We start from the raw sequence: 57,671 nt of genomic DNA, 5'->3' as shown, positions 1-57,671 counted from the left end.
CCCTCCCGAGATGTCGAAATCGGGGCGGCGTCGCCCGTCCTACCAGTAGGGATACCCAGGTTGCACGGAAAATGAACTGGCACACAAGTACCAGAGACTGCTAGCAAACCGACACGTCGAACGACAGCGCCCCCTCCGACATGACATAGGCCCGCGAACCGGAATGGTTCGCGGGCCCGTTCGTGCCTCGGGCGGCTGTGTCGCCCCGGGGCGCTCAGCCGAAGATGAGGCCCTTGCCCTGCGCCACGGCGCGGGTGAAGCGGTCCTGCACCTCGGCCCAGTTGACCACGTTCCAGAACGCCTTGACGTAGTCCGCCTTGACGTTCTTGTACTGCAGGTAGAAGGCGTGCTCCCACATGTCCAGGCCGAGCAGCGGGATGATGCCCAGCGGCACATTGCCCTGCTGGTCGGTGAGCTGGAAGGTGAGCAGCTTGCCCGCGAGGGTGTCGTAGCCCAGCCAGGCCCAGCCCGAACCCTGCAGGCCGTTGGCGGCCGCGGAGAACTGCGCGACGAACTTGTCGAACGACCCGAACTGGTCGTCAATGGCGGCGCCCAGATCGCCGACCGGCTTGTCGCCGCCGTCCTTGGACAGGCTCTTCCACCAGATGGAGTGGTTCACGTGGCCGCCGAGGTGGAAGGCCAGGTTCTTCTCGTTCAGGAAGATGGCGGAGTGGTCGCCAGCTTCGCGAGCCGCCTCCAACTTCTCCAGCGCGGCGTTCGCACCGGCCACGTAGGCGGCGTGATGCTTCGAGTGGTGCAGTTCGTTGATCTGCCCGGAGATGAACGGCTCCAGGGCGCTGTAGTCGTAATCCAGATCTGGCAGCGTGTACTCAGCCACGATGTCCCTTCCTCAGTGTCGGGGCTGTGTGCCCTCGGTGTGTAGAGCGCACCCAACCATCATTCGTACACCCGCTCGGTTGCAACCGGGGGCGCTCCCCCCTGATTCCTGGCTCACCCGGTTGTCCCAGCAAGTGGACAGTGTCGGTGATCGGCGTCCGGGGTCCGCGACGACCCCGCCGCCCGCCCACGGCTCCCGTAGCATCGACTCATGTCGTGGTACGACGAGCTCGTAGGACGCGTACGACTACCCCAGCCGGTCATGGTGACCCCGGAACAAGCGCTGCCGGGGCGACCCGAACCGCTGGTCGTCCCCGAGAAGCACTACGTCAACGGCCATCCGATCAAGGCTCCTTTCCCCGAGGGTACGCAGGTCGCGGTGGTGGGGATGGGCTGTTTCTGGGGTGCGGAAAAGGGTTACTGGCAGCTCGACGGCGTGTACAGCACCGCCGTCGGCTACGCCGGGGGGTATACCCGGAATCCGACATACGAAGAGACCTGTAGCGGCCGAACCGGTCACACCGAGGCCGTTCTGGTGGCCTTCGATCCGAAGGTCGTCGACTATCCGGCGATTCTGCGGCGGTTCTGGGAGAACCACGATCCGACGCAGGGCATGCGGCAGGGCAACGACCGAGGGTCGCAGTACCGCTCGGCCATCCTCACGATGGGCGACGAGCAGCGCGAGATCGCGCACGAGACGGCGGCCGCGTATCAGGACCGGCTGACGGCAGCGGGTTTCGGGACGATCACCACCGAAATCACCCCGCTGCCAGATCTTTCCGCGTTCTACTACGCCGAGGGTTATCACCAGCAGTACCTGGCGAAGAACCCCGGCGGCTACTGCCCCGATCACGGGACCGGCGTCCGCTGCGACCGCCAGCCCGGGAACTGAGCGTCTCGGTTACAGCGGCGGCACGATATCCGGGCGCATGGTGCGCGGATCGCACTTGTCGTGCGCCTGCCACCAGCGCACCCCGCCCGCGATGAAGTCCGCGATCGGGATCTCGCAGCCGTGGCAGTCCTGAATACTGACCTGCTCGAACCAGATTCGGATATCGAGTTCGCGCGGGTCGATGCCCTCCTCCTGGGAGAACTCCAGGACGTGCGTGGGCGGGCGGTCGCTGACCTGGGTGTCGAAGCTGAGCATTTCCCGCCACAGCGTCCAGCTGCTGTCGTCGAGATCGAAGAATTCCCAGCCGTGCAGTGCGGCTCCGCCGAAGCTGCGCACGGCCTCGCCCAGGCCGTCGAGGGTCAGCGGCAGGATCTCGGGTTCGAGCGCGTCCCACACCTGACGGCGGAACGACGCGGCGACCCGGCTGACGCCGGAGAGGGTGAGAAAAACATCGCAGTCGGCGGGCGGCGGGCCGTCGACCGGCAAGGTGAGTACATCCAGTTCGAGCTTTAGCTGCGCGTTTGCGGGTTCGACCACCATGCCGAGGCAGGTCGCCTCGGACAGGGCGGTGTTGAGTCCGGTGGTATCCAGTCCGTCGAGTAGCCCCCTGCTCGTATTCATAGGTCCAGGCTACCGAGAAGCCCTGTTCGAACCCGGGATTTTCGTTTTTCAGTAGTGTTGTCGTTTTTTTCGGGTTCGAACGGAACCGATTGCCGCGCGGATGCGTCCAAAGAGATATCCGGCCGAACGCTCCGGCATGTGGAGGGGACTTACCGGAGCGGTCGGCCGGACATTTGGGACAGGTCTCGACCTGTGGATCAGGTTGTGGATTATGTGGATAACCACCACGTGACCGGAATGGAACTCCCCCGGCCCCGGATGCCCGTGGCAGGATCGACAGCGTGACAAGTCCGGACATCCCCTCGGTACCGATCGAAGCCGTCCCCGCGGAATTCGACACCACCGCACCGTTGGGCGCGACCGGCACCGTCCCCGCCATCCTGCTGGACGTCCGCGAGCCCGACGAATGGCAGCTCGGCCACGCGCCCGGCGCGGTCCACATTCCCATGGCCGATGTCCCGGCCCGCATCGACGAACTCGACTACGACTCCCAGATCTACGTCATCTGCCGTCAGGGCGGCCGCTCGATCCAGGTGGCGAAATATCTCGAGCACGTCGGCTTCGAAGTGCTGCACGTCGCGGGTGGCATGGTGGCCTGGCAGCAGGTCGGTCGGCCGTTGACCGCCGACGGCGACCAGCAGGCGAAGATCTACTGAATGAACGGGGGACAGCGGTGACGACTCCGCGATCGAACTCACGATCGCCGGTGGTGCAGCCCTGCGCGCGCTGCGGTGCGCGCTGGGCCGTGGTGGGCAGCCCGCTGCACTGGTGCCCGCGCTGCCGCGGCGTACTGCTCTCACCCGCGACCCTCGACGCGCCCCCGGCCCGCCGCAACTACCGCTGGGTGGCGCGGCCGCCGGGGCGCAAACCGCGCGCGACGCAGGCTCCGAAACGCCAGGGGTCCTGGGAGACGCCGCGGTATCAGCGCATGCCGCGCTGGGGGTTGCACGATCTGCCGCCGCGCCCCGCCGTCGCGCCGCGCGGACGGTTGGAGCGGCTCTCGATTCTCGTGCCGCGGTTGTTGATTCTCACCGCGGCGGTGTTCATCGCCGCCGGTCTCGCCGAATTCGGGCGCTACGGGGTGCTGCTGCGCAATCGGACGCGGTTGATCCAGCCGTGGCTGTTGACGGTCTCCGATATCGCGGTCTACGTCACCGGATTGGCCGCCATGGTGTTGGCGCTGGTCACCGCCGTCGCACTGGTCGGTCGGCTGGTCGAGATCCGGCGCGACGCGTATGCCGCGGCCGGACAACGGGATCCGCGCCCGCGCGTACTGCTCGCGCTGGGATGCCTTGTGCCCGGCGTGAATCTGCTGTGGCCGGGTGTGTTCCTCACCGAGGTGGCCCGGCGACGGGCGGATCCGCGGCTGTTGAAGGCCGTCCGAATCTGGTGGGGCGGCTGGATTCTCAACGCGTTCATGGTGGTCGGCGCGTTGCTGTGGCGACTTCCGGGCACCTTGCAGGCCGAGGCCGACGGCGTGCTGTGGACCGGGGTGACCGATCTGGTCGCCGCCGCCGTGGCCGTGCTGACGCTGTGGGTGGTGCGCGGGTGCGCGGGTCTGGACCTGCGCGGACGTCCACACGAGGTGCATCGCTGGACCGTCGCGACCGCTCCGGCCGAACCCGTGATCGAGCCCGTGCGCCCCGGCGGCTCCGCCGAGCGCGCGCCGGAGCGCGGCGTCGGGAATGATGAGGTCGGTGTATCCGAACCGGCAGGTGTGCTCGAAAACCCGGCCGGGACGCCGGAATCCGAGCAGGAGGAGGTAATGGCGAAGTGAGCCCGGCCAGTCGTGCGCCGTTCGTGGTCGCGCATCGGGGCGCGTCGGCGGCGCGACCCGAACACACCCTCGCCGCGTACGAACTCGCATTGCAGGAGGGCGCGGACGGCGTCGAATGCGATGTGCGCCTGACCAAGGACGGCCATCTGGTCTGCGTGCACGACCGCACCGTGGACCGCACCTCCTCCGGCACCGGCGCGGTCAGCGAAATGACCCTCGCCGAACTCGAGGCCCTGAACTACGGCACCGACGGCGAACCCGCCACCCTGCTCACCCTCGCCCAATTGGTGGAACTGGTGCTGGACTGGAAGAGCCGCCCCACCAAGCTCTTCATCGAGACCAAACATCCGGTCCGCTACGGCGCTCTCGTCGAAACGACGCTGCTGAACGAACTGCAGCGCTACGGCATCGCCGCCCCCGCCTCGGCCGACCACTCCCGGGCGGTGGTCATGTCCTTCGCCGCGACGGCCGTCTGGCGCATTCGCCGTGCCGCGCCGCTGCTGCCCACCGTCCTGCTCGGCGAATCCTCCCTGTACCTCTCCGGCGGCGCCGCCACCACCGTCGGCGCGACCGCCGTCGGCCCCTCGGTCCGCACCCTGCGCGAACACCCCGACCTGGTCGACAAGGCCGCCGCCGCGGGCCGCGCCACCTACTGCTGGACCGTCGACGACGCCGACGACATCCGCCTCTGCGCCGACCTCGGCGTCAGCTGGGTCGCCACCAACCACCCGGGCCGCACGAAAGCCCTTCTCGCAGCGGCATAACCCGGCCAGCCGAAACCCGCCGGAGCGAAGCGGAGCCGAATCCGACACCGTGTAGCTTCTCCAGCTATGGGTAAGAGCAAGCGGAACAGTCCGAAGCCGGACAGCAATCGGGCGCAGAAGCTGGCCGAGCGGCGGGCCGCGCAGGAGCAGGCGGCGCAGGCCGTGACGCGGCCGTTCGAGGGGCTCGCGGCGGAGTGCGATCTGGTCGCGCTACGGGAGTTCGTGCCGTCGGCGACCGCTACGTTGAAGCTGTCGGCGAATGTCGCCGCCGAGCGGCCGGTGGTGCTCTCCACCGTGCTGCCGGGTGCGGTGGCCGCGCTGGTGCGGGCGGGTGACGAGCCGACCGGATTCGTGGGTACGCAGGTGCAGTTCCAGTCGGAGAATCCGGCGGCCGATCTGGCCAGCTCGATTCTGTGGACGCAGTCGGCCGAGCCGGGCGAGTCGCTGGCGCACGCCACCGTCGAGGGTGTGCCGAGCCTGGCCGAGGTGCTCGATCCCGGTGCCGCACTGGATCTCACCGTGCACCAGGACTTCAACTGGTGGGTGCCCGAGGGTGTCACCCCGGACGCGCAGGTCGCCGCCACCATCGAGCAGGCGAATCAGGCCATCATGCCGTCGGCGCGCCTGGAGCTGGGCGCGGATTCCGTCGGCGCGGCCTGGTGGGTGGACGCGGGCGAGAAGGCGCATGTGCGCTGGGTCCGGCCCGAGGACGAGGATGCGCTCATGCTGGCGTTGGCGCGCCTGCACGCGGCCGGTGACCTGCACCTGGGCGAGGGTTCCCGCTTCGCGGGCTCGTTCCGCACGCACGGCCTGCTGGTTCCGGTCTTCGATCTCGATCGCGAGCGGCACGCCAGCGAATGGGTGCCGGGCGCAACCGAATTCGGTGCGAAGCTGGCCGCCGCGCTGGCCAACGACGAGCCGTTGACCAGCGCCGAGCGGCGTTCCCGCGACGGGCTGCGGTCGCGTCAGGTCACGCTGCGCTGAGCCGAAAAATTTGCCGGAGAATTTTTTGAAAAACCATCATTTCTAACGCTGACTCGGTTAGGTTCTGATCACCCCAGAAGGTCGGGGGCGGTGAGACTCCCTCACCGAGTTCAGCAAGAGATGAGGAAATCCATGGACGGCATTCTGGCCCTGATCAAGCAGCTCTTCGCCAGCATCAGCGCGGACAAGTGAGCTGTATCCGTCGGTAGACGGCGACAGGCCCGGTCCAGCGCAAGGGACCGGGCCTGTTCGTCTGTTTCCGGGAATTCCCGGTATTACAGGTGGCCGCCCGCCGTGGACGGCGCGCCGGACGCATCCGACGGACCGCTCATCTCGCGAGAGACGAAATTCTCCAGGTCGAACAGATTCGCACCGGCCCGTTCGGCGACATTGACGAGGGTCGTCATATGGGCGACCTCCTCGACCTGCTCCTTCAGGAACCACTGCATGAACTGTTCACCCAGGTAGTCGCCCTCTTCCCGGGCGGTGCTGGCGAGCTGGACAATCTGGTCGGTGACCGTCTTCTCCTGGGCCAGCGCCATCTGCAGCGCTTCCTTCGCATTCGCGAATTGCGACTTGGCGGCACTGACATCGGAGAATTCGACATCGATATCGCGGTCGAGGAAGTACTGCACGATCATCATGGCGTGATTGCGTTCTTCCACGGCCTGCTTGTAGAAATGCTTGGCCAGCACGGGCAGATCAGCATTGTCGAACCACACCGCCATCGCGATGTACTGGTGTTCGGCATTGAATTCGTTCCGGATCTGGTCGTGCAGCAGGGCGTGGAACTTGCTGCGCTGAGTCTTGGCTTGGCTGGACATAGACATGACATTAACCCTGGTCAAAGCGCGTGTCATCCAAGTGCAGCCTTATTGAGCACAACCTTATTGAGGCTAGTATTGCCTAATTCAGGTTGCCCTTATTTCTAATCCACGGTGGTCAAGAGTTCGCTCGGGATCGGCTTGTCCGCGGCCAGTGCCTCGAAGAACTGGCTGGCCTTGGTCTTGTCCCACATCAGCACATTGCCGCTGTCGGTGTCCTCGAATCCGCCGATCGGCACCGTCGTGGCAATCGGATCGCCCTTCAGCGCCCAGCCCAGACGTGCCAAATCCCACACATGCGCGCCCTGATCGACCTTCAGCGCCTTCGTAAGTCCTTGCAGCAGTGGCCAACCGCGCAACGGGTTCAGCAGCGTGGCCGGGCTCGTCGCCTTCTTCAGCAGGGCCGCCATGAATTTGCGCTGATTGTTCATGCGGTCCAGATCGGCCAGCGCGGTGGCACGGCTGCGCACGAAACCCAGCGATTCCGCGCCATTGAGCCGCTGACAGCCCGCGGCCAGGTCGATACCCGCCAGCGGATCGTCGATCGGCTGGTCCAGGCACATATCGATGCCGCCGACCGCGTCGACGATATCGGCGAAACCGCTGAAGCCGATCTGCGCGTAGTGGTCTATACGCAGGCCGGTCGCGGTCTCCACGGTCTGGGTGAGCAGCTGCGGGCCGCCGAGCGAGAAGGAGGCGTTGAGCTTGTCCTTGCCGTAGCCCGGAATGCTCACGTAGGAGTCGCGCGGCAGGCTCACCAGCGTCGGCGCGCCCGACTTCGGAATGTGAATGAGGATGATCGTGTCGGTGCGCTCCGACCCGACCTCACCGCCGGTGGCGAGTTCCTGTTCCTGCTCCGGAGTGAGCCCGGCACGGCTGTCGGACCCCACGAGAAGCCAATTCGTCCCGGGCGTGTCGGCGACCCGGTCCGCGCCGAAGGCATCGATGCGCACCAGATTGGTCTCGACATAGAACAGCGCCGCGAGGGGCAGCGCCACCAGCACGATGAGAATGAGCGACAGCCAGCGCTTCCAATGGCGTTTGCGCTTGGGGCGCGGGCCTTTCGGCGGCTTGTCGCCGCCGCGACCGCGCTTGGTCGGCGGCAGCGAGGGCGGCGGCGGGGTGCCTTCGCGGTAGGGGACCGGCCGCTGCCTGGGCGCGTGCGTCGGCGCGGGGTCGAGATCCTCGGCCGTGTACTTGCGGGTGGCGCGCGGCGGGACCGGTGCGGCGGGCTGACCCTGACCGCGCCGCGGGGGTGCGGCCTGTGGGTTGCGGGCGTTCGGATTTCGCGGGGGGACGCGCTGGCCGGGTGGCGGCTGTCGGCGCTCCGGTTGCGGCCCGCGCGCCTGGCGCGGTGGCGGTTGCGGGGCGCCCCAGCGGGCTTCGCCGGGGTGCGGTTGCGGGGGTCGCGGTCGCGCCGGGGGCTCGCGACGTGGCGGTGGCTCCCGGCGCATCCGTGCGTTGTGCCGGGGGTCGTCGCCGTTCATCATCCAAGACTGTACTTATTCACCGCGGCGCTCGGTTCATCTCGATGTGATCACGGTAACCAGGAGACGTGTCCGCGCAGGAACGTGTAGCCGATATACGCGACCGTATCGATGAGCGCGTGCGCCAGCAGCAATGGCCACAATCGCCCGGTCCGCTGCCAATAACGCCCGAAGATCACACCCATGACGAGGTTCCCGACGCCGCCGCCGAGGCCTTGGTACAGGTGATAACTGCCACGCAGCACCGCCGAGGCCAGCAGTGATCGATTCTCCGACCACCCCAGCGCCCGCAATCGCGATATCAGATAGGCGACGACGAGAATTTCCTCCGCCGCCGAATTGGCCCACGCCGACAGCACCAATACCGGCAGCCGCCACCAGTGTTCGAGTGAACTCGGCACGATGGTGACGCTGACCCCCAGCGCGTGCGCCACCAAATACAGTGCCAATCCGGGTATACCGATCACCGCCGCGAGCACCAGCCCCGGCAGCACGTCCCCGCGCCATCGCATTCGCGCGAGCCCGATGGCCCGTGGCCCGATCCCGCTGCGCCACAACAGGTACAGCCCCAACGCCGCCCACCCGAGCAGGCGCGCCACACTCAACAGCTGAAACAGCAGATCGATGATCGACTGCGCGGCCCGCGGCGCGTTCAACGCCACCGTCTGCCCGCCCACCCCGCCGGGCGAGAGCGCACTCTCGAGGAGCGACAGCCCCGCACTGGCCCCGCTCAGCCCGAACGTCACGACCAGAACAACGAGAATCTCGAGCCGAATGGCCCGCTTCTCCTGATCGGACGACGCGGGCGCGGGCCACACGGGCGCGGAATCAGCCGAAACCATGCCCGTAAATCTATGCGCGCGAGCGCGTGGACTAGCGGCGGCGCAGGCCGGTGCGGTAGCCGCAGCCCGCGAGGGCGCGCACGGCGCGGCTCAGCGAGTCGATGTCGTCGGCGGGGAATTCGAAGGGCAGGCGGATGTCGTGGTCGCGATCGGCGGCCTCGACGCGCAGGGTCACGCCGTAGCGGTCGATGGCGAGGGGGTGGATGAGCGCGCCGCGGCGCAGATGGGCGGGGACGTGGCGGGCGATCTGGTCGATGACATCGCCGTGGTCGGCCTGAAGATGTTGCAGCCAGGGCCCTTCCATCTCGCAGAAGGGGTCGGGGCGGGCCGCGCGCAGGCCGTCGCGGCAGACCGATTCCGCGCCGGTCGAGTCGGCGACCACCGCGGAGTCGACGACCAGGCGCAACAGCGTGGTGGTGTGGCCGACGTCGAGGAGGTTGGGGTGCGGATGATCCTCGGCGACGTGGGCGGCGAGGGCGCGCTGGGCGTGCGCGGGGACGGCGCGGACCCAGCCGCGCAGCCAGACCAGGGCGCGCACGGGTTCGCGCAACGGCAAGGGCGCGTGGTCGGTGAGCTCCAGAACCGCGGGGGAGCCGGTGCTGCCGGAATTGGTGGTGAGCATGGCGGCGGTGGAGGCCATGGGCACCGCGACCACGGCGTCGCCGCACTGCCGCAAAAGGTGCACCGAGGTGGGGATGGGATCGAGGCCGGGCAGCGCCAACATGGCCTGCTCGGCGTGGGCGCAGGCGCTGTGCACGCGTTCGGCGGTATTGGGAGCGACAGCGGCCGGTGCCGGTTTTGTCATACACACCTCCGGGGGAATTAGGTAAACCTAAGCTAAGTGACGGAGATCGCTTGCGCAAGCGGGCGCCCGTCCCGGAATCGGCGGCCGCCCCGAAGATCGCTACCGTGAAGCGGTGCCGCATGATTCGCCCGCGCCCGAGCCGATTCCCCTGAGCCTGTCGGTGCCGCCGCGCCCGGCGCGTGGTCTCACCGAGGATCTGGTGCGCTCGGCGGCAGGGCATCCGGAGGTCGAGGTGCTCGAGCTGTCCGCCTCCGACGCGGAGATCGCCGAGTTCCTGGTGCGCATCGCCCACTCCGACAGCGGCTTCGTGGCCCGGACCGACTCCGGCGCGCGGGCCCTCGGCATCGTGGCCGCGACGGTCGCCGCGCTCATGGGCGAGGACATCCAGGCCGCGCTGGCGAATCCGGATATCGCCTTCCTGGCGGGCCTCAAACCCCCGGCCGTCGAAGCCTTGCGCGAGGTCCTGCTCGCCATCGAAACCGATGAGCCCGCCGCCGTTTCCGCGTCGCTCGCCGCGCTGGCCACCGGTACGGACCGGTAGTATTTCGCCCGCTATCCACGATCCGGGGCGTAGTGGCCGTGTGCGGCGATGACAACGAGCTGGTCAAGGGCTGCTTCGGGTTCGCCTGATCGCAAACCTGAAGGTGAGCTGCCGCACACAAGTAACCTCGTTGTCGTGCCGCGTATCGCCTACTTCGGGCCGTCGGGAACTTTCACCGAGATGGCCCTCGCCCAGCTGGAGTCCGCCGGAGCCTTCGACGGTCCGGTGGAGCGCGTGCCCGCCTCCAGCCAGGGGGCCGCGGTGGAGCTGGTGCGCACCGGGGAGGCCGAGGGCGCGGTGGTGCCGATCGAGAGTTCGGTCGAGGGCTCGATAGCGCCGACGCTCGACGCCCTGGCCATGGGGCCGCGCTTGCAGATCATCGCCGAGACCGAACTCGAGGTGGCCTTCACGATCGTGGGGCGGTCGGGGATCGACCTGTCGGACGTGCGGACCATCGCGGCCTACCCGGTCGCGGCGGCGCAGGTGCGAATGTGGTTGGCGGACCGACTGCCTCGGGCGCAGCTGTACACCTCGGCCTCCAATGCCGCCGCGGCCGAGGATGTGGCCGGTGGTCACGCCGACGCCGCCGTCTCCACCGCGCTGGCGGGGGAGCGGCTCGGGCTGGCGGTGCTCGCCGACGGGGTGGCCGATCACGAGCAGGCGGTGACGCGGTTCGTGCTGGTCACCCGGCCGCGAGTCGCGCCGCCGCGCACCGGGGCCGACCGCACCTCCATCGTGCTGGAGCTGGCCAACGAGCCGGGTTCGCTCATGCGCGCCTTCGCCGAATTCGCCACGCGCGGAATCGATCTCACCCGTATCGAATCGCGGCCGACGCGCACGGGGATGGGCACCTACCGTTTCTATCTGGACTGCGTCGGCCATATCGACGACACCGCCGTCGCCGAGGCGCTCAAGGCGCTGCATCGCACCGCCGCCCGGATTCGCTTCCTCGGATCCTGGCCCGCGACCTCGGCGACCGGCGCGCCACCACCCTCGGACGAACCGGCCGCGGCGTGGTTGGCCGATCTCAGAAAGGGGGTGGCGGACCTGTGACGGGCAAACTGATTCTGGTCCGGCACGGCGAGACCGAGGGCAATGTCGCGAAAATTCTCGACACCCGGCTACCGGGCCTGCCGCTCACCGAACGCGGTGTGGCACAGGCGAAGACCTTCGGCTCCACACTCGCGCGCCCGCCGCAGCGGCTGTTCTCCTCCGAGGCCCTGCGGGCCCGCCAGACCGGCGGCTACATCGAGGAGGCCACGGGCGTGCCCCTGGAGGTGCTGCCCGATCTGCAGGAGGTGCAGCTCGGCGACCTGGAGGGCGCGAATTCCTCCGCGGCACACGTGATGTTCCAGGACGTCTACCACCGCTGGCACGCGGGGGAGTTGGAGGAGCGGGTGCCCGGCGGCGAAACCGGCCGCGAGGTGCTCGAGCGCTACGTTCCCACCTTGGAGCGGCTGCGCGAGGACTATCTGTCCGATCCCGAGGCCGGGGACATCGTGCTGGTCAGCCATGGTGCGGCCATGCGCCTGGTGTCACGCGAACTCACCAAGGTGCCAAGGCTTTTCGCGACCAACAATCACCTCGACAACACCGAGACCATCGAACTGCTCCCGGTCGAGGGTGGTTGGGAGTGCACGCGCTGGGGACGCTTCACCCCACCGTTCGGCGACGATATCTCGCCCACCGGCGACGATCCGATGGGCTAGCCGTCAGGGTTTGGCCGGAAACTCCTGGCGCAGTGGCAGTTCGGCGATCAGATCCTGGAGCGCGGTGCGCAGCCGGGCCGGGGTGCCACTGCTGAAGGATGTCCATTTCACGCCGTCGTCGGCTCGGCTGGCGGTGGCGAGGAAGCGGCCGTGGCGAGTGTTGTAGACGGCGATGTGCTTGTCGGCCACCTCGCGGGTGCCGTCGTCGTAACGCACCGCCACGATCTCGGCGTGCGAGTGGACCTGCACCAGCGCCGACGCCAGAGTCTGCGCGTCGCGCGGCGGATCGCACACGCGGGCAAGGCGATTCGCCGTCGCGGTGGCATCGCCGGTGTCGTCGAAGATGGGTGTCAGATCCTCGGTGGGCGCGTTCATACCGTGCAGTTCGAGCGGCTCGAACGGACCGAGCGCCGCCATGACGGTGCCGGGCAGGTCGTGTCCCGCTTCGTCCACCACATAGGAGTGCGGCCCGCGCAGCGCCACCACGTCGAAGTCGTCGCCCTTGGCCAGGCAGCAGCGGTGCACCTGATCGTCGACGTACCAGCGCAGCGCGAGTACCCAGTGCGGCCGGTTCAGCACCCGAAGCCGTTCGGCCAGTTCGGGATCCACCTCGTCACCGGCGAGCAGGTCGCGTTCGGTGAGGGCGGTGGCGGCCGCCGCCATGGCTCGATCGTGCTGCTCGGCATTGTCGTAGCGGCCGAGGGCGTTGAGCACCACGGGCAGTTCGTCGATGCCCAATGTCTCCAGCAGGAACTGCATTTCGTCGAGCGCGAGCGTGACCGCCCCGAGTCGGGACGGCCCGCGGCCCGCGCCGAGCACTGTCACCTGGCGGGCTCCGGATCGGCCCCGATGACGGCGGGCGCGATGGCCCGGCCGTCGGCGAAGTGCTCGACCGACCGGCCGTAGTCCTTGCCGTCGTGGGTTCGTTCGTCCTCGTCCTGCGCTTGGCTGCCGAGCAGCGGGCTGCCGGGATTCGCCGATCGCACCGGCGCGGCGGCATCCATTCGGCCCGCACCGGCTCCGGCTTCGGCTACGACCGCGGGGGCGGAAGGTGTTGCGCCACCACCGAATCCGGCCCCGGCGCCCCAGCCCTCGGGGACTCGGAGCGTGCCCGCGCCGTTGCCGATGCCGACGGTCGATCCGCCGCCGAAGGACACGGCATGGGTGGCCACGGCCGCGCCCGCGACCCCGGCCGCCGCCGTCGCACCGGCTCCCGCCGACGACGGCATCGCACTCACGCCCGGCCCGGCCTGGATCGCATTGCTCACGGCCGAAATCGCGGTTCCGGCAACATTTCCCACGGTGCTCACACCGGTTGTCGCCACCGAACCGGCGACCTGGGCGGCCTGCGAGACGGCGCTCATGACGGCGGGATTGTTGGCCAGCGCGGCGGCGGCCGCCATCGCGGTCTGCACCGGATTGCCGCTGTCGCCGAAGGCCTGTGCCGCGGCGGCCGGATCGGCCGACCCGGCTCCCATGGCGATGGGCGGCGGCATCAGGAATTCACCGGGCGTGGTGACCAGGGCCGTCGTCGCGGCCTCATAGGTCTCCATGACCAGCGCGGCGCGAATATCGAGGGCCAGTTTGGCGGCCTCGGCGGCCTCGGCCGTGCCGTTGAGCGCACCGCCGGTGGAGTAGGCGGCCACCCGCGCGGCCTCGACGGCCGCGATCTCCGGCAGGCTCGGCATGGCGATGGAGGCCACGGTGTAGGCGGTGGCATTGGCGGCGGTCTTACCGGCCATGACCGCGGCCATCACGCCCTGCTGCTCGGCCCAGACGGTGAACCCGCCCAGACGGCCCAGCACATTGAGGCCGTTGATGCCCTGTAGGCCGACGCCGACCTCGGCCATGACGCGGGCGACGGTGGTGGTGGCATCCACCCAGGCGGCGGTCAGCGTGCTCCACGAGGTGGAGGCGGCGGCGATCGGAATGGCGTGCGCGCCCGCGTTCAGGGTGATGGAATTGATCTCGGCCATGCGCGGCAGCCAGAACACACCGGTGATTCCCAGGGTCATGCGTTGGTATCTCCCTCTTACACCGGAATCGAGGCGATGCCGACGGCGCGAATGGCGTCCTGCGCCAGGTACTGGGCGAGTTGGCTGCGTAGCGTCGCGGCGGCGTGGTGCAGCTCCAGAATCCCCTGGGCTACCGCGCGGTCATGGCTCAGCGCGGCGTGGTTGAAGTGGCCCGCCGCCAACAGCGACACCTCTTCGGTACCCGAGGGCAGCACGTGCGTGGTCGGTCCGGCGGCGGCGGAGACGGCGGCCAGGCGCTCGGCCAGCAGATCGAGCTCGGCGGCCGCCGCGAGGACGACCTCCGGCTGCACGAGTACGTGTCCCACCATGCTCGAGCGCTCCTTCCAGCGGTACCGAGAGACCGCGGATGGCCCCTACGAGAGATTGGACGCGCCGCGGACTGAAACGGTTCCAGCAAATCTGGAGCACACCTACGGCGTCAGCCCCATCCCAGCTGATGAAGGCGGTCGTCGTCAATCCCGAAATAGTGCGCTATCTCGTGAATCACTGTGATTGCCACCTCCTCGACCACCTCTTCTTCGGTGTGACACAGGCCGAGGATGGGCTCGCGGTAGATGGTGATGGTGTCCGGCAAAGCGCCGCCGTAGTGGCTGAAGTCCCGCTCGGTGAGGGCGATGCCGTGGTACAGGCCGAGCAGATGCGGATCGTCTTCGCTGCGCGGTTCGATGAGAACCACCACATTGTCGATGGCCCGCGCCAATTCGGGCGGAATCAGGTCGAGGGCATCGCCGACCAGTTCCTCGAAACGGTCGTCGGACATGGAGACCGGCATGGCTATCCGATCACCGCGGCTGCGGAATGACCGGCGGGGCGGCGCCCGGCAGCGGCGGCGGGGTGTAGCGGCCGTTGTTGGGCGGCGGCACGGGGGCCTGGCCGTCGATGAGGATATCGCCGCGCGCCGATCCGGTGACGGCCGCGAAGCCCTCTTGGTCCGCGCCCTTGCCGACCATGCAGTTGAGGCTGTGGCTACCGGCCAGCCAGCTGCGCGTGTCGAGGTAGTCCCAGAACAGGGTGAGGGTCTTGTTGCGCAGCGCGTCGGCCGAGCCGAGGTAGTTGGTGGAGTCGGTGGCGCACTGCTCCTCCATGAACTTGTCCTGCTCGTCCTTGCCGGGCGGGTTGCCGCCGAAGCGCGCGGAAAGGTCCACGGTGGACACGATTTCGAAGGCGTGCGGCTGCGAGCAGTCCACCTGGTCGGTGGGCAGATTGCGATTGATGCCGATGCACGAGCCCACGTCGTAGATCTTGGACTGATTGCTCTCGCGCACGGTGCCGGTGGTCGGATGGGTGGCGGTGCCCGCGCTGGCGGCGACCTGGAGGCCGCAGCGCAGGGTCCGCTCGCCCGCCTTCCAGCCCGCTTCGCCTGGATTGATCAGGCCCACCACGAACTTGCCGCGCGGGTCGAGCTTGCCGCCGAGGTAGCGCTGGGCGGCGCTGACGCAGTGCTCGTCGCGCAGTTCGGAGAAGCGCAGCGAATCGGGAAAGCGCGAACCGGAGCCGAATTCGCGGCCCGGGTACTTGCTCAGGTCGATATCGGCGGTCACCTCGAACAGGTGCTTGCTCGAGCAGTCGACCTTCTGGAGATCGCTGGCATTGCTCTTGCTCCAGGTGAGGCAGTCGCCCTGTTTGGCGGTGCCGAAGGCGGCGCCCGCCACCGCGCCGGTGGGCTGCGGCCCAGCGGGGTTGTGCGCCTCCACCTTTCCGGCGTCGAAGCCGGAGATGGCCAGTGTCACCAGGGCGGCCACCACCGCCCCGACCGCCACCGCGAGCAGTCCCCAGCGCAGGGTGGGCGCGGAGAGCGGACCCTTGTCGAAGGTGGCGCGCAGCGGCGTCAGCACTCGGTCGAAGGCCTTCGGGGCCCGACGAACGGGCGGCGCGGACCGCTGCGGTTCTGGAGGCACATGTTCGGACATCGCCGTCCATCATTGCAGCGGCCCGCCGATCCTCGCCACGTCCGGCCCAGACAGCCTCGGAATTCTCAGGTGAGGCGGCCGCTACCCCCCGATCAGGTCCGCTGCCTTCTCGCCGATCAGCACCGCGGGTGCGTGGGTGTGGCCGCGGGTGATGACCGGCATGACCGAAGCGTCGGCTACGCGGAGGTTGTGCAGGCCGCGGACGCGGAGTTCGGGGTCCACGACGCCGGTCTCGTCGGTGCTCATGCGGCAGGTGCCGACCGGGTGGTACAGCGTGTGAGAGTGGTTCTCCAGGCAGGTGCGCAGGACTTCGTCCAGCGGGGTGTCGGCCGGGAGCGCCGGTTGCATGAGCTCGCCGAGGTGGCCCTTGAGCGCGGGCTGATGCGCGATGTCCACGCAGGCGCGTAGGCCGGTCAACAGGGCGGCGCGGTCGAGGCCCTCGGGATCGGTGCAGTAGCGCGGGTCGATGAGGGGCGCGGTGAACGGGTCCGCGGAGGCCAACGAGATGGAGCCGGTGCTGGCCGGGCGCAACAGGATCGAGCCGAAGGTGATGGCGTGTCCGTCGGGATCGACCAGGCCCTCGCCGATGTACGGGGCGGGCGCGAAGACGAGTTCGAGATCGGGGAGGTCGAGATCGTCTCGGCTGCGGATGAATCCGTAGGCCTCGCCGACATTGGAGGTGAGCATGCCGCGGCGGCGCAGCAGGTAGTTCACCAGTTCGGGAATGCGTTCGGCATCGAAGAGGGTGCCGGTGCGGGTGCGGTAGACAATGGGCGCGACCAGGTGATCGCGCAGATTGCGGCCCACCTCCGGGCTGTGGTGCAGCACCGGAATCCCCAAGGCGGACAGCTGTTCCGCGTCCCCGATCCCCGAAAGCATCAGCAGCTGCGGCGTATTGATCGCACCGCCGCTCAGGATGACCTCGCGCCGCGCGTGCAGTCGCCGCAGTTGCCCGCCGCGTCGGTACTCCACGCCGATGGCGCGCTTGTCCTCGAACAGCACGCGGGTGACCTGCGCGTCGGTGAGCACATCCAGCGCCCGGTGTCGCTGGAGCGCGGGACGCAGGTACGCATCGGTCGTGCCCCAGCGGGCCCCGCGCTTCTGGGTCACCATGGTCTCCGAGAAGCCTTGCGGCTGGTCGATATTCGCGTCCTCGACCGGATATCCGGCCTCGGTCGCCGCCTGGAGGAAGTCGCGGGTCAGCGGGCGCGGGCTGCGCTGTCTCGAGATATGCAGGGGTCCCGCGCCCGGCTCGGCGGCCCCCTCCATCCGTTCGATGCGCCGGAAATACGGCAGCACCTGCTGGAACGACCAGCCGGGCCCGCCGTGCGTCGCCCATTCGTCGTAGTCGGCCGCGAATCCGCGCACCCACATCATGGCGTTCATATTCGACGAACCGCCGAGCATCTTCCCGCGCGGCCAGTAGACGCGCCGCCCGCTCAGACTCGGCTGCGGCTCGGTGAAGTAGTTCCAGTCGTTCGCGCCCTGGAACAACTTGCCGAACCCGGCCGGAATCCGAATGAACTTGTCCTTGTCCGCCGACCCCGCCTCCAGCACGCTGACGCTGGTACCGGGCCGTTCACTCAACCGCGCGGCCAGCGCCGCCCCGGCTGATCCCGCGCCGACGATAATGAAATCGACTGTGTCCGCACTGGTTTCGGGCATGGTGACTCCTCGGGAAGATTGCGCCGACGGCATGACGCATGTCCACTATGGGTGGATCACCGATCCCCTGGCCCAATTTCGTCGGAATAGTCCGTAAACCCGAACTCCCCCACGCAACGTGCTCCGTTCGCCGCGGACCGGCCCGCGGCGAAGCAGAGGGCGATAAAACCCACTGGACCCCGCCTACTAGGCTGTTTGCCTATGATCGACCTTCGATTCCTGCGGGAGAATCCCGACGTCGTCCGCGCCTCGCAGCGGGCACGCGGGGAGGACCCGGCCCTGGTGGACGCCCTGCTCGAGGCGGATGCCGCGCGGCGCGCGGCCGTCGCGGCGGCGGATGGGCTGCGCGCCGAGCACAAGGCGCTGGGCAAGAAGGTCGGCAAGGCGTCCCCGGAGGAACGCCCGCAGCTGCTCGCCCACGGTGCGGAGCTCTCGGCCAAGGTGAAGGAGGCCGAGGCGGCCGAGCATGCCGCCGACGCCGACCTCGAGGCCGCCCAGCGCGCCCTGTCGAATGTGGTGCAGGAGGGCGCTCCGGCGGGCGGCGAGGACGATTACGTCGTACTCGACACCATCGGCACGCCGCGCGAGTTCGACTTCGAGGTGAAGGACCACCTGGAACTCGGCGAGTCGCTGGGCCTGATCGATATGGAGCGCGGCGCGAAGGTCTCGGGTGCGCGCTTCTACTTCCTCACCGGCCACGGCGCGCTGTTGCAGCTCGGCCTGCTCCAGCTGGCGGCGCAGCGGGCCACGAAAAACGGTTTCACCATGATGATCCCGCCGGTGCTGGTGCGCCCGGAGGTCATGCAGGGCACCGGTTTCCTGGGTCAGCACGCCGCCGAGGTCTACCACCTGGAAGAGGACGACCTGTATCTGGTCGGTACCTCGGAGGTCCCGCTCGCGGGCTACCACCAGGGCGAGATCCTCGATCTGAGCGAGGGCCCCAAGCGCTACGCCGGATGGTCGTCGTGCTTCCGCCGCGAGGCGGGCAGCTACGGCAAGGACACCCGCGGCATCATTCGCGTGCACCAGTTCGACAAGGTGGAGATGTTCGTCTACACCACCCCCGAACAGGCCGACGAGGAGCACAAGCGACTGTTGGCGTGGGAGCAGGAGATGCTCGCCGCCATCGAGGTGCCCTATCGCGTGATCGATGTGGCCGCCGGTGATCTCGGCAGCTCGGCGGCGCGCAAATTCGACTGCGAGGCCTGGGTGCCGAGCCAGCGGACCTACCGCGAGCTCACCTCGACCTCCAATTGCACGACCTTCCAGGCGCGGCGGCTCAATGTGCGCTACCGCGACGAGAACAACAAGCCGCAGATCGCCGCGACCCTGAACGGCACGCTGGCCACCACCCGCTGGATCGTCGCCATTCTGGAGAACCACCAGCAGGCCGACGGCTCGGTGCGGGTGCCCGCCGCTTTGGTCCCGTTCGTCGGGGCCGAGGTGTTGGAGCCGAAGCGCTGAGCGCGAAAGTTCGCACGGTAACCGGTAGTTCGCAGCTGTGCCCGACGATTCGCGCGGTTGTGTCTACCATTGGCAAGTTCTGTGTCTAGGCTAGGCGACGTGCGAGGAATCGGGTCTCGCGGCGATACCCGAACGCGGGTGCGGACCGCATCGGCGCTGGCGACAGCAATGGTCATGGCTCGGACCACCGGGGCGTTCTACGTCATGGGCGGGGTCCTGGGTCTGATGATCACTGCCATCGCTCCCGGTGATGAGGGCAATCGTCCGCTGGTGGGTACTGCGGCGTTCGTCGCGCTGCTGCTCGGAATAAGTCTGCTCATCTGGGGCCCGCGGATGCCGCATTCCGCGCATCACGTCTATGTCGGCGTCGCGACCATTCTGGTAACCGTTGCGGTGCACTGGTTCCCGAATACCGTCGGCGCGATCACCCTGGCGGCGTTCTATGTCTTCGTCGCCTGCGACGCGGCCATATTCTTCTCGTGGCGCTGGCTGGCCGCGCATCTGAGTTTCGCGGTGCTGTGCTGTCTGTGGGTGGTGCCCTCGCGCGGGCTGGAGTGGTGGTCGGGCCTCATTCCCTCCGGCATCACGGTGGGCGTGGGCATTGTGGTCGGCATTCTCACCAGAATGGCCGCCGACGCCGATATCGATGTGCTGACGGGCCTGCTGAATCGCCGCGGTTTCGATCGCGCGCTGAATGTGGCCATCGCGCAGGCGGGCCGGACCGGTCAGGGCCTGGCATTGGTGCTCGTGGATCTCGACCGCTTCCAGAAGATCAACGACCACCTAGGCCACCGGGCCGGTGATGCCGTCCTGCAACGGGTCGGCGACACCTGGCAGAAGTTGTTGGCACCCGATCAGCGGCTGGCCCGCTACGGCGGTGACGCGTTCGCGCTGCTGCTGCCCAATACCACCGAACAGGCGGCGATTCTGCTGACGGAGCAACTGCGGGCCGCGGTCACCACCGGATGCTCGGCGGGTGTGACCTCCTGGCAGCCGGGCGAATCCGGTTCGCTGCTGGTCTCGCGCGCCGATGTGGGTCTGTACCGCGCCAAGCAGGCGGGCCGCAATCGCACGGTGCTGGAATCGTCGCGGCAACTGCCCCTGGCGGTCGAATTGCGTGAGGCCATCGACCGCGGCGCGCTGGACGTGCAGTACCAGCCGATCGTCACCCTCGGCGAGGGCGGCGCGAAAGCCGTTGGCGTGGAGGCGCTGCTGCGCTGGTCCTCGCATGCGCAGCCGGAGGTCACCACGGAGGGGCTCATTCGCGTCGCCGAGGAGTACGACCTCATCTCCGATCTGGACGAATTGGTCTTGCGCCGGGCCTGTGCGGATGCCGCGCGGTTGCAGGAGACCTTCGCACAACTCGATCTGACGTTGAATGTGAATGTCAGCGGCCTGGAATTGGCCGAATCCGAGTACGCCGAGCGGGTTTCGGGCATTCTCGCCGATACCGGATGGCCCGCCGACCAATTGGTGCTCGAGGTGACCGAGAGCGAATTGGCCGCCGAATCCGAGACCGCCATCGCGAATCTGCACACGCTGCGGGAGCGCGGGGTGCGGATCGCCATCGACGATTTCGGCACCGGCTATTCGTCCCTGAGCCGTCTGGCCACCCTGCCCAGCGACATTCTGAAGGTGGATCAATCCTTCGTGGCCGCCATTCGCTCCGATTCCCCCGCTCCGCCGCTGCTGGGAGTCATTGCGGCGCTGAGCAAGTCGCTGGATCTGCAGGTGATCGCCGAGGGCGTGGAGACCGAGTATCAGGCGGCGGTGCTGACCGAACTCGGTTTCGCGCTGGCGCAGGGCTACCACTACAGCGATTCGCAGCCGGTATCCGAGCTCATCAACGATCTGAACGAGCGCAGCGGTCTGGTGGGCGCGAGTACCGAGCCCACGACCAACGGCTGGATTCCGGTCGATAATCCGCTTGACTGAGCCACCCGCGCGGGTGACGCTGTGATCATGCGTTTGCTCCTCTACGCCTATTGATTCCTACGCCTGGCGCGCACCCGAGTCCTGGGAACCGGACTCGCGGTGCGCGCGGTGCTGTTCCGCGGTTCCGCGGATCTCATCCCGCTCTACGCGCTCTACGCCCTGCTCTTCGCCGATCACGGGCTGAACACCGCGCAGATCTCCGGGCTGCTGGCCATCTGGTCGACGACCTCGTTCGTGCTCGAGGTGCCCTCGGGCGCGTGGGCCGATACGGTGTCGCGCCGACTGCTGCTGATTCTCAGCGGCGTGCTGCTGGTGGCGGGCTTCGGGCTGTGGACGGTCGCTCCGTCGTATCTCGGCTTCGCCCTGGGCTTCGTGTGCTGGGGCACCTCGGGCGCGCTGCTGTCGGGCACCTTCGAGGCGCTGCTCTACGACGAGCTGGCCGCGCGCGGCGAGACCGCCGAGTACCCGCGGATCATGGGCTACACCCGGGCCGCCTCCGAGACCGCTGCGCTGCTGGGCATTGTCGCGGCGGCGCCGCTGTTCGCCTGGGGCGGTTACGCCTTGGTCGGATGGGTCAGCGTCGTCATCGCCGGGCTGCACGCCCTGCTGGCGTTCACGCTGCCGAGTGCGCCGAAGACGGTGTCGGCGGAGCAGGCACAGGAGCTCGCCGAGGAGGAAGCTCCCGAATCCATCGCACCGCAGGACGCTGACCTGTCGGTGCCGGGAAGTACAGCGTCGGTCGGTGCCGCCGTGGCGGTCGGGACGGAAGCCATTCCGGCGCAGGGTTCGGCCATCGCCCGCTACTTCTTCATGCTCCGCACCGGTCTCCGAGAGGCCGTGCGCGTCAAGACGGTTCGGCACGGCCTGTTCCTCGCCTCGATCCTCTACGGTATGACCGCCTTCGACGAGTACTTCGCCCTGGTGGCCGGTGCGGCGGGCGTCGCGCCCTGGGTGACGGCGCTACTGGTCGGCCTGACGGTTGTCGGTGCCCTGGTGGGTTCCACCCTGGCCGGTCGCACCGAGGCCATGCGTGCCCGCACCATGGCGATCGCGCTGACCGTCGGTGGTGTCCTGTTCATCGGGGGCGCGCTGCTCGCCGGTCTCGCGGTCCATCGTCCCGCAGCGGTGTATCCGCTCACCGCGCTGGGCTTCTCGGCCATCGGCATCGCCTACGGCATCGTCTACAACGCGGGCGTGATCGCCGCGGCGCGCCTCCAGGACGCCATCGAGGGCCCGGCGCGGGCGACGGTGACCTCGGTATCGGGGGTGCTCGAGGAGCTGTTCTCGCTGGCGGTGTTCGGTTTCGTCGCACTGGTCTCGCTGTGGCTGCCGATCGCGCCCATCGTGGCGCTGCTCGGTGTCCCGATGCTCGTCGCGGCGGCACTGGTCCCGGCGTGGCTGCCGCCGCGCGGCTCGGCCGACTGATCGGTCCGTGCAGAATCGGAACAATGCGACGGCGGATCGGATTGGTGCTGGGCGGGTGTATCGGCGCGGCGGTGGCGGGGCAGGCGCGGATCAACGGGGCACTGGGTGAGCGCCTGGGCGACGGTGTGGCGGCGGCGGTGATCAGCTTCGGCACCGGGCTGGTGGTGCTGGCGGTGGTGTTCGCGCTCAGCGGGCGTTTGCGCGCCGGGCTCGGCGAGGTCCGGCGCGCGCTGGCGGTCGGAAAGTTGCGCTGGTGGCAGTTGCTCGGCGGCCTGTGTGGCGCGTTCTTCGTTGCCTGCCAAGGGCTTACGGTCGCAACGATCGGGGTCACGGCCTTCACGGTGGCCGTGGTGGCCGGGCAGTTGGTCAGCAGTCTGGTGGTCGACCGCATGGGTGTGGGCCCCAACGGTCGGACCCCGGTGACCGTCATGCGTGGCGCGGGTGCGGGTTTGGCGCTGGTCGCCGTGCTGCTGGCATCCGTCGGGCGCAACAGTGCGGGCGGCGGCCTCTCGGTCCCCGCGGCCTTCGACGGCGCGCCGAAACTCCTGCTCATCGCCCTGCCGCTCTTGGCGGGCTTCGGTCTGGCCTGGCAGCAGGCGGTGAACGGCCGCGTCGGCGCGGTCGGCGGCCCACCCTCGGCGACCCTGGCGAATTTCGCGACCGGAACCGTCGGCCTGGTGCTCGTCGAATCGCTGGTGATATCCCGAAGTGGTTGGCCCACAGGCTTTCCCACCGAGCCGTGGCTCTACATCGGCGGCGTCATCGGCGTGGCGTTCATCGCGCTGGCGGTCGTGGTGGTCCGCTGGGTCGGCGTCCTACTGCTCGGCCTCACCTCGGTCGCGGGCCAACTCCTGATGTCCCTGGTCCTGGACGTGGTGGTACCCACCGGCCCGGGCCTCTCCGCGATCGCCCTCGTAGGCTGCGCTCTGACCTTCGCCGCGGTAGCCCTGGCCGCCCGCACCCCCACAAAGGAGACCTAGCGGTCAGGGGGAAACCATGGCGGCGTCGCGCGAGTGCGCCCCGCCACCAGTTCCCCCTCGTCGGGGATCAGCCCAGTTTGCGGGAGCGGAGTTCGTGGCCTTTGGAGGTTTTGCAGCGGCCGGATTCGAGGTCCCACTGCCAACCGTGCAGGTTGCAGGTGAGGGTGTTGCCTTCCACCACACCGAATTTGGAGAGGTCGGCTTTGAGGTGGGGGCAGCGGCGTTGGACTTCCCAGCCGTCGAGTTCGGTGGAGGCGGAGTCGTCGTGGGCCTCGGAGAACCAGCCGTCGGCGTAGGCGATGCGCTCGTCGGTGAGGCATTTGAAGAAGGTGTAGAGGAATTCGTTGTAGCCGCCGATGCGCCAGGTGGTGAAGCGCGTCGACAGGAAGATGGTGTTCACCCAGTCGGGTTCGTTGTCGCGCAGGACGGTGCGCACCAGCTGCGGGTCGATGCGGAATCCGTAGCGGTGCTTGCCTTCTCCCTCGGCCAGCGGGCGCACGGTGCGCTGCGGGAAGTCGAGCACCACGGTCTCGTCGCCCATGACCAGGCTCACCGGGTAGCCGATGCCGTCGCAGATCAGATCGCTCTGCGCCATGATGGGCTCGAAGAGCTCCTTCAGTTGCGGCAGCAGCGGCTCGTCTCCCGTTGCCCAGGAAGCCTTTTCGGCCGCCAGCACCGGAGCCATGCGCTGGGCCATGTCCTCGATGTAGGCGGCCTTGTCGCCGTAGATGCTGTCCGGCGACACCGGATGGGTCAGCGACTGCAGATCCTTGCCGCGCAGATCCACGGTGGAGCCGGGGATCATGAGCACGCCGCCCTTGTTCCCGTGCATCTCCATCTGCTCGAGGAACACGATCTGGTCGGGGAAGATATTGCCCTCGTCGCCGTGATCGTCGTTGAGGTAACGCAATTCGTCGTCGAGGAACACCGGCGGCCCGGCCGAGGGCACCACCCAGGTGGCCCCGACCTGTTCGATGTAGGACCGGGCGCGGTCCATGCCGCGCTGGCGCTTCTGCTTGCCGAAATTGGACTTGGTGCGCGCCGGAATGTCGTAGACCATCGGGTACCAGATGGCCCCGGAGTACTGGAGCAGGTGGATGTCCACGTGCCCGAACTGCTCGTGCAGCACATCCATATCGACGGGCCGGGCGTCGTTCATGTTGAAACAGACCGTCTCGCCGTCGGAGACGACCAATCCGGAGTCGCCGATCGGTCCGTCCGCGGGCGCGCGCAGCGCGATGATCATGACGTCCAGATCGCCGCCGGGCCCGGTGACGGTGTGCTTGACCGAATCCTCGGTCTCGAAGAACTTGGTGAAGCCCAGCTTCTCGAGTTCGCGCTTCAGATCCGGCACCGGGTAGTCCGGCAGCAGGACGGTGGCGTCCTTGTTGACGTACTCGGCCAGGTGCTTGGCGTCGAAGTGATCGCGGTGCAGGTGCGAGACGTAGAGGAAGTCGCAGTTCCCCAGCTCGTTCCAGTCGAGCTGGGTATTGTCCGGAAACGGGAACCACGAACCGAAATACGCGGGGTTGACCCAGGGATCGCAGAGGATCGTCCCGGCCGCGGTTCGGATGTGGAATCCGGCGTGTCCGACGCTGGTGATCTGCACGAGCTTCTTCCTCCCTGACCGTTACCAGCCACCCAGACTACTGGTTAGGGCGAAACGTCGCCGATGCAGTAACCCTCGTCGCCGGACTTCAGGGTGAATGTCCGTTTCTGCTGTACACCGGCCGCATTGGTGACCGGCACCGTGACGGTGATGTAGTCCCCGCGCGGCCATTCCGACTGGATGGACTGGTCTATGAAAGCCGTCACGCCGGTGAGCTTGTCGGTGTCGGCGGCCAGCGGCGGGGTGCCCGCGCTGCCGGTCTGCTCCGGATCCCAGCTGCCCGCCCGCGCCGCGCAGACCAGCGGATACGCCGCCTCGGTATCGGCCGGATCGATGGGCTCGCCGATCAGGCGCGACAGGTAGCGCCGCACGGTGTGCCGAGCGTCGGCGTCGTTGTAGGCGACCTCGGTTCCCGCCGGGAAGACGTACGGGCAGGCGTAATCGGTCGCGAGTGCGCGATCGGGCGCGACCACGGTGACGGCGGGACCCTTCCAGACGGTGGTGGTTCCGTTGTGAGCGCCGGGCTGTTCCAAGGCCGCGAGAATGGGTGCCGATTCGGCGTACATGCCGCGCACGTTCAACGGGGCCATGGTCCAACACTTCTGCTCGAGGCTGTCCAGATCGCCCGTGCGCAGATCCGCGGCCCAGGCCGCCAAACCTGCCTCCGAGACCGGATTCCCGGGCGTGTCGCCGGGCGCGTTCGCCCCGGTCGTGGCGGTGTCGGCGGTGGTAGTGGCACCGGTCGTGGTGGCGGGTTCGGACCCGTCGCCCGGGATACCGACGGCGGAATCGCAGCCCGCCGAGACGGCCGCCGCGATCACCGCCAATCCGCCGAGCAGTCCCCTGCGGAATCGACCACGCAGCGCTGTTCGGGGGTTTTGCACTCCTGCGAACCTCTTTCGTGTCCACGCGGCCGCGCGGTACGCACAGCCATCCATCTGTAGCCTGTGTCACTGGTACCAGCTCGGGCAGCGACTACGCTAGCTGACTTGTGGAACCCGTCTACTTCCCGATCATCGGGCTGGCCCGTACCGTCTTCGCGCTACAGGGCCTGAAGTTCACCGTCACCGGCGACGAGCACATTCCCGCCGAGGGCGGTGCGGTCATCGCCATCAACCACACCGGCTACATGGATTTCACCTACGCCGGTCTCCCCGCGCGCACCACCAAGCGCTACATCCGGTTCATGGCGAAGAAGGAGGTGTTCGACAACTCCATCTCCGGTCCGATCATGCGGGCGCTCAAGCACATTCCCGTGGACCGGTCGGCGGGCGCGGACTCCTACCGCGAGGCGGTGAACCGCCTGAAGTCCGGCGAACTGGTCGGCGTGTACCCCGAGGCCACCATCTCCCGCAGCTTCGAGATCAAGGAATTCAAGTCCGGCGCGGCGCGCATGGCCATCGAGGCGGACGTCCCGATCATCCCCATGGTGATCTGGGGCGCGCAGCGCGTCTGGACCAAGGGTTTCCCGAAGCGCCTGGGCCGCACCAACACTCCGATCTCCATCAAGGTCGGCGAACCCATCCAGCCCTTCGAACCGCCCCAGGCCCTGACCGACAAACTGCACACGACCATGCAGCAGATGCTGCTGGACGTCCAACAGGGCTACGAACACGAGCCCGGCGCGTACTGGGTCCCCGCCCGCCTCGGCGGCAGCGCCCCCACCCTGGAAGAGGCCAACGCCATGGACGCCGCCGAAGCAGCCGAGAAAGCCGCCAAACGCGCCCAGCCCTAACCATTTCCGATGTGGTCGGCCGATCACCAGGTACCGGTGGCGGGCGGCTCTCGGCCGATGCCGCCACCAGTACCTGGTGACCTTGGTCAGCTGGGGTCGGAGCCGCGGATGGCGGCGAGCCAGGTGGCGGTGGTGGCCGCGAGGACGGCGGTGGCCGCGAAGGCGAGGATGCCGCCGTCTGCCACATAGATCCAGAACAGGGCGACGAATGGGGCCACCACGGCGGATTGGGCATCCAGCAGCAGTCGCCGCGGCCACCGCGCGGCGGTGCGCGCCGCGGCGACACCCTCCGGGTCGGGGCGGGTGGGGTTGTCGATCAGCCGACCCACGGGTTCCGAAGCACGCACCCGCCCGGAGGGGTACACCCGATGCCCCCCGACACACAGTGCGCGCCCGGACATCTCACCCTCCGAGGGCACGAGCGTCACCAGCGCCGGATCGAAGTACACCGGTACCCACCGCACCTGCTCGCCGTCGGCCCACTCCACCCACGATCGACTCACCAGCCGATACTGCTGCCGCACCCGCCGCGCCGTCGCCACCCCCGAGGCGACCCCACCACTGGTCCGCGTAGCCACGACCATCCGAAAAACCGTGTACCCCAGCACGATCAACACCTGCGCCCCGATCAGCGCCCGCACCTCCGTATCGACGAACGGCACCCAGGCGTGGGAAACCACCAGGGTGCCGATCGTCACGGTCAGGGGGTAGGCCAACGGGTGGCTGCCCCGCGGATTCACTTCAGGAAGCCGACCTTCGTGTAGTCGGGCGAGGCCAGACCGAACGCGCCCCAGTTCGCCAGATCGACACGCACGCCGTACGTTCCGGATGCCTGATTCAGCGGCAAGGAGTGCGCTTCCTCGAAGACCATTCGGTCGGCCTTGTTGGCGAGCTCGATGGCCTTGGCCGGATCGAGTTCGGTCAGCGTCTGGTCGATGACCGCATTGAGCTCGGGGGAGCCGATGCGCGCCTTGTTGCCCTGCCAGTTGGCCGGGTCGTAGTAGTAGTGCTGCTTGAGCGAGCCCAAGGGGAGCACGCTGCCGGAGTAGCTGAACTGGGCCAGGTCGTAGTTGCCCGGATCGATCACATCCTTGAACAGGCCCGTACCGGGCACCGTCTGGATGTTCAGCTTCACGCCGATCTTCTGGAGGTCCTGCTGGATGATCTTGGCGGTGTCCACCCACGAGTCCTGCTGGTACATGACATCGCGCAATTCCAGTCGGCGACCGTCCTTTTCGCGCACATCGCCGCCGGGCGGAATCTTCCACCCCGCCTCGTCGAGCAGCTTCGCCGCCGCGTCCAGGTCGAAGGCGACCGAGGCGGCATTGTCCTGGTAGCCCTTCTGGCCCACCACGAAGACGTGGTTGTTCAACGGCTTCGGCTCGGTGACCACGCCGTGCTGGCTGGTCTCGACGATCGCCTGCCGATTGATCGACTTGGCGATTGCCATGCGCACCTTCGGATCCTCCAACAGCGCGCCGGGCGCGCCGTTGAACGTCACATGCGACCAGCTGGGCTCCGCGGCCCGGCGAATCTCCACGCCCGGCGTATTGCGCGCGCCGGTGACGTTCTCCAGACCCGACATGTACGACGAGTCCAGCTCGTTGTTCTGGATGGCGGCCAGCCACGCGCTGTGGTCGAGCACGCTGAAGGTGATGCTGTCCAGCACCGGCGTCTCACCCCACCATTTGGGGTTGCGGGTCAACGTGAGCCGATTCTGGGTGCGGTCGATATTCGTGATGACGAACGGTCCGGCGCTGACCGGCAGGCTACTGCGCGCCCAGTTGTTGAACGCCTCCGGCGAGGCGGTGTCTGCCTTCGGATACAGCAGGCCGAACAGCCCCTGCCACTCCGCGTACGGGGTGCGCATGGTGACGATGGCCTGGCGGTCGTTCTCGCCGCGCTCCACCGACTCGACCTGGTCGTAGCCCGAGGTGGCGGCCACCAGGTACTGGTCGTTGGTGCCGTTCAGCGCCTGCCACTGCGAGCGCAGATCCTCCCAGGTGATGGGGGTGTCGTCGGTCCAGACCGCCTTCGGATTGATGTCGTAGACGATCTTCTGCGGGTTGGTGCCCGTCATCTTGATATCGGTAAAGAAGTCCTTGTCCACCGTCAGATCACCGGCGGCGTCGCTGACGAAGGCGGTCGGCAGCGTCGGAACCACGACATCGTTGGTGTCGCTGGTATTGCCGTCCACGTGCAGCGCGTTGAAGGATTCCGGGAACGCGCTCAGCGCCAGCCGCAGATTGCCGCCCTCGCGCAGATCCTCGCGCGGATGCGGGTTGATGGCATTGGTGGTGCCCACCTCGGCGGTGCCGCCCTCGCCCGCGTCGGCACTACAGCCGGAGACGATCAATCCGAGCGCGACCATGGGTATCGCGAGTCGGGTCACTGTCGAACGTATCCGCATGGATCGCTCCCTTCCGCCGGGACGGCTGCTGGTCACTTCAGGAAACCGATCTTGGTGTAGTCGTAGGAGGCCAGTCCGTGCGCACCGTAATTGGCCAGCTCGGACCGTACCGCGTAATTGCCCGCATCCTGGACCAGTGGCAGCGAATGGCCCTCTTCGAATACCTTGCGGTCCACCTGATTGGCGAGTTCGATGGCCTTGTCCGGATCCAGTTCCGAGAGCGTGCGGTCGATCAGGTCATTGAGTTCCGGTGAGCCGATGCGGCCGAAATTGGCCTGCACATCCTCGGGGTAGAGCCCGTAGACCTGCGGAATGCTGCTGAACGGGAAGGCGTCTCCCACGAAGGAGAACTGGCAGACTTGGAAATCACCGGGCTGGATGACATCCGGGAAGTATCGGTCGCCGGGCCGGGTGTCGATGGTCAGCCCGACCCCTACCTTCGCCAGATCCTCCTGGATGAGTTTGGCGACGCGCACCCAGGTCTCGTCGTTGTACATGACATCGCGCAGGACGAGTTCGCGCCCGTCCTTGGTCCGCCTGTCACCATCGCGTGTCCAGCCGAGCGCGTCGAGTTCACGCGCCGCGGCCTCCGGGTCGTAGCCGAGGCTGTTGTCCCGGTAGCCGTGCTGGCCGCGCAGGAAGATGTGATTGTTCAGCGGTTCGGGTGTGGCGACCAATCCGTTCTGAATGGTCTCGGCAATGCGCCGCCGGTCGATGGCCTTCGAAATCGCCACGCGCAGCGCGGGATCGGCGAGGATGGAACCGGGCGCGCCGTTGAAGGTGAAGTGCCGCCAGCGGTTGCTCGGTGCGGTCCGGACCGTCACCCCGGGGGTGGACCGGGCGATCTGGAGATCGTCGAGGCCGGAGAGCAGCGCGGCGTCGAGTTCGTTGTTCTGGATGGCGGCCACCCAGGCGGCGCGGTCCAGAACACTCACCGTGATGTTGTCGAGTTTGGGCGTCTCACCCCACCATTTCGGATTGCGCCCCAGGACGATTCGGCCCTGCGAGCGATCCGTGGACTCCACCACGAACGGACCGGCGGTGAGGCCGATTCCGTCCACCAGGGACTTGTTGAACGAATCCGGGTCGCGGGTCACCGATTTCGGGTACAGCATCATGTTCCCGGAGAACTGGCCGCGCCACTCCGCGTAGTGGCGGTCGAAGGTGAGCACCGCCTGGCGGTCGTTCTCGCCGCGCTCGACCTTCGCCACCCGATCGAATCCGGAGGTGATCGCGATGAGGAAGCGTTTGTCCTTGCCGCTCAACGCATTCGCCTGCGAGGCGAGATCCTCCCAGGTGATGGGGCTGCCGTCCGACCACACCGACTTCGGGTTGATGTCGTAGACCACCGTCTGCGGATCCGAGCTCGTCATCCGGACATCGGTGAAGAAGTCGTGGTTGACGCTGAGGTTGCCCGCGGCATCGGTATCGAAGGCGCGCGGCAGCAGCGGCCGAATCGTCTCGGCGGATTCCGCGTCGTTGCCGTCGACCTGGAGGACATTCCAGTTCGGCGGAAAGGCCGTGATGGCGATGCGCAGATTGCCGCCGTCGTGCAGATCCTCGCGCGGGTGCGGATTGATATCGCTGGTGGCTCCGATGGTGCCGGAGCCCGTGGCGTCCTCGGTACTGCCCGCACAACCGCTCGCGAGCAGGCTGGCGGCCGCTACCCCGGCCACCAGCAATCGGCGAATCCGCATCGCACCCTCCTACCGGGTCGCTACCGGGACCGGCACCGCATCGATCAGCGCTCGGGTGTACTCGTGTTTCGGATCGGCGAAAATCCCTTCCGCCGGGCCGTATTCGACGATCTGCCCGCGATACATGACCGCGATGTCGTGGGCCAGATTACGCACCACCGACAGGTCGTGGGAGACGAACAGATACGACAGGCCACGCCGGGCCTGCAGGTCGCGCAGCAGGTTGAGCACACCCGCCTGAATGGACACATCCAGCGACGACACCGGTTCGTCGAGCACCAGCAGCTCGGGATCCAGCGCCAGCGCCCGGGCGATATTGATGCGCTGCTTCTGCCCGCCGGAGAAGTCGGCCGGATAGCGCTCGGCATGTTCGGGGCGCAAACCCACCTGCCGCAACAACTCCGGTACCCGGCGCTGGATCTCCTCGCGGGAGCGGCCGTCGATGCGCAGCGGCTCGGCCAGCGCGTCGAGGACGGGCAGGCGCGGATCGAGCGAGGAGGACGGGTCCTGGAAGACGATCTGCATCTTGCGGCGAATCTCGCGCCGCTGCTGCTTGGTCAGCGTCGTCACGTCGTAGCCGAGGATTTCGATACTGCCGCTCTCCGGCCGCACCAGATCCATGATCTGGGTGAGCGTGGTGGATTTGCCCGACCCCGATTCGCCCACCAGCGCAAGCGTGCGACCGGCGCGCACCTCGAAGCTGATGCCGTCCACCGCCTTCACCTCACCGGTGCGGCGCTTGAACACCACGCCGGAGGTGATCGGGAAGGTCTTGCGCAAGTCCTCGACCCGCAGAACCACCTGTGCCGTATCGGCTTTCGTCATCGGCACCGGTTCGCTCACCTCTTGGCGGTAGGCGGCGAACAGGTCGTCGGTATCGACCTCGGTGGTGCGGATGCAGGCGGCGCGATGGCCCGGACCGGTATCGCGCAGAGGGGGTTCGGCCGCGCGGCAGTCCTCGATCGAGACGGGGCAGCGCGGTGCGAACGAACAGCCCGGCGGCAAGGCGTGCATGGCTGGCGGGGCGCCGACAATGGGAATGAGCGGTGCGCGCGCCGGACCGTCCATCCGGGGGATGGAGCCCAGCAGGCCGACCGTGTACGGCATCCGTGGGCCGGTGAAAAGGTCATCGGCCGAGGCGGTTTCGACGATCTTCCCGGCGTACATGACCGCCACCCGGTCGGCCACGGTCGCGGCGATACCCATGTCGTGAGTGATCATGATGACGCCCGCGCCGGTGATATCGCGCGCCTTGCGCAGCAGATTCAGGATCTGCTTCTGCACCGTCACATCCAGCGCGGTGGTGGGCTCGTCACAGATGATGAGCTCCGGATCGTTGGCGATGGCCATGGCGATCACCACGCGCTGGCGCATACCGCCGGAGAACTCGTGCGGAAAAGCCTTGGCGCGCACCGCCGGATCCGGAATGCCCACCAGCTCCAACAGCTCCACCGCCCTCGCGGCGGCCTGCTCCTTGCTCAGCTTGCGGTGCGCCAGTAGGGCTTCGGCGATCTGGTCGCCGATGCGGTACACCGGAGTCAGGGCCGACAGCGGATCCTGGAACACCATGGAGATGCGGCTCCCCCGCAGCGACGAGAGGTTCTTGTCGCCCATGCCCAGCAATTCCTTGCCGCGCAGGCGAATCGAACCGCGCACCCGGGCCTGGTCGGGCAGCAGTCCCATGACCGCCAGCGACGACACCGATTTGCCGGAGCCGGATTCACCCACGATGGCGAGCACCTCGCCGTCGCCGACGGTGTAGCTCACCCCGCGCACCGCGTCGACGCGCCCCTCCTCACCGGGGAAGGACACGTGCAGGTCCGAGACCTCCAACAGCGGTGCGGTGGTCACGCGCCGCTTGCCGTTCGACTCCTCGGCCGGGTTCGTTGGCCGCTCGCTCATGCCGGTTTCACATCCTTGGCGTCGGGCGTGGCGCCCTTCTCGGCCTTGCGGGTCGCCCGCGCGCGGGCCCGCTTCGCACCAGGGTCGAAGGCGTCGCGCAGGCCGTCGCCGACCAGGTTCGCGCACAACACGATGGCGATCAGGAATCCGCCCGCGGGCAGGAACAGCCAGGGGTAGGTCATGGCGGATTTGGTGCCGTTGGCGATGAGCGTGCCGAGTGAGACATCAGGTGGCTGCACGCCGAATCCCAGGAAGCTCAAACCGGTTTCGGACATCACCGCGCCACCCACGGTCAAGGTGGTGTCGATGATCAGGATGGAGGCGATGTTCGGCACGATGTGCGTGACGATCACCGTGCGGGTCGGGGCTCCCATATAGCGTGCCGCGCGGACGAATTCGCGTTCCCGCAGGCTCATGGTCAGGCCGCGCACGATGCGCGCGCTGATCATCCAGCCGAAGGCGCTGAGCAGCACGATGAGCAGGATCATCGACCCGCTGCCCTTGGTCTTGGGCGCGAACATGGCGATCATGATGAAGCTCGGCACCACCAGCAGCAGATCGACCAGCCACATGATGGCGCGGTCGGTCCAGCCGCCGAGCAGTCCGGCGAGCGTGCCCGCGATGGTCGCGATGGTCGCGGAGATGAGGGCCACCGCGAAGCCGATCACCATGGACTTCTGCAAGCCGTGCATCGTCTGGGCCAGCACGTCCTCACCGAGCGCCGTGGTGCCGAACAGGTGTTTCCCGCTCGGCGGCTTCAATTTCGAGGTGGTGTCGAATTCGGAGTAGGTGTACGGCAGGAAGTGCGGCACCGCGAAGGCCGCGATGAACATGATCACCAGCAGTGCCAGCGCCACCACGGCGGCCTTGTTGCGGAAGAACCGGCGCACCACCAGTTTTCGTCGACCGGCGGCGACATTCGGCGCGCCCTCGACGACGATTTCGACTTCGGTCATCCCACACGCACCCTGGGGTCGAGAATCGCGTACACGATGTCGGAGAGCAGACCCGAGACCAGCACGACCAGTCCGGCGAACGAGGCCACCGTGACCACCACGTACAGATCATCGGCGTCGATGGAGTTCACCAGCCACTCGCCGACACCGTGCCAGCCGAAGATCTTCTCGGTGAAGGTCGCTCCGGTGATGAGGCCGCCGAGGCTGTAGGCGAACAGCGTGGCCATGGGGATGAGCGCGGTGCGCAGACCGTGTTTGTACAGCGCGCGATTGCGGGTGAGCCCCTTGGCTCGGGCGGTGCGAATGAAATCGGAGGCGAGTACGTCCAGCATGGCGTTGCGCTGGTAGCGGCTGTAGCCCGCCATGGCACTCAGCGCGAGGCCCAACGTCGGCACCACCATGTGCTGGGCACGGTCCACGATCTGATTCCACAGGCCGTGCACGGCCGTCGCCGAGGTCTCACCGGTGTAGAGGAAGATCTGCTTCCCGGTGGCCATATTGATCTCCAGCGCACCGAATTTCAGCAGGGTGGCGAGCAGGAACACCGGGGTGGAGAGAATGAGCAGCGAGACGACCGTCGCGAAATAGTCGCTGAACTTGTACTGCCGGATGGCGCTGGCCGCACCGATGAGCACGCCGAGGAAGGTGCCGACCAGCGAGCCGATGATCAACAGTCGCAGACTCACCCCGATCCGGCGGGGCAGCTCCTCCGAGATCGGCTGCCCGGCGAGGGTATTGCCGAAATCGCCCTGCACCACGCCCTCGAGCCAGAGGACATACCGCTGCGGAATCGGATCGTCGAGATGCAGTTCGGCACGCTTGGCGTCGATCACCGCCTGCGGCGGTCGCGGATTGCGCTCCTCGAGACTGTCCAACGGGCTGAACGTCAAGGATGCGATGGTGAACGTCAGGAATGACGCCAGCAACAGCAGCACGACATAGTTGAGCGCACGTCGCAGCAGAAATCCGGCCATCAGTCCCTCTCGGGTCGAGTCTTGCACCAGATCATAGGGAGCGACTCGCGGAAACGTGCAGCATGGACAGCCAATGCCGGGCTATTGCGTGTTGCGGGTGGGATTCGGTGTGCTTCGATCGGGCCACAATTCGGACGAAGCGGGTGGTCGTTGGTGCAGGATTGAACAGGTGACTCTCTTTCAGCTGCCCAAACCCAAGATGGTTGCCACCGATGTCGACGGCACGCTGATCGACCACCGTGAGCAGGTGAGTCCGCGGACCAGGGCGGCGGTGTCGGCCTTGATCACCGACGGGGTGCCGTTCGTGCTGGCGACGGGGCGGCCGCCGAGGTGGATCGATCCGGTGGTGGATGGCCTGGGGTATGCGCCGCTGTGTGTGTGCGGCAATGGGGCTGTCATCTACGACAGCGCCAATGACCGGATTCTGTCGACGCGGGTGTTGGACGCGCCGACGCTGGCGTGGATCGCGGAGTTGGCCGAGGGGCTGCTGCCGGGATGCGGGTTGGCGGCCGAGCGGGTGGGGGCGACCGCGCACGACGCCGCCACACCGCAGTTCGTGAGTTCGCCGGAGTACGAGCACGCCTGGCTGAATCCGGACGACACGCGGGTGTCGCGGGCCGAGGTGTTCGCCGCGCCCGCCATCAAGATGCTCATTCGGCTGCCGGGGGCGACCAGCGCGTACATGCGCGAGATTCTCGAACCGCATCTGTCGGACCGCGCGGACCTCACCTACTCGACCAACGACGGGCTCATCGAGCTGTCCGCACCCGGGGTGAACAAGGCGACCGGTCTCGCCACCGTCGCCCAGCGCCTCGGCGTCGAACACGCGAACCTCATCGCCTTCGGCGATATGCCCAATGACGTCCCCATGCTCCGGTTGGCCGGGCACGGGGTCGCCATGGAGAACGCCCACCCCGAGGCCAAGGCCGCCGCCGACGAGGTAGCGGCGACCAACGACGAGGACGGAGTCGCGCGCATCCTCGAACGCTGGTGGGTGTGAACAACTCTCGTTACGGCGCTGGCAGTGGGGAGGGGATCGGGTCTGCCGCTGGGAGCGGGGTGAGGGGTTCGGGGATGGGGGAGCCCGCTGGGGTTTGTGTGGTGCCGTAGTTGTCGAGGATGGTGGTCACGATATTGGTGACCTTGTTGAAGATGAGTGAGCCGTATTGGAAGTCGGTGCGGACGCCGTCGGTTACGGGGTATTCGTTGCCCTTGGGCATGCCGAGCAGGCCGGTGAACGCGCCCAGTTGGATGAAGCGCTCCAGGATCTTTCCGGCCATCTGGAAGATCTGCCCGTTGGGGGTGGCGTAGACAAGGCCATTGGTGAACTGGGCGTATTGGCCGCCGTCGAGGGTGGGGCGGGGTTCGGAGATGGGGGCGCCCAGGGGTCCCGTCGCACCGCCCTGCTCGTTCCAGTGCCGGGCCACGGGGCTCTTGTCGAGCATGGTCAGCAGCTTGCCGGTGAGGTCGGCCAGGGTCGCCAGGTCGGCTTCGGTCTGCGGGTCCAGTGATTGCTGGGGGTCCGAGCGCTGTTCGGTGCGCGAGCGCGGGGGTGACTGCGGGCTCGACACCTGGCCGGTGGCACCGGCGGCGATGCCGCGAATGCGGTCCATGAGGTCGTAGGCGGCGTCGCCGGGGCAGGAGGTGTTGCCGACGTCGCGGTGCGCGAACACGATGGGCAGTTTCACCGACTCGTTCAGGGCGTAGCGGGTGTACTCGCTGCCCTCGGAGATCATGGTGGTGGAACCCTCGGGATCGAGCGAGGCGATCTTGGCGCGCCAGCCGACGAAATCGCCCATGGCCTGGACGGCCGCCTCGCTCGGGGCCTCCTCCTCGTGATTGCCCATGAACGCCACGCCGGAGGTGTTCTCGTTGAACCCGCCCGCGTGCGCGCCCTGCACCGGCTTGTCGAGTCCGCCCGCGCGGCCCTCGAAGATCTGCCCGTACTTGTCGACCAGGGCGTTGTAGCCGATATCGCACCAGCCCAACGTTTTCGCGTGATACGCGTAGATGGCGCGCACGATGCCCGCCGACTCCGATTTGGAGTAGTCGTTGCGACCCGCGGTGTGGTGCACCGTGATTCCGGCGACGCCGTCCTTGTCGTAGGTCGGATCCTCGCAGCGCATCGACTCGTCCGCGCCCCACTGCGCGCGGCTGATCACCTTCGGCCCGCCGCCCGGCAGCGGGGCGGCGACCTCGGAGAGCGTGGCGTCGATGGCCCCGCGACCCGGATCGATGAGGACGGCGGAGAGCGCCTCCAGGCCGATCTGCGCGGGGTCGGCGGCGGCATCGGTGCGCGGGACCGGGCTCACGGCGGGTTGGCGGGGCGCGGGCACACCCTCGGCGGGTTGCGCCGGAACCGCGGGCACGCCCTCGGCGGGTGCTCCCGGCGCGCGTGGCGCGCCCTCGGCTCCGGCCGTGACCTGCTCCGGTGTGCCCGCCGCGGCCTTGCGCGTCAGCAGGATCTGCACCGCTTTGGTATTGCCCACATAGATCGGCTCGGTGCCCGTCTTCGCGTCCGGCACACCGTCTTTGGCGGTCGTGTCCACCGGCTCGGCCGTGAACCACTCGCCCCAACTGCCGTCGGCGCGCTTGGCGCGGATCATGGCCGTGGTGCCCGCCAGCTGCTTGGCGGTGAGCGCCACCATGCTGAAAGGCGTGTCGCGGGTGATCTCCTTGACCTGCGCGCCGACCTTGTCGACCAGATCGTTGGGCACCACGCCGGGCGCGAGCGCGGGGCGGTTGGGGTCGCCGCCGATCACCGGCGCGGCAGGCTGTGCGGGAGCGTGGGTTTCGAGGCCGGTCTCTGGATCGGTGTGCGGCCCAGGGGCATTCGCGGAGGGGGTTTCGGGTCCAGCGCCGCCGGGGGCCGGTGGAGTGTTCACGCCAGGCGTGGATTCGGCGGGGACTGAAGGCTTTTGGTTGCCCGGATCGGTGGGCGCGGCGTCGTTTCCGACACTCGGCGCGCTCGGGGCGGGGGATTGCGGTGCGCTCTGGGACTCCGTCGAACCGGGGTCGGCGATGAATCCGGGCGCAGCGGTGAAGGGTCCCTGGGGTTCGGCGGCGGGCTTCTCCAGCCGAGGTAGTGGAATCTCCTCGGGTAGTCGCACACCGGGTGGTAGCGGTAGGTCCGGAGGGATCTTGATCGACGCCGGTAGCGGTAGCAGCCGCAGGTCGGACAGGCGTAAGTCCGGTAGCGGCAGGCCGGTGATGTCACGCAGCGGCAGCACCACGTCGGGTGCGTTGTTCAGTGCTGTCTCCGCCATGGTGGCCGGTATAGCCGCGAGTTTGCTTTCATCGGTGTTCCGGTATGTCGGCGTGTCGCTCAGCGCGAGTACACCCACCGGAGCTGTAACCGCTAGAAGGGTGACAACCGGGAGGACAAATGAGCGTTTCGGTTTGCGGTACGGCACGTGAATCTCCCATTCCAGATAGAACCGTCGATCGTCACCCGGCAACGGGGGTTGATTCCTGACGAATCAACGATCACACTAGTCCCAACTGTCACAAGCCCTAAATCTGTAGTTGAGGATTACCAAGCGGTAGCTCGAATGTAGCCTCGGAAGCCAACAGAACGGGTATGACATGCCGAACGGGTACCTGCTACAGCAACGGAGACGGCGCAGAACCATCAGTCTCTGCGTGGCCACCGCCGCCGTGACCGGCGGCACCGCCCTCGTGCTCTGGGCCTGGCCGGACACCTCCGGCGACGGCCCGCGCACGCAGGCCGCGGCCGGTCCGTACGGCCACGGCCGCGGACTCAGCCAGCACGGCGCGTACAACCAGTCGCAGGAGGGCTGGAACGCCGAACGGATTCTGGCGCACTACTATCCGGGCGCCGAGCTGGGCAGCATCGGGCCGACCAATGTCCGCGTGCGGCTCATGGCCCAGGACGACAGCACCCTCGACGTCTTCTCCGAGGCCGGACTCTTCGTGGCGGGCCGCCGCGTCATCGCGGGCCAGGCCGCCCATCTCACCGCCACCCCGACCGGGGCCGATGTGGTGATCACCAGCAATTGCGACGGCGAAGTGCTCTGGGAGGGCTCGACCGACGACCCCTGGGTCTATCCGGTCGAACTCGGCCCGGACCGACCGGCCGAGGAGCATCTCACCCTCTGCGGCGGCAGCGCCTATCGCGGCGCGCTCGGCGTCGCGCTCGAGGGCGAGGCCGCGCGCACCGTGAACGACGTCGACGTGGACGACTACCTGCGCGGCGTGGTGCCCTCCGAGATGCAGCCCAACTGGGCCGATCAGGGCGGCGCGGAAGCCCTTCGCGCACAAGCGATCGCGGCGCGCTCCTACGCCCTGGCCGAACAGCGCTACGACTACGCCCAGACCTGCGACACCACCGACTGCCAGGCTTATACGGGCACCGACAAGGAGGACGAACGCACCACCGCGGCGGTGCTGGCCTCCTCCGGCCAGGTGCTGTTGCGCGACGGTCGGATTCTGCGCAGCGAGTACTCGGCCGCGCCCGACGGCGGTTCGGCCATCGATATCCAGACCCTCGAGGTGGGTCCGACCCCGGCCGAATTGGCCCCGGGGCCAATGCCTTCCACCGACGTGCCGGAAGAACTCCCCACCGACGGCACCGATCCGGCGAGCCAGATCCCCGCCGTGGTCATGGACCTCATCGATCTGATGATCAACGAACCGGGCCAGGTCGCCACGCCGGTGCAGGCCGGAGCGCCCGGCACCATGGCCCCGAGCACGGCCTCCACCCCGACCCCGCCGCCCGCGCAGTATCCCCAGCGGACCGCACCGAGCGGCCAGAATGGACTGCCGAGCGCGACGGGGCAGGGTGCCACGGGCTCGGGTGCGACGGTGCCCAGTGCGACCGGTCCGGGCGCGCCAGCCAGCAATGCGCCCGTCCCCGGGGCCACGGTCTCGGATGTGCCGGGTCCCACCGTCTCCGACGAATCCGTTCCGTTCTCCGAGTCCGTCCCGGCCGAATAGGCCCTACCCGCAACCGAATACGCCTGAACTCAGGTGAGCGAGGTGTCGCCGAGCGATTCGGCGAGGCCGCGCAACAGGTCCCTGAGCTGAATCCGATCATGTTCCGGCAGCGCGGCGAGCAGTCGCCGTTCATTGGCGAGATGCAGCGGTAGCAGCTCGTCCACCAGGGCGCGCCCCTTGTCGGTGAGCTGTACCCGGATGGACCGGCGATCCACCGGATCCGGGACGCGGACGACCAGATCCTTGGCCGCCAGCCGGTCGATGCGGTTGGTGATCGCGCCCGAGGTGCGCATGGCCGCCTTGTTGAGCGCGCCCGCGGACAGCCCTTCCTCGCCGCCGGAGCGTCGCAGGGTGGCGAGCACGTCGAACTCCCAGAACTCCATGCCGTGGCCGCGGAAGAAGTCGCCGAGCTCGCGATCCAACACCTGGCCCAGCCGGGTGATGCGGGCGATCACCTCCATGGGCGCGACATCCACGTCGGGGCGGACTTCGCGCCACGCCGTCGTGATCAGGTCGACAGCGTCGGCCATGGGCACTCCTCTCAACGGAAATAATCTCAACGTGAAGATACTTGACGCTGAGGTATCTCAGTGGTTTTATTTCAACGTTGAGATTATCAATGAGGAGCGAAAAATGACCACCGCCCGCGCCGGAGCCGCCTCGTACACCGGGACGCTCGCCCTGACCGCCGTGGCACCCCTGGTGTGGGGCTCCACCTACTTCGTCACCACCGAATACCTGCCGCCGGACCGTCCGATGTTCACCGCCCTCATGCGCGCCCTGCCCGCCGGACTGCTGCTGTTGGCCGCGACCCGGGCCCTGCCGCGCGGCGAATGGCTGTGGAAGGCAGGGGTTCTCGGCGTCCTGAACATCGGCGCGTTCTTCCCGCTGCTGTTCCTGGCCGCCTACCGGCTGCCCGGCGGTGTGGCCGCGGTGCTCGGCTCGGCGCAGCCCATGTTCGCGCTCGGCCTGGCGGCGCTGTTGCTCAACGAGAAGCCCACGGTGCGCAAGGTCGCGGCGGGTCTGATCGGCCTGTTCGGCGTCGCGCTGGTGGTCCTGAAGTCCACCGCCGTCCTCGACACCGTCGGCATCGTCGCCGGACTGCTCGGCGCCGCCTCCATGGGCGCGGGCATCGTGCTCACCAAGAAGTGGGGACGCCCGGAAGGCGTTGGGCCCCTGGGCATGACGGGCTGGCAGCTGACCGCGGGCGGTATCGTGCTGCTGCCCTTGGCCCTGCTGATCGAAGGCGCACCGCCCGCCCTGGACGCCACCGCCATCGGCGGCTACCTCTACCTCGGCCTGCTCGGCACCGCCGCCGCCTACGGACTGTGGTTCCGCGGCCTGGCCAAGCTGCCCACCAGCTCGGCGTCGCTGCTCGGCCTGCTCAGCCCGCTCTCGGCCGCCGTCATCGGCTGGATCGCCCTCGGTCAGTCGCTGGGCGTGATCCAGTGGCTCGGCATCGTCATCGCCCTGGGCGGCACCCTGCTCGGCCAACTGGCGGCCGCGCCCAAGCCCACAACCCAACTCGCCGAGCCGGTTCCGGTCCCGGTTCCGGCTCGCTGATCGATCACCGCACACCCGCATTCACCACGAAGGATTCGAAAGATCATGCACATCACCGTTTTCGGAGCCACCGGCGGCGTCGGCAGCCGAGTCGTCGAGGAAGCGCTGCGGCGCGGGCACACGGTGCGCGCCGTCGCCCGTAATCCCGAACGGCTGGGCGCGCTGCCCGCCGAGGTCGAGATTCGCGGCGCGGACGCCAGCGATCCGGCGCAGATCGCCGAGACCGCCGTCGGTAGCGATGTCGTCATCAGCGCGACCCGCCCCGTCGTAGGCCGCGAGCACGAACTCGCCGAGGTCGCGGCCGCACTGCTGGAAGGACTGTCGCACAGCGATATTCGACTGCTGGTGGTCGGCGGCGCGGGCAGCCTGATCGTGCCTGGCACCGGCAAGATCCTCAGCGAACAGCCCGACTTCCCTGCCGAACTGTTGCCGATCGCCGACGCGTGCAACCGCCAGCTCGACGTCTTCCGCGCGGCCCAGGACGGCCCGGTGAACTGGACCTACCTGAGCCCGGCGGCGCTGCTCGAGCCCGGCGAGCGCACCGGCGACTTCCGCCTCGGCACCGATGAGCTGCTCGCCGACGCCGACGGCAACTCCGCCATCTCCATGGAGGATCTGGCCGTCGCCCTGGTGGACGAGGCCGAGAATCCGAAGCACCACCGGACCCGCTTCACCGCCGGGTACTGAGTGACGCGGCGCATACTCGAAACAGGCTTGACCTTGACGTAGCGTCAACTTGCATGCTGGATTCCGTCGAAGTGAACGAGGAGGAAGGGACGTGAGCGCGTCAACCGAATGGTCCATCCAGGATCTGGCCAAGGCGGCGGGCACCACCAGCCGCACCCTGCGGCACTACGGCCAACTCGGCCTGCTGCCGCCCAGCCGGATCGGGGCCAACGGTTACCGCTATTACGACCAGGGCTCCCTCGTACGGCTGCAACGCATTCTGCTGCTGCGCGAACTCGGCCTCGGCCTACCGGTCATCGCCGAAGTGCTCGCGGGAGAACAGGATCCGGCCGCCGCCCTGCGCACGCATCTGGAACTGCTCCGCCAGGAACAGGACCGGCTCGCACGCCAGATCGCTTCGGTGCACACAACATTGCGCAAAACGGAAGCAGGTGAGCCACTCATGGCAGACGAAGTATTCGACGGATTCGACCACACCCAGTACAAGGACGAGGTCATCGAGCGGTGGGGCAAGGACGCCTACGAGCAGGGCGACCGCTGGTGGAAATCCCTCAGCGACGCCGACAAGAAGGCGTTCATGCAGACCCACCTCGATATCGCCGCCGACTACGGCCGGGCGCACGCGGCCGGAACCCCCGTGGACAGCGACGAGGTGCAGGCCATCGTCCAGCGGCACTACGACTGGCTCGGCATCACACAGAAGACCGTCGCCAAGGAGTACTTCCTCGGCCTCGGTGAAATGTACGTCGCCGACCCGCGATTCGCCGTCAACTACGACAAGCACGGTGAAGGCACGGCCGAGTACGTCCGCGACGCCATGAAGGTGTTCGCCGAGGCCCGGCTGTAATCGACAGCGCCACAGGTGGTTCCGCTCGTCCGAGCGGAGACGAACGAAGCGCCCCTCCAGCAATGCTGGAGGGGCGCTTCGTTCGAGGGGTATGTCGACAGTGGGTACGATTTGCCGCCTGGTCAGCCGCCCAAACCGATGAGTTCGATTCGCATCTCGAATGGTTCGCTGGTTTCCAGCAGCTTGCGATGTACATCAGTCGGTAAGTACTGACCAGTCGAATCGTCCAACCGGAAGGTGTAGGCGACGGGTTCGAAGTCCTCGGGCTCGATTCGCCAGAAATACGGAATTCCAGCCCTGGCATAGTCCATCGGCCGGATCATACGATCCTTGCGCCGAGTGCTCGGGGACACGATCTCTACCGCCAAGGTAATCGCCGATTTCGGCAGGACATTCTCCTCCGGCAGCGCGGCAGCGCGGTCGACGACCACGATGTCGGGTACGGGCGCAAAATCATCGGTGATTTCGATCGCTTGTTCCACCTCGACCGACAAGTGTGCCGGGCAATGGGTTTCCATCGCGACGGCCAAGCGCCGGAGTACCCGGTTGTGCCACAACGTGGCCGCAGCCATCATCACGGCTACACCGTCCTCGAGCTCGAAGCGGAATCCAGGGTCGTAACCGGCGCGCAGATCGGCTACGGTCAGCCCGCCGGGCGCGGTCACGATCTGATGCGGCTCTGCTATCACCGTCACCTCCCAAGTTCTACCTCAGCCTATGTCTGCGCGATGGTGCTTTCCGCATTATCGCGCAGCCTGGGCAACCAGGCGCGGTGGACGCGGGCGTTCGCCACGCTGTGCCGGAAATCGCTGACCTGCTGATCGAAGGCGGCCGATGCCCCAGTCGGCGACTCCACCCAGCCATCCCCCGCACTTCCGATACGCTGGGCTCCCGTGACCGTCGCATCCCCCTTCGATCTCGTCATTGTCGGCTCCGGCTTCTTCGGACTGACCATCGCGGAACGCACCGCCAACCTGCTGGGCAAGCGGGTTCTGGTGGTCGAGCGCCGCTATCACCTCGGCGGCAACGCGTACTCGGAGGCGGATCCCGAAACGGGTATCGAAATCCACAAGTACGGAGCCCACCTGTTCCACACCTCGAACAAGCGGGTGTGGGATTACGTGAACCAGTTCACCGAGTTCACCAACTACCAGCACCGCGTCTTCGCGATGCACAAGGGCCAGGCGTACCAGTTCCCGATGGGACTGGGCCTCATCTCGCAATTCTTCGGGCGCTATTTCACCCCCGACGAGGCCAAGGCGCTCATTGCCGAACAGTCCGCCGAAATCGACACCAAGGACGCGGGCAATCTCGAGGAAAAGGCCATCTCGCTGATCGGCCGTCCGCTCTACGAGGCCTTCGTCCGCGATTACACCGCCAAGCAGTGGCAGACCGATCCCAAGGAATTGCCCGCGGGCAATATCACCCGCCTGCCGGTGCGCTACACCTTCGACAACCGCTACTTCAACGACACCTACGAGGGTCTGCCCAAGCACGGCTACACCGCGTGGCTGGCGAAGATGGCGGAATCCGATCTCATCGAGGTGCGCCTGGACACCGACTGGTTCGAGGTGCGCGACGAGATTCGCGCCCAGAATCCCGACGCCCCGGTCATCTACACCGGCCCGCTGGACCGCTACTTCGACTACGCCGAGGGCGAACTCGGCTGGCGCACCATCGATTTCGAGACCGAACACCTGGAAACCGGTGACTACCAGGGCACTTCGGTCATGAACTACAACGACGCGGACGTGCCCTTCACCCGCATCATCGAGCCGCGCCACTTCCACCCCGAGCGCGACTACCCGACCGACAAGACGGTCATCATGCGCGAGTACTCGCGCTTCGCCCAGACCGGCGACGAGCCGTACTACCCGATCAACACCCCGGAGGACCGCGCCAAGGTGCTGGCCTACCGGGAGCGCGCCAAGAAGGAAACCGCCGACGCCAAGGTGCTCTTCGGCGGCCGTCTGGGCACCTACCAGTACCTCGACATGCACATGGCCATCGGCAGCGCGCTGAGCATGTTCGACAATGTGCTGCGCCCGCACCTGGAATCCGGAGCCCCCTTGGTGGACACCGCCGAATGACCGCCCAAGTGATGTTGGAAGAGATGACCACCGACACCCGAGCGATCTCGCTGCTGCAGCGCATCATCCTGCCCCGTCCGGGCGAACCCCTGGACGTGCGCACGCTGTACCTCGAGGAATCCGAGACCAATGCCCGCCGCGCGCACGCGCCGACGCGCACCTCGCTGTCCATCGGCGCGGAGTCCGAGGTGTCGTTCTGCACCTACTTCAATGCCGTGCCCGCCAGCTACTGGCGGCGCTGGTCGATCCTGAAATCGGTGGTGCTGCGGCTGGACCTGTCCGGCCACGGCCGCGTGGACGTCTACCGCTCCAAGGCCGACGGCTCACGAATCCACGTGCAGGGCAACGAGTTCAGCGCGCCGGGCGGTGCGCTGAACACCGTCGTGGAGTTCGAGGTGGAGCTGGCCCCGTTCGAGGACGGCGGCTGGATCTGGTTCGACATCACCACCGATACCGCGGTCGAATTGCGCAGCGGCGGTTGGTATGCGCCCATGGAGGCTCCGGGCGTCGGCAGCATCGCCGTCGGCATGCCCACCTTCAACCGGCCCACCGACGCGGTGAAAACCATTGCGGCCCTCGGCTCGGACCCGCTGGTGCTGGACAAGATCAAGGCCGTCATCATTCCCGACCAGGGCACCCGCAAGGTGGTGGACGAACCCGGATTCGCCGAGGCCGCAGCGCCTTTGGGTGATCGTCTGGCCTTCCACGACCAGCCCAACCTGGGTGGCTCGGGCGGTTACAGCCGGGTCATGTACGAGGCGCTCAAGACCACCGACGCCGAGTACATCGTCTACATGGACGACGATATCGAGATCGAGCCGGACTGCATTCTGCGCGCCCTGGCCTTCTCGCGCTTCGCCAAATCGCCGATCCTCACCGGCGGCCAGATGCTCAACCTGCAGGAGCGCTCGCACCTGCACACCATGGGCGAGGTGGTGGACCGGTCCATCTTCATGTGGACCGCGGCCCCGAATGTCGAGTACGACCACGACTTCTCGAAGTACCCGCTGCGCGACCGCGACAATTCCAAACTGCTGCACCGGCGTATCGACGTCGACTTCAACGGCTGGTGGACCTGTGTCATCCCGCGCCGCGTGGCCGAGGAGATCGGGCAGCCGCTGCCGCTGTTCCTCAAGTGGGACGACGTCGAATACGGTTTGCGCGCACGGCAAGCCGGATATCCGACCGTCACCCTGCCCGGTGCGGCCGTCTGGCACATGGCGTGGAGCGACAAGGACGACGCCATCGACTGGCAGGCCTACTTCCACCTGCGCAACCGCCTGGTCGTCGCCTCGCTGCACCTGCCCAACGACGGACGGCCCATGGTCGTCAACACCGTCAAGGCGACGCTGAAACACCTGCTCTGCCTGGAGTATTCGACCGTCGCCATCCAGAACCAGGCGATTCGCGACTACCTGGCGGGCCCGGAGCACCTGTTCGAACTGCTGCCGACCGCACTCGGCAAGGTGCACGCCATGCGCAAGCAGTTCCCGGACGCGGTCGTGCTGCCGTCCTCGACGGAGCTGCCCATGGCCAGCCGCGCCGATGTGGGCGCGGTCGGCGAACCGGGCAATCCCATCGCCAAGGTGGCCCGGCTCGGCAAGGGCGTGCTGCACAACTTCCGCAAGGCCAAGCCGCAGCACCACGACACCCCGCAGCTCAATGTCCCCACCCTGGACGCGCGCTGGTTCCTGCTGTCGCAGGTGGACGGCGTCACCGTCACCACCGCCGACGGCCGCGGCGTGGTCTACCGCAAGCGCGATCCGCGCCAGGCCCTCGCGCTGTTCAAGGAGGCCATGCGCCTGCGCAAGGAACTCGCCGAGCGCTTCCCGCGGGTGCGCGAGGAGTACCGGAAGGCGCATCCGTGGCTGACCAGCACCTCCGCCTGGGAGAACGTCTTCGGCATCGATTCAGGAGAAACCAAGTGAGCGCCGCCCCCGACGCCTTCGGTACCGACCGCGAACTGCCCATCGTCACCGCCGAGGAGAATCCCGAGCAGGGCTGCTGTGGCGGCGGCTGCTGCGGCGAGCCCGCCTCGCCCACCGAGGTGGCGATCATCAGCGAGGTGCAGAACCGCATCGGCACCCCGGGCGTCATCAAGGCGGCCCGCGGCATGTCGCACTTCGGCGAGCACGCCCTGGGCTGGATGGCCATCGGCGCGGCCGGTGCGCTGGTCGACAAGAAGCGCCGCCGCCAGTGGGCGGGGGTGGCCGTCGGCGCGTTCGGCTCGCACGCGGCCTCGGTCGTGATCAAGCGCATCGTCCGCCGCCCGCGCCCGAACGATCCGTCGGTGCAGGTCAACGTGTCGACGCCGAGCAAGCTCAGCTTCCCGTCCTCGCACGCGACATCCACCACGGCGGCGGCTGTGTTGCTCGGTAGGCTCACCGGGCTACCCTTGCCTGCGGTGCTCGTCCCGCCGATGCTGTTGTCCCGGGTCGTTCTCGGAGTCCACTACCCATCGGACGTGCTCGCCGGTTCGGCATTGGGGGCGGCATCAGCTGCCGTAGTGCTTGCCGCCGAAAAGAGACTCGCCAAGTGACCACACAGGAAAGAGCCAGCGTTGATATGAGCGAAGAGCCGACCAGCACCGACCTAGCCGAGGCGGTCATCAAGGGTCCGCCCAAGACGCTGGCCGGGGGCCTCGTCAAGGCCGCGCGCCCGCGTCAGTGGGTCAAGAACGTGCTGGTCCTGGCCGCGCCATTGGCCGCTGGCAAGACCGCCTCCGGTGACCTGGTGATCGGCGACTGGTCGGTCATCTGGCACGTCGGCATCGCCTTCGTGGTGTTCTGTCTCGCGGCCTCGGGCATCTACCTGATCAACGACGCGCTGGACGTGGAGGCCGACCGCGCGCACCCGACCAAGCGCTACCGGCCCATCGCCGCCGGGGTGGTGCCGGTGAATCTGGCCTACGCCCTGTCCGCGCTGCTGCTGCTGAGCTCGATCCTGCTCTCGTTCGTCGCCAACTGGAACCTGGCCCTGGTCATGGCCGTCTACATCGGTATCCAGCTGGCCTACTGCTTCGGCCTCAAACATCAGGCCGTGCTCGACATCTGCATCGTCTCCTCCGGCTTCCTGCTGCGCGCGGTGGCCGGTGGCGCGGCGGCCGGTATCGACCTGTCGCAGTGGTTCCTGCTCATCATGGCCTTCGGCTCGCTGTTCATGGCGGCCGGAAAGCGTTATGCCGAACTGAAGATCGCGCTCGACACCGGCGCGAAGATCCGCAAGTCGCTGCAGTACTACACGCCGACCTACCTGCGTTTCGTCTGGACCATCTCGGCCACCGCGGTGGTGGTGTTCTACGGTCTGTGGGCGTTCGAACAGGGTCGCGCCAAGGACACCGAGTGGTTCGCCATCTCGATGATCCCCTTCACCATCGCGGTGCTGCGCTACGCGGTGGATGTCGACGGCGGTGAAGCCGGTGAGCCCGAAGAGATCGCCCTGGGGGACCGTGTCCTCCAGTTCCTCGCAATCGCCTTGATCGGAGCGGTAGGTGTCGCTGTCTATCTCACCTGATGTGGTAGCGGGACAGGAGCAGGAGGAAGTGGTCAACCCGACGCAGGCCTTGCCGGTCGGGTTGGCGCGTCGCGCCGGTGACTCGGCGCGCGGCTTCACGCGACTATCCCGCGCCACATTCGTCGGTGGGATCGCGCTGACCGCGACACTGTTCGCGGTCGGCGGTTGGCAGCGGCGCTGGATCGCCGACGACGGTCTGATCGTGCTGCGCACGGTGCGAAACCTGCTGGCGGGCAACGGCCCGGTCTTCAACGCGGGGGAACGCGTCGAGGCGAACACCAGTACGGCCTGGACCTACATCGTCTGGTTCTTCAGCTGGCTCACCCAGGCGCGACTCGAGTACGTGGTGCTCTCCATCGCGCTGACGCTGTCGGTGGGCGCGATCGTCTTCGCCATGCTCGGCGCGGCGCGACTGTGGGGCGGAACGACTTCCGCGCTCCTGTTGCCCGCCGGTGCGCTGGTCTACATCGCGGTGCCCCCGGCCCGCGACTACGCCACCTCCGGACTGGAGTCCAGCCTGGTCATCTTCTGGCTGGCGCTGTTGTGGTGGTGGATGATTCGCTGGAGCCAGGCCGAGAAGATCCGGCTGGCAAGCCTTTTCGGGCTGGTGTTCACCGCCGGTCTGGCGCCGCTCATCCGCCCGGAGATGGCGCTGGTCGGCGCGCTGGCGCTGCTCATGATCTTCTGCGCGCCGCTGCCGAGGACCCGACTGAAGCCGCTCGTGCTGCGCGCGATCATCGTGACGGTCGCGGGCCTCGTTCCGGTGGGCTACCAGATCTGGCGGATGGGCTACTACGGCCTGCCCTACCCCAATACCGCGGTCGCCAAGGACGCGGGCGGGGCCAAATGGGGCCAGGGCATGGTCTACCTGTGGAATCTGGTGGGGCCGTACTGGTTGCTGGTGCCGCTGGCGCTGCTCGGGTCGATCGGCGTCGTCGCGTGGCGGCAGTACCGGGCCGACGGTTCGCCGGGACGCCCTGTGGCGGAGGCGGATTCGACCGCGACGCCGGACGGGTCCGCGCGCGGTCGGCTGAGTGGTTTCCGCGTCTGGCTGCGCACCCCCGCGGCCGTCGTGGCGCTCATGATCGGCACCGGCCTGCTGCTCGTCGTCTACGAGATCCGCGTCGGCGGCGACTTCATGCACGGTCGCATGCTGCTGCCGCAGCTGTTCGCGCTGCTGCTGCCGGTCATGGTGGTGCCGGTGCGGTTGCCGCGGCGGAACCCGATGGGCGAGACCGCTTTCCGGCGGGTCGACTGGTCCTTCGTGGCGATTGTCGCCGCGTGGGTCGGCACCCTCGGCTGGGCGGTGTTCGCCTGCAACACCACGGCCATCAAGTCGGGCACGACCATCAGCTCGACGGGCATCGTGGACGAGCGCATCTACTACGTGCTGCAGACCGGCCACGACCACCCCATTCGCGCCGAGGACTACCTCGACTACCCGCGCATGCGGGCCATGGTCAAGGACATCACCGAGAGCCCCAACGGCGGCCTGCTGCTGAACTCGCCCTCGTTCATGTTCTGGTACATCGCGCCGCCGCCGCTGCCCATCCCGGAGGGCGGGGCCGGACATACCGTGTTCTTCCTGAACCTCGGTATGACCAGCATGAACGTGCCGCTGGACGTGCGCGTCATCGATCAGATGGGCCTGGCCTATCCGCTCGCCGCGCACACCGACCGGCTCGTCGACGGCCGCATCGGCCACGACAAGAGCCTCTACCCGGACTGGGTGATCGTCGATACCGGCATGGTCGACCAGAAGCCGTGGATGCCCTGGTATCTGGACGAGAAGTGGGTGAAGCAGGCGCGCACCGCGCTGTCCTGCCCGGAAACGCAGGCGCTGCTGATCTCTTCGCGCGATCCGCTCACCTTCGAGCGCTTCCGGCACAACCTGCGCAATGCGCTGGACTTCGCGAGCTACCGCATCGACCGGGTGCCGAAGTACGAGATCCAGCGGTGCAACCTGGTGGACCCGACGACACCGCCGCCCGCGCCGCGCTGAGTCGCCAGACGACATACCCCCTCCGGTGGTCACCGGAGGGGGTATGCCTATTCTGGGCGTGTCGTCGCTGATGACACGCCTCTTTTCGGGCAAACCGTGCTTCTCCCCACACTTATCTCGGTTTGGTAACGCCCAGGCGGTGTCATCGCGATAGGCTCCTCGAGATGTATGGCCGCGGCCGCATGCCCATATGCGCGCGGCGGCCGTCGCACCACCACGATGCCGCCGGATTTCGGCAGGGAAAGTTCCGGCTGGCACTGACGAAAGGCCGGACAAAAACATGCGAGGCGTGGAAAGACGTCAGAGATCCCGCGGCTGGTTCAAGAAATCGGTAGTGGGTGTTGCTCTGGCGATGTTGCTGCCGTTCGGGGTGTCGGTGGCGGGCGCCGGTACCGCCAACGCCGCCTTCGACCCTGCCGGATTCGACTTCTGGGTCGACTCCAGCATGGGCCCGATCAAATCCCGCGTCTTCCGCGCGGCCGACGGCAACACCAACCGGGTCGTGTACGCCCTCGACGGCATGCGCGCCCGGGAGGACCTCAGCGGCTGGGAGATCGACACCGATGTCGCGCGCGGTCTGACCGCCGCCAACATCAATGTGGTCATGCCGGTCGGCGGCCAGTCCAGCTTCTACGCGGACTGGAACGCGCCGAGCACCATCTTCGGCCTGCCCGCCGGTTCCTCGGGCGGCTCGAACTCGGGCTCCGCCTCGGGCTCGGGCGCGCTGCAGCTGGCCGCGGGCGGCCCGGGCAAGAGCTACACCTACAAGTGGGAAACCTTCATCACCCAGGACCTGCGCAACGCGCTGCGGGATCGACTGGGCTTCAGCCCGTACCGCAATGGCGTGTTCGGCCTGTCCATGGGCGGTTCCGGCGCGCTGACCCTGGCCGCCTACCACCCGGACCAGTTCAGCTTCGCCGGTTCGTTCTCCGGCTACCTGAACATCTCCGCGCCCGGTATGCGTGAGGCCATTCGCGTGGCCATGGTCGACGCCGGTGGCTACAACGTGGACGCCATGGCGCCGCCGTGGGGCCCGCAGTGGCTGCGCATGGACCCGTTCGTCTTCGCGCCGCGTCTGAAGGCCAACAACACCCGCCTGTGGATCTCCGCCGGTAGCGGTCTGCCCAATGGCGACCCGGTGGCCTTCTCCACCCTGAACGGTATGGGCCTGGAGGCCCTGGCCCTGGTCAACACCCGCGCCTTCCAGGTGCGCATGGCCAGCCTGGGCGCCAACAATGTGAACTACGACTTCCCGGCCCTGGGCATCCACAACTGGAAGAACTGGGCGGACCAGGTTTACCGGATGATTCCGGACATGTCCAACAACATCGGCTGATAGCCACCTTTGTCGATAGCTGATCCGAATAGGCTGAGCTAGAAGGCAATTCGAACGGCCCCGCAGTCGCCATCACGGCGTCGCGGGGCCGTTTGCTGTCAGGTCACTAATTGGACTCGCCGTGGCCGACAACCGCAACAAGTTCGGTCGGACGTCCGATACTCGTGTGGTACCGAAGATCAATTCGGGGCGTCGCGACGCTCCGGAATACAGCTCGAATCAGCTCGTGAGAACTGCTCGGAACAACATCCGGGGTATCTGCTCCGGATGACTGCTCGGACGGAGGACGAGGTCGATGCGTGGTACCAGGTTGAAGCGATCGGTGCTGGGGATAGCCGCGGCGCTACTCCTGCCACTCGGGATTGCCGCACCGCTGGCCCCACCAGCCGCCGCGGCCTTCGATCCCTCCGGCTTCGACTTCTGGGTCGACTCCCCGGTCATGGGTCCGATCAAGTCCCGCGTCTTCCGCGCGGCCGACGGCAATACCAACCGGGTCGTCTACGCACTCGACGGTATGCGCGCTCCCGAGACGCTCAACGGCTGGGAGATCGAGACCAATGTCGCCCAGGTGCTCACCGCCAACAACATCAATGTGGTCATGCCGGTCGGCGGCCAGTCCAGCTTCTATGCCGACTGGAACGCGCCCAGCGACTTCTTCGGTGTGCCGCCGGGGTCGGCGGGTTCGGCCACCGGCTCGGGTGTCACCGAGATGTTCATGGCCGGGCCCGGCAAGAGCTACCGCTACGAGTGGGAGACCTTCCTGACCAACCAGCTGCGCTGGGCGCTACGGGATCGGTTGGGCTTCAACCCCTATCGCAATGGCGTGTTCGGATTGTCGATGGGCGGCAGCGCGGCCCTGGTGTACGCCAACTACCACCCCGACCAGTTCAGCTTCGCCGGGTCGTTCTCGGGCTATCTGAACATCTCCGCGCCGGGTATGCGCGAGGCGATCCGCGCGGCCATGATCGACGCGGGCGGCTACAACGTGGACTCCATGGCTCCGCCCTGGGGCCCGCAGTGGCTGCACATGGACCCGTTCGTCTTCGCGCCGACGCTCATCGCGAACAACACCAGGCTGTGGATCGCGGCGGGCAGCGGCCTGCCCATGCAGCAGGACCTCCAGATCCCGTTCGGGGCGGCGGCGGATCGCCTCGTCAAGGGCGGACCGCTGGAGGCGCTCGCACTGGCCAACACTCGGGCCTTCCAGGTGCGCATGATGTCGCTGGGCGCGCAGAACGTGGTGTATTCGTTCCCGAACGTCGGCCTGCACGCGTGGACCAACTGGCAGGACGAGGCCTATCGGATGATTCCGGATCTGTCGGCCAATATCGGCTGATTAGCTGTCGAACCCGTCAACACCCCTGGACGCATATCACGATTCCGCATCCAGGGGTGTTTCGATGTCGGTGCGGTTGCGGAAAACGCCTATAGAGAAAGTCCATAACAGCACGGCCTATGCGTTTCGGTGGCGGTCAACGGAGATCGGCGGAAGGCGAAATCGAATGCGGTCCAAGCGTTCTTCGGTACGTGCCACAGTGGCTGCCGTGGTGTGCGCGGTGACATTGCCGCTGGTAGCGGCGATAGGAGGGGGCGGCGCACCGGCCTCGGCCTCCTTCGATCCGGCCGGATTCGACTTCTGGGTCGATTCGAGTATGGGTCCGATCAAGTCCCGCGTCTTCCGCGCCGCCGACGGCAACACCCAGCGGGTGGTCTACGCCCTCGACGGTCTGCGCGCGCGAAACGACCTGTCCGGCTGGGAGATCGACACCGATGTGGAGCGCGTGCTGACCGCGTGGAACATCAATGTGGTGATGCCGATCGGCGGCCAGTCCAGCTTCTACAGCGATTGGGTGGCCGCCAGCAATACCAATGGACAGCAGAAGCCGTACGCCTGGGAAACCTTTCTGACGCGGGATCTGCGCAACGCGCTGGCCGACCGGTTGGGCTTCAGTCCGCGCGGCAACGGGGTATTCGGCCTGTCCATGGGCGGTAGCGCGGCCCTGGTGCTGGCCGCTTACCATCCCGACCAGTTCCGTTATGCCGCATCGTATTCCGGTTATTTGAATATTTCCGCGCCCGGTATGAAGGAGGGCCTGCGTGCGGCCATGTTGGATGCGGGCGGTTACAACATCGACTCCATGTGGGGTCCGCCGTGGAGTCAATTGTGGCTGCGCAACGATCCTTTCGTATTCGCACCCATGTTGCGCGCCAACGGAACTCGGCTGTGGATATCGTGCGGAAACGGACTGCCCGGTTTGCGGGATCAGGTCCGCCAGCCCATCGACGCCTTCCACATCACCAATGCCATGGGGCTGGAGACCATAGCGCTCGCCAATACCCGCGCCTTCCAGGCCCGACTCGACAGTCTCGGTCCGCACAACGCGCACTTCGACTACACCGGCGACGGTATCCACAACTGGTTCTACTGGCAGGATCAGGTGTTCAAGATGTTGCCGGATCTGAGCGCGAACATCGGTTAGCCGTAAGGTTTTTCCGGTCCGGGCGCGACATGTCGCGCAAAGCGCGATAAGGTCACCGCACGATTACGGTCACCGCGAGGGCGGATTTCGGCCACGTGATTGCCTCGGCCTTGCTAAGGCATTCCCGGTCGAATATCGTCCAGCGAGCGCAAGTGTGACCACATCGTGGTAGCGCCGCCGTTCGAAGTGGAGAGTCGGGATCCGCGGAGAACGGCTCGAGCGCACCGGCCACAACAGCAGAAAGAGAGCAGTATTCATGCGTTTCGGCAGGACCGCCGCGCGGGTGGGAGTCGAGTCGGGACGGCGGGGCGCTTCCCGTGGTTGGGCCAAGCGGATGGTTGCCGCTGGTGCGGCCGCGCTTGCCCTGCCGGTCGCCGCTGGCGTGGTTGCCCCGACCCTCGCCTCCGCCGCCCCCGTTCACGGACCGGTTTTGCGCGCGCCCGCGGGTGGTTTCGAAGAACTGATGGTGCCGTCCGGTATGGGTCCGATCAAGGTCCAGGTGCAGTGGGCGAGCCAGGGTGGCAATGCCGCCCTCTATCTCCTCGACGGCATGCGCGCTCGCGACGACCGCAATGCCTGGGCCAATGCGGACGAGGGCGGCGCGCCCGATATGTTCGCCAACGACAATGTCACCATCGTGATGCCGGTCGGCGGCCAGTCCAGCTTCTACCAGGACTGGTACTCGCCGTCGAACACCAACGGTCAGAAGTACACCTACAAGTGGGAGACCTTCCTGACCAAGGAGCTCCCCGAGTTCCTTGCCGGATACGGTGTTTCGAAGACCAACAACGCGGTCGCCGGTCTGTCCATGGGTGGCTCGGCCGCGCTCATGCTGGCCGCCTACCACCGGGACATGTTCAAGCACGCCTCGGCGTTCTCGGGCTACCTGAACATCTCCGCGCCGGGTATGCGTGAGGCCATCCGCCTCGCCATGCTGGACGCGGGCCGCTTCAACGTCGACTCCATGGCCGCGCCGTGGAGCCCGCAGTGGCTGCGCATGGACCCCTTCGTCTTCGCGCCGCAGCTGAAGGATCTGCCGATGTACATCTCGGCCGGTTCCGCCCTGCCGGGTCAGTACGACCGCCCGAATTCCGCTGTGGGCGTGTTCAATACCGGTAACGCCATCGTCCTCGAGGCGCTGTCGCTGGTGAACACCCGCGCCTTCCAGGCCCGCCTGGGCCAGCTGGGCATCGGAGCGCGCTTCGACTTCCCGGCCACCGGTACCCACACCTGGAAGTACTGGCACGATCAGCTGGCCAACGCGCGCCCCGACATCCTGCGCGCGCTGAACGCCTGATCCCCGAATCAATAGATTCGTAGCCGACGCCGGTAGGTTTCTGCGGAAACCTACCGGCGTCGCTGTTTTCCCGAGGCTTGTCCCGCGCGTCTCCCTGGTGATTCCTCCGAATAGCGGTAGAAACACTTTTGTGGCTGGTGTTAATGGTGGGGCGAAGCGGGTGAGGCGGTGGGCGGCATGCACCGCCGCCGCGCTGCTGCCATTGACGGCGGGACTCACCGTCGTGACCCCGGCCGCGGCCGAACCCCAGGCCGCGATGGGCGCTCCCGCGACCGTGCAGCGCGCGGTGTGGTTGAGCGACCGCCGGGTGGCGCTGTGGGTGTTCTCGCCCGCCATGGGCGAGGCGGTACAGGTGCAGCTGTTGCTGGCGCGGGACTGGAATACCAAGCCCGACGCCAAATTCCCGGTGCTGTTCATGCTCGACGGCCTGCGCGCCACCGACGAGGAGAACGGCTGGACCAAAGACGCCAGCGCCGACGAGTTCTTCGCCGACAAGAACGTCACCGTGGTGCTGCCGGTGGGCGGCCAGTCCAGCTTCTACGCCGACTGGCTGCAACCCAACAACGGACGCAACTACAAATGGGAGACCTTCCTGACCAAGGAACTCCCACCGCTGCTGGAGGGCCAGTGGCGGGCCACGAATGTGCGTGGCGTGGAAGGTCTTTCGATGGGCGGCACGGCGGCCATGTTCCTGGCCGCGCGCAATCCCGGCTGGGTGCGCCACGCCGCCTCCTACTCCGGCTTCCTGACCCTCACCACGCTCGGTATGCCGCAGGCGGTGAATTTCGCCATGCGCGATGCGGGCGGATTCGATTCCGAGGCCATGTTCGGGCCGCCGTCGAGTCCCCTGTGGGCCGAACACGATCCGTACCAGCTGGCGGACAAGCTGAAGGACATCAGCCTCTACGTCTCCAGCGGCAGCGGTACGGCGGGCGCGACCGATCCGCTCTCCGATATTCCGGGCATCAGCTCCAATTACGCGGGGATGGGCCTGGAGGTGCTGTCGCGGCTGACCACGCAGAACTTCGTCGCGAAACTGAACAAGATCTCCGTCCCGGTGCAGGTGAACTACCGTGCTTCGGGCACCCACACCTGGCCGTACTGGGATTTCGAGATGCGCCAGTCGTGGCCGCAGGCGGCCGCAGCCATGGGCGTGGACGGCACCCCGACCAACTGTCAGGTCGGCGGCGCGATCGCCGCGGTGGTGCAGGCCAACAACTGGCTGGGGCCGTGCCGGACCGGCGAATATCCGGTGGCTGGCGGTGTGGCACAGGACTTCTCGGGCGGTCAGGTCTTCTATTCGCAGGCCACCGGCGCGCTGCCGACGGGCGGCATGATCGGCGGCAGCTACCACGGGATCTCCGGACCGGGCAGCGGGCTGGGCCTGCCGACCGGCGGGGAGGCGGCGCTGCCGGACGGGCGCGGACGCTTCCAGCCCTTCCAGCACGGCTTCATCTACTGGACGCCGCAGACCGGCGCGCAGCCGGTGCGCGGCGCGATTCTCGACGAGTGGGCCAGACAGGGCTACGAGGGCGGACCGGCCGGTTACCCGACCGGTCTGGAACAGTCCACCCCCAGCAAGGACGGCGTGGTGCAGGGCTTCGAACACGGGCCCATGTACTTCAGCCCCAAGACCGGCGCGCACCTGGTGCAGGGCCTGATTCTCGGCAAGTACGCCCAACTCGGTTTCGAGAACAGCGTTTTCGGCTTCCCTGCCTCGGGGGAGGTGGGGCTGAAGGACTTCGGGCGGATGAGTCGGTTCGAGGGCGGCAATATCTATTGGAGCCCACTCTCGGGCGCGTGGGGCGTGCGCAACGGCGCGGTCATGGACGCCTGGGGCGCACTGGGTTTCGAGAACGGCCAGCTCGGCTTCCCGACCGGTGACGAAACGCAGATCCCCGGCGGCTCGCAGCAGACCTTCCAGGGCGGCACCGTCATCGTCAAGGACGACCGCGCCTCGGTGGTGACCATCGACGGCCGCCCCATCGCGCTACCGGCACCGCCCGCCCCGGCTCCAGCCGCGAATCCGGCTCGCCCGGAACAGAATCCGGCCGCCGCCGAGACGCCGACGCCGCAGGCACCGGCGGCCGCGCCGCAGCCTCCGGCCGCCGCGCCCCAG

50 protein-coding genes and 1 pseudogene are annotated in these 57,671 nt (G+C 67.4%); 28 read left to right on the top strand and 23 right to left on the bottom strand.

Translation table 11 applies throughout. From position 1 onward, the window contains the following. Positions 1–214: 214 nt before the first annotated feature. Positions 215–838, bottom strand: a complete 624-nt coding sequence (locus ACIBH2_RS29270) for a superoxide dismutase (protein ID WP_397123287.1) — start codon at positions 836–838, stop codon at positions 215–217. A gap of 210 nt (positions 839–1,048) precedes the next feature. Here ACIBH2_RS29270 and msrA point away from each other — a divergent pair, with 210 nt between their 5' ends. Further along, entirely contained in the window at positions 1,049–1,729 is a 681-nt protein-coding gene (gene msrA / locus ACIBH2_RS29265; protein ID WP_397123285.1) for a peptide-methionine (S)-S-oxide reductase MsrA, read from the top strand. Positions 1,730–1,738: 9 nt separating this feature from the next. On the opposite strand, the gene ACIBH2_RS29260 is transcribed toward msrA, so the two are convergent. Beyond that, entirely contained in the window at positions 1,739–2,350 is a 612-nt protein-coding gene (locus ACIBH2_RS29260; protein WP_397123283.1) for a hypothetical protein, read from the bottom strand. A gap of 281 nt (positions 2,351–2,631) precedes the next feature. On the opposite strand from ACIBH2_RS29260, the gene ACIBH2_RS29255 reads away from it, so the two are divergent. From ACIBH2_RS29255 to ACIBH2_RS29240, 4 genes are all read left to right on the top strand, one after another. Further along, positions 2,632–3,006 carry a rhodanese-like domain-containing protein gene (locus tag ACIBH2_RS29255; protein WP_397123281.1) on the top strand — a complete coding sequence of 125 codons (375 nt, stop codon included), beginning with the start codon at positions 2,632–2,634 and terminating at the stop codon, positions 3,004–3,006. Positions 3,007–3,056: 50 nt separating this feature from the next. Then, entirely contained in the window at positions 3,057–4,127 is a 1,071-nt protein-coding gene (locus tag ACIBH2_RS29250) for a DUF4328 domain-containing protein (protein WP_397123279.1), read from the top strand. After that, on the top strand, positions 4,124–4,891 hold the full coding sequence (locus tag ACIBH2_RS29245; RefSeq protein WP_397123277.1) for a glycerophosphodiester phosphodiesterase: 768 nt from the start codon (positions 4,124–4,126) through the stop codon (positions 4,889–4,891). Before ACIBH2_RS29250 ends, ACIBH2_RS29245 begins: the two co-directional genes overlap by 4 nt. A 66-nt stretch (positions 4,892–4,957) precedes the next feature. After that, complete coding sequence (locus ACIBH2_RS29240) at positions 4,958–5,875, top strand: DUF5926 family protein (protein WP_397123275.1); 918 nt, start codon at positions 4,958–4,960, stop codon at positions 5,873–5,875. A 275-nt stretch (positions 5,876–6,150) separates the two neighbouring features. Here ACIBH2_RS29240 and ACIBH2_RS29235 read toward each other — a convergent pair whose 3' ends face one another. The 4 genes from ACIBH2_RS29235 to ACIBH2_RS29220 all read right to left on the bottom strand — a co-directional run bounded on the left by ACIBH2_RS29235 (position 6,151) and on the right by ACIBH2_RS29220 (position 9,833). After that, positions 6,151–6,699 carry a ferritin gene (locus tag ACIBH2_RS29235; RefSeq protein WP_397123273.1) on the bottom strand — a complete coding sequence of 183 codons (549 nt, stop codon included), beginning with the start codon at positions 6,697–6,699 and terminating at the stop codon, positions 6,151–6,153. Between the two features lie 104 nt (positions 6,700–6,803). Then, positions 6,804–8,186 carry an LCP family protein gene (locus tag ACIBH2_RS29230; RefSeq protein WP_397123271.1) on the bottom strand — a complete coding sequence of 461 codons (1,383 nt, stop codon included), beginning with the start codon at positions 8,184–8,186 and terminating at the stop codon, positions 6,804–6,806. Positions 8,187–8,236: 50 nt separating this feature from the next. Then, a complete protein-coding gene (locus tag ACIBH2_RS29225; RefSeq protein WP_397123269.1) occupies positions 8,237–9,028 on the bottom strand; it encodes a CPBP family intramembrane glutamic endopeptidase in 792 nt (263 codons plus the stop codon). Between the two features lie 31 nt (positions 9,029–9,059). Beyond that, on the bottom strand, positions 9,060–9,833 hold the full coding sequence (locus ACIBH2_RS29220; RefSeq protein ID WP_397123267.1) for a DUF2470 domain-containing protein: 774 nt from the start codon (positions 9,831–9,833) through the stop codon (positions 9,060–9,062). A gap of 112 nt (positions 9,834–9,945) precedes the next feature. Here ACIBH2_RS29220 and ACIBH2_RS29215 point away from each other — a divergent pair, with 112 nt between their 5' ends. The 3 genes from ACIBH2_RS29215 (at position 9,946) to ACIBH2_RS29205 (ending at position 12,083) form a co-directional block, all read left to right on the top strand. Further along, positions 9,946–10,374, top strand: a complete 429-nt coding sequence (locus tag ACIBH2_RS29215) for a hypothetical protein (protein ID WP_397123265.1) — start codon at positions 9,946–9,948, stop codon at positions 10,372–10,374. Between the two features lie 135 nt (positions 10,375–10,509). Then, positions 10,510–11,427 (top strand): prephenate dehydratase, encoded by a 918-nt coding sequence (gene pheA / locus ACIBH2_RS29210; protein WP_397123263.1) that lies wholly within the window; start codon positions 10,510–10,512, stop codon positions 11,425–11,427. After that, positions 11,424–12,083 carry a histidine phosphatase family protein gene (locus ACIBH2_RS29205; RefSeq protein WP_397123261.1) on the top strand — a complete coding sequence of 220 codons (660 nt, stop codon included), beginning with the start codon at positions 11,424–11,426 and terminating at the stop codon, positions 12,081–12,083. The genes pheA and ACIBH2_RS29205 overlap by 4 nt, the downstream gene beginning before the upstream one ends. Positions 12,084–12,086: 3 nt before the next feature. Here the strand turns inward: ACIBH2_RS29205 and ACIBH2_RS29200 are convergent, their stop codons facing one another. From ACIBH2_RS29200 to ACIBH2_RS29175, 6 genes are all read right to left on the bottom strand, one after another. Continuing rightward, positions 12,087–12,908: an ESX secretion-associated protein EspG gene (locus ACIBH2_RS29200; protein WP_397123259.1), complete on the bottom strand. Its 822-nt coding sequence runs from the start codon at positions 12,906–12,908 to the stop codon at positions 12,087–12,089. Then, positions 12,905–14,098 (bottom strand): PPE domain-containing protein, encoded by a 1,194-nt coding sequence (locus ACIBH2_RS29195; RefSeq protein WP_397123257.1) that lies wholly within the window; start codon positions 14,096–14,098, stop codon positions 12,905–12,907. The genes ACIBH2_RS29200 and ACIBH2_RS29195 overlap by 4 nt, the downstream gene beginning before the upstream one ends. A 17-nt stretch (positions 14,099–14,115) precedes the next feature. Beyond that, positions 14,116–14,427 (bottom strand): PE family protein, encoded by a 312-nt coding sequence (locus ACIBH2_RS29190; RefSeq protein ID WP_397123255.1) that lies wholly within the window; start codon positions 14,425–14,427, stop codon positions 14,116–14,118. A gap of 110 nt (positions 14,428–14,537) precedes the next feature. After that, on the bottom strand, positions 14,538–14,891 hold the full coding sequence (locus ACIBH2_RS29185) for a metallopeptidase family protein (protein ID WP_397123253.1): 354 nt from the start codon (positions 14,889–14,891) through the stop codon (positions 14,538–14,540). 10 nt (positions 14,892–14,901) lie between these two features. Then, positions 14,902–16,029: a septum formation family protein gene (locus ACIBH2_RS29180; protein ID WP_397123251.1), complete on the bottom strand. Its 1,128-nt coding sequence runs from the start codon at positions 16,027–16,029 to the stop codon at positions 14,902–14,904. Between the two features lie 81 nt (positions 16,030–16,110). Beyond that, entirely contained in the window at positions 16,111–17,694 is a 1,584-nt protein-coding gene (locus ACIBH2_RS29175; RefSeq protein ID WP_397123249.1) for a GMC family oxidoreductase, read from the bottom strand. Between the two features lie 201 nt (positions 17,695–17,895). Between ACIBH2_RS29175 and serS the strand changes: the two genes are divergently transcribed. The 4 genes from serS to ACIBH2_RS29155 all read left to right on the top strand — a co-directional run bounded on the left by serS (position 17,896) and on the right by ACIBH2_RS29155 (position 23,498). Continuing rightward, positions 17,896–19,158 carry a serine--tRNA ligase gene (gene serS / locus ACIBH2_RS29170; protein WP_397123247.1) on the top strand — a complete coding sequence of 421 codons (1,263 nt, stop codon included), beginning with the start codon at positions 17,896–17,898 and terminating at the stop codon, positions 19,156–19,158. A 174-nt stretch (positions 19,159–19,332) separates the two neighbouring features. Next, complete coding sequence (locus tag ACIBH2_RS29165; RefSeq protein ID WP_397123245.1) at positions 19,333–21,093, top strand: putative bifunctional diguanylate cyclase/phosphodiesterase; 1,761 nt, start codon at positions 19,333–19,335, stop codon at positions 21,091–21,093. A 108-nt stretch (positions 21,094–21,201) separates the two neighbouring features. Further along, on the top strand, positions 21,202–22,518 hold the full coding sequence (locus ACIBH2_RS29160) for an MFS transporter (RefSeq protein ID WP_397123243.1): 1,317 nt from the start codon (positions 21,202–21,204) through the stop codon (positions 22,516–22,518). A 23-nt stretch (positions 22,519–22,541) separates the two neighbouring features. After that, positions 22,542–23,498, top strand: a complete 957-nt coding sequence (locus ACIBH2_RS29155; RefSeq protein ID WP_397123241.1) for a DMT family transporter — start codon at positions 22,542–22,544, stop codon at positions 23,496–23,498. 67 nt (positions 23,499–23,565) lie between these two features. Here the strand turns inward: ACIBH2_RS29155 and ACIBH2_RS29150 are convergent, their stop codons facing one another. Both ACIBH2_RS29150 and ACIBH2_RS29145 read right to left on the bottom strand, forming a co-directional pair. Then, on the bottom strand, positions 23,566–25,107 hold the full coding sequence (locus tag ACIBH2_RS29150; protein ID WP_397123239.1) for a Rieske 2Fe-2S domain-containing protein: 1,542 nt from the start codon (positions 25,105–25,107) through the stop codon (positions 23,566–23,568). Positions 25,108–25,151: 44 nt separating this feature from the next. Next, positions 25,152–25,991: a hypothetical protein gene (locus ACIBH2_RS29145; protein WP_397123237.1), complete on the bottom strand. Its 840-nt coding sequence runs from the start codon at positions 25,989–25,991 to the stop codon at positions 25,152–25,154. 107 nt (positions 25,992–26,098) lie between these two features. On the opposite strand from ACIBH2_RS29145, the gene ACIBH2_RS29140 reads away from it, so the two are divergent. Continuing rightward, positions 26,099–26,842 (top strand): lysophospholipid acyltransferase family protein, encoded by a 744-nt coding sequence (locus ACIBH2_RS29140; protein ID WP_397123235.1) that lies wholly within the window; start codon positions 26,099–26,101, stop codon positions 26,840–26,842. A gap of 86 nt (positions 26,843–26,928) precedes the next feature. Here ACIBH2_RS29140 and ACIBH2_RS29135 read toward each other — a convergent pair whose 3' ends face one another. Genes ACIBH2_RS29135 through ACIBH2_RS29110 form a run of 6 tightly spaced genes read right to left on the bottom strand, consistent with a single transcriptional unit; the run spans position 26,929 to position 34,781 of the window. Then, positions 26,929–27,534 (bottom strand): hypothetical protein, encoded by a 606-nt coding sequence (locus tag ACIBH2_RS29135; protein WP_397124245.1) that lies wholly within the window; start codon positions 27,532–27,534, stop codon positions 26,929–26,931. A 44-nt stretch (positions 27,535–27,578) separates the two neighbouring features. Then, positions 27,579–29,252 carry an ABC transporter family substrate-binding protein gene (locus ACIBH2_RS29130; RefSeq protein WP_397123233.1) on the bottom strand — a complete coding sequence of 558 codons (1,674 nt, stop codon included), beginning with the start codon at positions 29,250–29,252 and terminating at the stop codon, positions 27,579–27,581. Positions 29,253–29,284: 32 nt separating this feature from the next. Next, on the bottom strand, positions 29,285–30,949 hold the full coding sequence (locus tag ACIBH2_RS29125) for an ABC transporter family substrate-binding protein (RefSeq protein WP_397123231.1): 1,665 nt from the start codon (positions 30,947–30,949) through the stop codon (positions 29,285–29,287). A 9-nt stretch (positions 30,950–30,958) separates the two neighbouring features. Beyond that, positions 30,959–32,800 carry an ABC transporter ATP-binding protein gene (locus ACIBH2_RS29120; protein WP_397124243.1) on the bottom strand — a complete coding sequence of 614 codons (1,842 nt, stop codon included), beginning with the start codon at positions 32,798–32,800 and terminating at the stop codon, positions 30,959–30,961. A gap of 47 nt (positions 32,801–32,847) precedes the next feature. Beyond that, positions 32,848–33,807 carry an ABC transporter permease gene (locus tag ACIBH2_RS29115; RefSeq protein ID WP_397123229.1) on the bottom strand — a complete coding sequence of 320 codons (960 nt, stop codon included), beginning with the start codon at positions 33,805–33,807 and terminating at the stop codon, positions 32,848–32,850. Beyond that, on the bottom strand, positions 33,804–34,781 hold the full coding sequence (locus ACIBH2_RS29110; RefSeq protein ID WP_397124241.1) for an ABC transporter permease: 978 nt from the start codon (positions 34,779–34,781) through the stop codon (positions 33,804–33,806). Before ACIBH2_RS29110 ends, ACIBH2_RS29115 begins: the two co-directional genes overlap by 4 nt. 199 nt (positions 34,782–34,980) lie before the next feature. Between ACIBH2_RS29110 and ACIBH2_RS29105 the strand changes: the two genes are divergently transcribed. Continuing rightward, positions 34,981–35,781, top strand: a complete 801-nt coding sequence (locus ACIBH2_RS29105) for an HAD family hydrolase (protein WP_397124239.1) — start codon at positions 34,981–34,983, stop codon at positions 35,779–35,781. 10 nt (positions 35,782–35,791) lie between these two features. On the opposite strand, the gene ACIBH2_RS29100 is transcribed toward ACIBH2_RS29105, so the two are convergent. Next, on the bottom strand, positions 35,792–38,047 hold the full coding sequence (locus ACIBH2_RS29100; RefSeq protein WP_397123227.1) for an N-acetylmuramoyl-L-alanine amidase: 2,256 nt from the start codon (positions 38,045–38,047) through the stop codon (positions 35,792–35,794). 376 nt (positions 38,048–38,423) lie between these two features. Here ACIBH2_RS29100 and ACIBH2_RS29095 point away from each other — a divergent pair, with 376 nt between their 5' ends. Next, on the top strand, positions 38,424–39,737 hold the full coding sequence (locus tag ACIBH2_RS29095) for a SpoIID/LytB domain-containing protein (protein WP_397123225.1): 1,314 nt from the start codon (positions 38,424–38,426) through the stop codon (positions 39,735–39,737). A 29-nt stretch (positions 39,738–39,766) separates the two neighbouring features. Here the strand turns inward: ACIBH2_RS29095 and ACIBH2_RS29090 are convergent, their stop codons facing one another. After that, positions 39,767–40,267 (bottom strand): MarR family winged helix-turn-helix transcriptional regulator, encoded by a 501-nt coding sequence (locus tag ACIBH2_RS29090; RefSeq protein WP_397123223.1) that lies wholly within the window; start codon positions 40,265–40,267, stop codon positions 39,767–39,769. 103 nt (positions 40,268–40,370) lie between these two features. On the opposite strand from ACIBH2_RS29090, the gene ACIBH2_RS29085 reads away from it, so the two are divergent. The 3 genes from ACIBH2_RS29085 to ACIBH2_RS29075 all read left to right on the top strand — a co-directional run bounded on the left by ACIBH2_RS29085 (position 40,371) and on the right by ACIBH2_RS29075 (position 42,834). Then, a complete protein-coding gene (locus ACIBH2_RS29085) occupies positions 40,371–41,300 on the top strand; it encodes an EamA family transporter (protein ID WP_397123221.1) in 930 nt (309 codons plus the stop codon). A 45-nt stretch (positions 41,301–41,345) separates the two neighbouring features. Further along, positions 41,346–41,987 (top strand): NAD(P)-dependent oxidoreductase, encoded by a 642-nt coding sequence (locus ACIBH2_RS29080; RefSeq protein WP_397123219.1) that lies wholly within the window; start codon positions 41,346–41,348, stop codon positions 41,985–41,987. Between the two features lie 91 nt (positions 41,988–42,078). Then, complete coding sequence (locus tag ACIBH2_RS29075; protein WP_397123217.1) at positions 42,079–42,834, top strand: MerR family transcriptional regulator; 756 nt, start codon at positions 42,079–42,081, stop codon at positions 42,832–42,834. A 122-nt stretch (positions 42,835–42,956) separates the two neighbouring features. On the opposite strand, the gene ACIBH2_RS29070 is transcribed toward ACIBH2_RS29075, so the two are convergent. Further along, entirely contained in the window at positions 42,957–43,529 is a 573-nt protein-coding gene (locus ACIBH2_RS29070; RefSeq protein ID WP_397123215.1) for a Uma2 family endonuclease, read from the bottom strand. A gap of 198 nt (positions 43,530–43,727) precedes the next feature. On the opposite strand from ACIBH2_RS29070, the gene glf reads away from it, so the two are divergent. From glf to ACIBH2_RS29020, 10 genes and pseudogenes are all read left to right on the top strand, one after another. Continuing rightward, entirely contained in the window at positions 43,728–44,924 is a 1,197-nt protein-coding gene (glf, locus tag ACIBH2_RS29065; protein WP_397123213.1) for a UDP-galactopyranose mutase, read from the top strand. Next, positions 44,921–46,852, top strand: coding sequence for a glycosyltransferase (locus ACIBH2_RS29060; RefSeq protein ID WP_397123210.1), 1,932 nt, complete (start codon positions 44,921–44,923; stop codon positions 46,850–46,852). The genes glf and ACIBH2_RS29060 overlap by 4 nt, the downstream gene beginning before the upstream one ends. Before the next feature lie 119 nt (positions 46,853–46,971). Beyond that, positions 46,972–47,463, top strand: coding sequence for a phosphatase PAP2 family protein (locus tag ACIBH2_RS29055; protein WP_397124237.1), 492 nt, complete (start codon positions 46,972–46,974; stop codon positions 47,461–47,463). A gap of 26 nt (positions 47,464–47,489) precedes the next feature. Beyond that, entirely contained in the window at positions 47,490–48,437 is a 948-nt protein-coding gene (locus tag ACIBH2_RS29050; protein ID WP_397123208.1) for a decaprenyl-phosphate phosphoribosyltransferase, read from the top strand. Further along, positions 48,415–50,439, top strand: coding sequence for a flagellar motor control protein ZomB (gene zomB / locus ACIBH2_RS29045; protein ID WP_397123206.1), 2,025 nt, complete (start codon positions 48,415–48,417; stop codon positions 50,437–50,439). Before ACIBH2_RS29050 ends, zomB begins: the two co-directional genes overlap by 23 nt. A 280-nt stretch (positions 50,440–50,719) precedes the next feature. Next, a complete protein-coding gene (locus ACIBH2_RS29040) occupies positions 50,720–51,775 on the top strand; it encodes an alpha/beta hydrolase (protein ID WP_397123204.1) in 1,056 nt (351 codons plus the stop codon). Positions 51,776–52,070: 295 nt separating this feature from the next. Continuing rightward, positions 52,071–53,111 (top strand): alpha/beta hydrolase, encoded by a 1,041-nt coding sequence (locus ACIBH2_RS29035; protein ID WP_397123202.1) that lies wholly within the window; start codon positions 52,071–52,073, stop codon positions 53,109–53,111. A 166-nt stretch (positions 53,112–53,277) separates the two neighbouring features. Further along, positions 53,278–54,255, top strand: coding sequence for an alpha/beta hydrolase (locus tag ACIBH2_RS29030; RefSeq protein ID WP_397123200.1), 978 nt, complete (start codon positions 53,278–53,280; stop codon positions 54,253–54,255). A gap of 256 nt (positions 54,256–54,511) precedes the next feature. Continuing rightward, positions 54,512–55,552, top strand: a complete 1,041-nt coding sequence (locus ACIBH2_RS29025; RefSeq protein ID WP_397123198.1) for an alpha/beta hydrolase — start codon at positions 54,512–54,514, stop codon at positions 55,550–55,552. 160 nt (positions 55,553–55,712) lie between these two features. Beyond that, positions 55,713–57,515 (top strand): annotated as a pseudogene (locus ACIBH2_RS29020) (alpha/beta hydrolase-fold protein); the annotation flags it as partial. Positions 57,516–57,671: the final 156 nt, after the last annotated feature.

The sequence above is a fragment of the Nocardia sp. NPDC050406 genome, assembly GCF_044459025.1.
GTDB lineage: Bacteria > Actinomycetota > Actinomycetes > Mycobacteriales > Mycobacteriaceae > Nocardia.
Note: the sequence above shows the minus strand (reverse complement) of the source record. Positions and strands in the feature narration are given on the sequence as shown.

Coding starts and splice junctions, on each gene's coding strand:
- msrA (WP_397123285.1), top strand. CDS start 1,049: ATGTCGTGGTACGACGAGCTCGTAGGACGCGTACGACTACCCCAGCCG.
- ACIBH2_RS29260 (WP_397123283.1), bottom strand. CDS start 2,350: ATGAATACGAGCAGGGGGCTACTCGACGGACTGGATACCACCGGACTC.
- ACIBH2_RS29240 (WP_397123275.1), top strand. CDS start 4,958: ATGGGTAAGAGCAAGCGGAACAGTCCGAAGCCGGACAGCAATCGGGCG.
- ACIBH2_RS29235 (WP_397123273.1), bottom strand. CDS start 6,699: ATGTCCAGCCAAGCCAAGACTCAGCGCAGCAAGTTCCACGCCCTGCTG.
- ACIBH2_RS29230 (WP_397123271.1), bottom strand. CDS start 8,186: ATGAACGGCGACGACCCCCGGCACAACGCACGGATGCGCCGGGAGCCA.
- ACIBH2_RS29225 (WP_397123269.1), bottom strand. CDS start 9,028: ATGGTTTCGGCTGATTCCGCGCCCGTGTGGCCCGCGCCCGCGTCGTCC.
- ACIBH2_RS29220 (WP_397123267.1), bottom strand. CDS start 9,833: ATGACAAAACCGGCACCGGCCGCTGTCGCTCCCAATACCGCCGAACGC.
- ACIBH2_RS29195 (WP_397123257.1), bottom strand. CDS start 14,098: ATGACCCTGGGAATCACCGGTGTGTTCTGGCTGCCGCGCATGGCCGAG.
- ACIBH2_RS29190 (WP_397123255.1), bottom strand. CDS start 14,427: ATGGTGGGACACGTACTCGTGCAGCCGGAGGTCGTCCTCGCGGCGGCC.
- ACIBH2_RS29185 (WP_397123253.1), bottom strand. CDS start 14,891: ATGCCGGTCTCCATGTCCGACGACCGTTTCGAGGAACTGGTCGGCGAT.
- ACIBH2_RS29180 (WP_397123251.1), bottom strand. CDS start 16,029: ATGTCCGAACATGTGCCTCCAGAACCGCAGCGGTCCGCGCCGCCCGTT.
- ACIBH2_RS29175 (WP_397123249.1), bottom strand. CDS start 17,694: ATGCCCGAAACCAGTGCGGACACAGTCGATTTCATTATCGTCGGCGCG.
- serS (WP_397123247.1), top strand. CDS start 17,896: ATGATCGACCTTCGATTCCTGCGGGAGAATCCCGACGTCGTCCGCGCC.
- ACIBH2_RS29165 (WP_397123245.1), top strand. CDS start 19,333: ATGGCTCGGACCACCGGGGCGTTCTACGTCATGGGCGGGGTCCTGGGT.
- ACIBH2_RS29155 (WP_397123241.1), top strand. CDS start 22,542: ATGCGACGGCGGATCGGATTGGTGCTGGGCGGGTGTATCGGCGCGGCG.
- ACIBH2_RS29130 (WP_397123233.1), bottom strand. CDS start 29,252: ATGCGGATACGTTCGACAGTGACCCGACTCGCGATACCCATGGTCGCG.
- ACIBH2_RS29125 (WP_397123231.1), bottom strand. CDS start 30,949: ATGCGGATTCGCCGATTGCTGGTGGCCGGGGTAGCGGCCGCCAGCCTG.
- ACIBH2_RS29115 (WP_397123229.1), bottom strand. CDS start 33,807: ATGACCGAAGTCGAAATCGTCGTCGAGGGCGCGCCGAATGTCGCCGCC.
- ACIBH2_RS29110 (WP_397124241.1), bottom strand. CDS start 34,781: ATGGCCGGATTTCTGCTGCGACGTGCGCTCAACTATGTCGTGCTGCTG.
- ACIBH2_RS29105 (WP_397124239.1), top strand. CDS start 34,981: ATGGTTGCCACCGATGTCGACGGCACGCTGATCGACCACCGTGAGCAG.
- ACIBH2_RS29100 (WP_397123227.1), bottom strand. CDS start 38,047: ATGGCGGAGACAGCACTGAACAACGCACCCGACGTGGTGCTGCCGCTG.
- ACIBH2_RS29090 (WP_397123223.1), bottom strand. CDS start 40,267: ATGGCCGACGCTGTCGACCTGATCACGACGGCGTGGCGCGAAGTCCGC.
- ACIBH2_RS29085 (WP_397123221.1), top strand. CDS start 40,371: ATGACCACCGCCCGCGCCGGAGCCGCCTCGTACACCGGGACGCTCGCC.
- ACIBH2_RS29080 (WP_397123219.1), top strand. CDS start 41,346: ATGCACATCACCGTTTTCGGAGCCACCGGCGGCGTCGGCAGCCGAGTC.
- ACIBH2_RS29060 (WP_397123210.1), top strand. CDS start 44,921: ATGACCGCCCAAGTGATGTTGGAAGAGATGACCACCGACACCCGAGCG.
- ACIBH2_RS29050 (WP_397123208.1), top strand. CDS start 47,490: ATGAGCGAAGAGCCGACCAGCACCGACCTAGCCGAGGCGGTCATCAAG.
- ACIBH2_RS29040 (WP_397123204.1), top strand. CDS start 50,720: ATGCGAGGCGTGGAAAGACGTCAGAGATCCCGCGGCTGGTTCAAGAAA.
- ACIBH2_RS29035 (WP_397123202.1), top strand. CDS start 52,071: ATGCGTGGTACCAGGTTGAAGCGATCGGTGCTGGGGATAGCCGCGGCG.
- ACIBH2_RS29030 (WP_397123200.1), top strand. CDS start 53,278: ATGCGGTCCAAGCGTTCTTCGGTACGTGCCACAGTGGCTGCCGTGGTG.
- ACIBH2_RS29025 (WP_397123198.1), top strand. CDS start 54,512: ATGCGTTTCGGCAGGACCGCCGCGCGGGTGGGAGTCGAGTCGGGACGG.